The 57671-nt window shown below is 34.7% G+C and carries 55 protein-coding genes (2 of these 55 cut by a window edge); 21 read left to right on the forward strand and 34 right to left on the reverse strand.

Translation table 11 applies throughout. The annotated features are described in order from the left end of the window. The 7 genes from BD809_RS06915 to BD809_RS06945 all read left to right on the forward strand — a co-directional run. Positions 1-841 carry the 3' portion of a beta-ketoacyl-[acyl-carrier-protein] synthase family protein gene (locus tag BD809_RS06915; RefSeq protein ID WP_148782238.1) on the forward strand. It extends 434 nt beyond the left edge of the window, so the window shows 841 of its 1275 coding nt (coding positions 435-1275); its start codon lies off the left edge, out of view; it ends in the stop codon at positions 839-841. A gap of 18 nt (positions 842-859) precedes the next feature. Continuing rightward, the gene (locus BD809_RS06920) at positions 860-1114 is read left to right on the forward strand and encodes an acyl carrier protein (RefSeq protein WP_148782239.1); all 255 of its coding nucleotides are present in this window, start codon (positions 860-862) and stop codon (positions 1112-1114) included. Continuing rightward, positions 1111-1701: a 4'-phosphopantetheinyl transferase family protein gene (locus BD809_RS06925; RefSeq protein WP_148782240.1), complete on the forward strand. Its 591-nt coding sequence runs from the start codon at positions 1111-1113 to the stop codon at positions 1699-1701. The genes BD809_RS06920 and BD809_RS06925 overlap by 4 nt, the downstream gene beginning before the upstream one ends. A gap of 98 nt (positions 1702-1799) precedes the next feature. Beyond that, the gene (locus BD809_RS06930) at positions 1800-2501 is read left to right on the forward strand and encodes a nitroreductase family protein (protein WP_246131449.1); all 702 of its coding nucleotides are present in this window, start codon (positions 1800-1802) and stop codon (positions 2499-2501) included. Between the two features lie 48 nt (positions 2502-2549). Beyond that, complete coding sequence (locus BD809_RS06935; protein ID WP_148782242.1) at positions 2550-3179, forward strand: NADPH-dependent F420 reductase; 630 nt, start codon at positions 2550-2552, stop codon at positions 3177-3179. 4 nt (positions 3180-3183) lie between these two features. Further along, the gene (locus BD809_RS06940; protein ID WP_148782243.1) at positions 3184-3564 is read left to right on the forward strand and encodes a hypothetical protein; all 381 of its coding nucleotides are present in this window, start codon (positions 3184-3186) and stop codon (positions 3562-3564) included. Position 3565: 1 nt separating this feature from the next. Then, positions 3566-4033 (forward strand): nucleoside deaminase, encoded by a 468-nt coding sequence (locus BD809_RS06945; RefSeq protein WP_148782244.1) that lies wholly within the window; start codon positions 3566-3568, stop codon positions 4031-4033. A 91-nt stretch (positions 4034-4124) separates the two neighbouring features. On the opposite strand, the gene BD809_RS06950 is transcribed toward BD809_RS06945, so the two are convergent. From BD809_RS06950 to BD809_RS06965, 4 genes are all read right to left on the reverse strand, one after another. After that, complete coding sequence (locus tag BD809_RS06950) at positions 4125-4583, reverse strand: arsenate reductase family protein (protein ID WP_148782245.1); 459 nt, start codon at positions 4581-4583, stop codon at positions 4125-4127. 16 nt (positions 4584-4599) lie between these two features. Next, positions 4600-4902: a ribosome hibernation-promoting factor, HPF/YfiA family gene (hpf, locus tag BD809_RS06955; RefSeq protein WP_148782246.1), complete on the reverse strand. Its 303-nt coding sequence runs from the start codon at positions 4900-4902 to the stop codon at positions 4600-4602. A gap of 20 nt (positions 4903-4922) precedes the next feature. Then, a complete protein-coding gene (locus tag BD809_RS06960) occupies positions 4923-5822 on the reverse strand; it encodes a mechanosensitive ion channel family protein (RefSeq protein WP_148782247.1) in 900 nt (299 codons plus the stop codon). Positions 5823-5908: 86 nt separating this feature from the next. Next, the gene (locus tag BD809_RS06965; protein ID WP_148782248.1) at positions 5909-6862 is read right to left on the reverse strand and encodes a TerC family protein; all 954 of its coding nucleotides are present in this window, start codon (positions 6860-6862) and stop codon (positions 5909-5911) included. Between the two features lie 281 nt (positions 6863-7143). Here BD809_RS06965 and BD809_RS15560 point away from each other — a divergent pair, with 281 nt between their 5' ends. Beyond that, complete coding sequence (locus tag BD809_RS15560; protein ID WP_170251779.1) at positions 7144-7290, forward strand: hypothetical protein; 147 nt, start codon at positions 7144-7146, stop codon at positions 7288-7290. 12 nt (positions 7291-7302) lie between these two features. Then, a complete protein-coding gene (locus BD809_RS15565) occupies positions 7303-7461 on the forward strand; it encodes a hypothetical protein (RefSeq protein ID WP_170251781.1) in 159 nt (52 codons plus the stop codon). A 727-nt stretch (positions 7462-8188) separates the two neighbouring features. Here the strand turns inward: BD809_RS15565 and BD809_RS06970 are convergent. From BD809_RS06970 to BD809_RS06990, 5 genes are all read right to left on the reverse strand, one after another. Continuing rightward, positions 8189-8416, reverse strand: a complete 228-nt coding sequence (locus BD809_RS06970) for a hypothetical protein (RefSeq protein ID WP_148782249.1) — start codon at positions 8414-8416, stop codon at positions 8189-8191. Positions 8417-8823: 407 nt separating this feature from the next. Then, entirely contained in the window at positions 8824-10158 is a 1335-nt protein-coding gene (locus BD809_RS06975) for a RelA/SpoT domain-containing protein (protein WP_148782250.1), read from the reverse strand. A gap of 233 nt (positions 10159-10391) precedes the next feature. Next, complete coding sequence (locus BD809_RS06980; protein ID WP_148782251.1) at positions 10392-10682, reverse strand: type II toxin-antitoxin system RelE/ParE family toxin; 291 nt, start codon at positions 10680-10682, stop codon at positions 10392-10394. Continuing rightward, positions 10669-10926, reverse strand: a complete 258-nt coding sequence (locus tag BD809_RS06985; protein ID WP_148782252.1) for a type II toxin-antitoxin system ParD family antitoxin — start codon at positions 10924-10926, stop codon at positions 10669-10671. Before BD809_RS06985 ends, BD809_RS06980 begins: the two co-directional genes overlap by 14 nt. 90 nt (positions 10927-11016) lie before the next feature. Further along, a complete protein-coding gene (locus BD809_RS06990) occupies positions 11017-11616 on the reverse strand; it encodes a DUF6642 family protein (protein WP_148782253.1) in 600 nt (199 codons plus the stop codon). A gap of 869 nt (positions 11617-12485) precedes the next feature. Here BD809_RS06990 and BD809_RS06995 point away from each other — a divergent pair. Beyond that, positions 12486-16454 carry an FG-GAP-like repeat-containing protein gene (locus BD809_RS06995; protein ID WP_148782254.1) on the forward strand — a complete coding sequence of 1323 codons (3969 nt, stop codon included), beginning with the start codon at positions 12486-12488 and terminating at the stop codon, positions 16452-16454. A 173-nt stretch (positions 16455-16627) separates the two neighbouring features. Here the strand turns inward: BD809_RS06995 and BD809_RS07000 are convergent, their stop codons facing one another. Both BD809_RS07000 and BD809_RS07005 read right to left on the reverse strand, forming a co-directional pair. Next, a complete protein-coding gene (locus tag BD809_RS07000) occupies positions 16628-19918 on the reverse strand; it encodes an ABC transporter permease/M1 family aminopeptidase (RefSeq protein WP_148782255.1) in 3291 nt (1096 codons plus the stop codon). Positions 19919-19920: 2 nt separating this feature from the next. Next, complete coding sequence (locus BD809_RS07005; RefSeq protein WP_148782256.1) at positions 19921-20808, reverse strand: ABC transporter ATP-binding protein; 888 nt, start codon at positions 20806-20808, stop codon at positions 19921-19923. Positions 20809-21041: 233 nt separating this feature from the next. Between BD809_RS07005 and BD809_RS07010 the strand changes: the two genes are divergently transcribed. The 7 genes from BD809_RS07010 to BD809_RS07040 all read left to right on the forward strand — a co-directional run bounded on the left by BD809_RS07010 (position 21042) and on the right by BD809_RS07040 (position 26697). Further along, entirely contained in the window at positions 21042-21809 is a 768-nt protein-coding gene (locus BD809_RS07010) for a sensor histidine kinase (protein WP_148782257.1), read from the forward strand. Beyond that, a complete protein-coding gene (locus BD809_RS07015) occupies positions 21809-22510 on the forward strand; it encodes a LytR/AlgR family response regulator transcription factor (RefSeq protein WP_148782258.1) in 702 nt (233 codons plus the stop codon). Before BD809_RS07010 ends, BD809_RS07015 begins: the two co-directional genes overlap by 1 nt. Before the next feature lie 483 nt (positions 22511-22993). Further along, on the forward strand, positions 22994-23569 hold the full coding sequence (locus tag BD809_RS07020; protein WP_148782259.1) for a TetR/AcrR family transcriptional regulator: 576 nt from the start codon (positions 22994-22996) through the stop codon (positions 23567-23569). 16 nt (positions 23570-23585) lie between these two features. Continuing rightward, positions 23586-24032, forward strand: coding sequence for a DoxX family protein (locus BD809_RS07025; protein WP_148782260.1), 447 nt, complete (start codon positions 23586-23588; stop codon positions 24030-24032). 10 nt (positions 24033-24042) lie between these two features. Further along, a complete protein-coding gene (locus BD809_RS07030; protein ID WP_148782261.1) occupies positions 24043-24675 on the forward strand; it encodes an NAD(P)H-dependent oxidoreductase in 633 nt (210 codons plus the stop codon). A 33-nt stretch (positions 24676-24708) separates the two neighbouring features. Further along, on the forward strand, positions 24709-25869 hold the full coding sequence (locus BD809_RS07035; RefSeq protein ID WP_148782262.1) for an iron-containing alcohol dehydrogenase: 1161 nt from the start codon (positions 24709-24711) through the stop codon (positions 25867-25869). A gap of 27 nt (positions 25870-25896) precedes the next feature. Next, positions 25897-26697: a type 1 glutamine amidotransferase domain-containing protein gene (locus tag BD809_RS07040; protein WP_211356699.1), complete on the forward strand. Its 801-nt coding sequence runs from the start codon at positions 25897-25899 to the stop codon at positions 26695-26697. 209 nt (positions 26698-26906) lie between these two features. On the opposite strand, the gene BD809_RS07045 is transcribed toward BD809_RS07040, so the two are convergent. From BD809_RS07045 to BD809_RS07070, 6 genes are all read right to left on the reverse strand, one after another. Beyond that, on the reverse strand, positions 26907-28181 hold the full coding sequence (locus tag BD809_RS07045; protein WP_148782263.1) for a tetratricopeptide repeat protein: 1275 nt from the start codon (positions 28179-28181) through the stop codon (positions 26907-26909). Further along, complete coding sequence (locus BD809_RS07050; RefSeq protein ID WP_148782264.1) at positions 28163-28555, reverse strand: hypothetical protein; 393 nt, start codon at positions 28553-28555, stop codon at positions 28163-28165. The genes BD809_RS07045 and BD809_RS07050 overlap by 19 nt, the downstream gene beginning before the upstream one ends. Before the next feature lie 63 nt (positions 28556-28618). Further along, positions 28619-29920 (reverse strand): M20 metallopeptidase family protein, encoded by a 1302-nt coding sequence (locus BD809_RS07055; protein ID WP_148782265.1) that lies wholly within the window; start codon positions 29918-29920, stop codon positions 28619-28621. A gap of 127 nt (positions 29921-30047) precedes the next feature. Further along, entirely contained in the window at positions 30048-30803 is a 756-nt protein-coding gene (locus BD809_RS07060) for a LytR/AlgR family response regulator transcription factor (RefSeq protein WP_148782266.1), read from the reverse strand. Then, the gene (locus tag BD809_RS07065; protein ID WP_246131450.1) at positions 30800-31549 is read right to left on the reverse strand and encodes a sensor histidine kinase; all 750 of its coding nucleotides are present in this window, start codon (positions 31547-31549) and stop codon (positions 30800-30802) included. Before BD809_RS07065 ends, BD809_RS07060 begins: the two co-directional genes overlap by 4 nt. A gap of 703 nt (positions 31550-32252) precedes the next feature. Beyond that, positions 32253-33281: a leishmanolysin-related zinc metalloendopeptidase gene (locus BD809_RS07070; protein WP_170251783.1), complete on the reverse strand. Its 1029-nt coding sequence runs from the start codon at positions 33279-33281 to the stop codon at positions 32253-32255. Between the two features lie 465 nt (positions 33282-33746). Here BD809_RS07070 and BD809_RS07075 point away from each other — a divergent pair, with 465 nt between their 5' ends. The 3 genes from BD809_RS07075 (at position 33747) to BD809_RS07085 (ending at position 36734) form a co-directional block, all read left to right on the forward strand. Next, the gene (locus BD809_RS07075) at positions 33747-35174 is read left to right on the forward strand and encodes an RICIN domain-containing protein (RefSeq protein ID WP_148782269.1); all 1428 of its coding nucleotides are present in this window, start codon (positions 33747-33749) and stop codon (positions 35172-35174) included. A 197-nt stretch (positions 35175-35371) separates the two neighbouring features. Beyond that, positions 35372-36034: a DEAD/DEAH box helicase gene (locus BD809_RS07080; RefSeq protein WP_246131451.1), complete on the forward strand. Its 663-nt coding sequence runs from the start codon at positions 35372-35374 to the stop codon at positions 36032-36034. A gap of 55 nt (positions 36035-36089) precedes the next feature. Continuing rightward, positions 36090-36734, forward strand: a complete 645-nt coding sequence (locus BD809_RS07085; protein ID WP_148782270.1) for a thiamine phosphate synthase — start codon at positions 36090-36092, stop codon at positions 36732-36734. Between the two features lie 163 nt (positions 36735-36897). Here BD809_RS07085 and BD809_RS07090 read toward each other — a convergent pair whose 3' ends face one another. The 11 genes from BD809_RS07090 to BD809_RS15570 form a co-directional block, all read right to left on the reverse strand. Then, positions 36898-38457: an FAD-binding protein gene (locus BD809_RS07090; protein WP_148782271.1), complete on the reverse strand. Its 1560-nt coding sequence runs from the start codon at positions 38455-38457 to the stop codon at positions 36898-36900. A gap of 12 nt (positions 38458-38469) precedes the next feature. Further along, complete coding sequence (locus BD809_RS07095) at positions 38470-38811, reverse strand: hypothetical protein (RefSeq protein ID WP_148782272.1); 342 nt, start codon at positions 38809-38811, stop codon at positions 38470-38472. Between the two features lie 132 nt (positions 38812-38943). Further along, entirely contained in the window at positions 38944-41691 is a 2748-nt protein-coding gene (locus BD809_RS07100) for an NACHT domain-containing protein (RefSeq protein WP_170251785.1), read from the reverse strand. Continuing rightward, a complete protein-coding gene (locus BD809_RS07105) occupies positions 41660-42790 on the reverse strand; it encodes a hypothetical protein (protein ID WP_148782274.1) in 1131 nt (376 codons plus the stop codon). Before BD809_RS07105 ends, BD809_RS07100 begins: the two co-directional genes overlap by 32 nt. Continuing rightward, the gene (locus BD809_RS07110; RefSeq protein ID WP_211356700.1) at positions 42778-43791 is read right to left on the reverse strand and encodes a trypsin-like serine peptidase; all 1014 of its coding nucleotides are present in this window, start codon (positions 43789-43791) and stop codon (positions 42778-42780) included. The genes BD809_RS07105 and BD809_RS07110 overlap by 13 nt, the downstream gene beginning before the upstream one ends. 103 nt (positions 43792-43894) lie before the next feature. Beyond that, positions 43895-44932: a peptidoglycan recognition protein family protein gene (locus BD809_RS07115; RefSeq protein WP_148782276.1), complete on the reverse strand. Its 1038-nt coding sequence runs from the start codon at positions 44930-44932 to the stop codon at positions 43895-43897. Between the two features lie 3 nt (positions 44933-44935). Further along, entirely contained in the window at positions 44936-45706 is a 771-nt protein-coding gene (locus BD809_RS07120) for a hypothetical protein (protein WP_148782277.1), read from the reverse strand. A gap of 510 nt (positions 45707-46216) precedes the next feature. Beyond that, the gene (locus BD809_RS07125; RefSeq protein WP_148782278.1) at positions 46217-47797 is read right to left on the reverse strand and encodes a GMC oxidoreductase; all 1581 of its coding nucleotides are present in this window, start codon (positions 47795-47797) and stop codon (positions 46217-46219) included. A gap of 529 nt (positions 47798-48326) precedes the next feature. After that, positions 48327-48875 (reverse strand): DUF4251 domain-containing protein, encoded by a 549-nt coding sequence (locus BD809_RS07130; RefSeq protein WP_170251788.1) that lies wholly within the window; start codon positions 48873-48875, stop codon positions 48327-48329. Between the two features lie 325 nt (positions 48876-49200). Further along, on the reverse strand, positions 49201-49629 hold the full coding sequence (locus BD809_RS07135; protein WP_148782280.1) for an FKBP-type peptidyl-prolyl cis-trans isomerase: 429 nt from the start codon (positions 49627-49629) through the stop codon (positions 49201-49203). Between the two features lie 228 nt (positions 49630-49857). Further along, complete coding sequence (locus tag BD809_RS15570) at positions 49858-50034, reverse strand: hypothetical protein (RefSeq protein ID WP_170251790.1); 177 nt, start codon at positions 50032-50034, stop codon at positions 49858-49860. A gap of 207 nt (positions 50035-50241) precedes the next feature. Here BD809_RS15570 and BD809_RS07140 point away from each other — a divergent pair, with 207 nt between their 5' ends. After that, positions 50242-51141 (forward strand): DMT family transporter, encoded by a 900-nt coding sequence (locus BD809_RS07140; RefSeq protein WP_148782281.1) that lies wholly within the window; start codon positions 50242-50244, stop codon positions 51139-51141. Between the two features lie 62 nt (positions 51142-51203). Here BD809_RS07140 and BD809_RS07145 read toward each other — a convergent pair whose 3' ends face one another. The 6 genes from BD809_RS07145 to BD809_RS07170 form a co-directional block, all read right to left on the reverse strand. Next, complete coding sequence (locus BD809_RS07145) at positions 51204-52769, reverse strand: protein adenylyltransferase SelO (RefSeq protein ID WP_148782310.1); 1566 nt, start codon at positions 52767-52769, stop codon at positions 51204-51206. Positions 52770-53100: 331 nt separating this feature from the next. Beyond that, positions 53101-53292 (reverse strand): cold-shock protein, encoded by a 192-nt coding sequence (locus BD809_RS07150; RefSeq protein WP_148782282.1) that lies wholly within the window; start codon positions 53290-53292, stop codon positions 53101-53103. 137 nt (positions 53293-53429) lie between these two features. Further along, entirely contained in the window at positions 53430-53891 is a 462-nt protein-coding gene (locus BD809_RS07155; RefSeq protein WP_148782283.1) for a cold-shock protein, read from the reverse strand. A 772-nt stretch (positions 53892-54663) separates the two neighbouring features. Next, complete coding sequence (locus BD809_RS07160; RefSeq protein ID WP_148782284.1) at positions 54664-55008, reverse strand: hypothetical protein; 345 nt, start codon at positions 55006-55008, stop codon at positions 54664-54666. Positions 55009-55123: 115 nt separating this feature from the next. Next, on the reverse strand, positions 55124-55630 hold the full coding sequence (locus tag BD809_RS07165) for a GreA/GreB family elongation factor (protein ID WP_148782285.1): 507 nt from the start codon (positions 55628-55630) through the stop codon (positions 55124-55126). A gap of 108 nt (positions 55631-55738) precedes the next feature. Next, on the reverse strand, positions 55739-57671 hold the 3' portion of the coding sequence (locus BD809_RS07170) for a catalase (protein ID WP_148782286.1). It continues 209 nt past the right edge of the window; 1933 of the gene's 2142 nt are visible here — the last part of the coding sequence; the start codon falls outside the window, past its right edge — the gene reads right to left on this strand; its stop codon occupies positions 55739-55741.

Genomic DNA, 57671 nt, shown 5'->3' on the forward strand with positions numbered 1-57671 from the left:
TGGTATCAGTGCTTTTCTGGGCGGTAAAATTGGTTGTGGGAACCGAGTAACCACGAACTCATCGGCTTGCACTACGGGAACTGAAGCTGTTATGATGGCTGTTGAGCATATTCAGCGTGGAAATGCAGAAGTAATGCTGGCAGGAAGCACCAGTGACAGCGGACCTTATGTCTGGGGAGGTTTTGATGCGATGCGTATTTTACCATATGAATATAATGAGACTCCAAAACAGGCTTCACGACCTATGAGTGCAGATGCCTCCGGATTTGTACCGGGCAGTGGTGCAGGGGCGTTGGTAGTAGAAAGCTTGGAACATGCTTTGGCGCGCGGAGCTACGATTTATGCTGAAATAATAGGGGGTGCAGTTAATAGTGGCGGACAACGACAGGGGGGAAGCATGACCGCTCCCAACAGTATTGCTGTACAACGATGTATAAAAGAAGCCTTAATCGATGCTGATATAAACGCAGATCAAATTGATGCGATTAATGGACATCTAACAGCAACGACCAAAGATCCAGAAGAGATAAGGAATTGGAGCGAAGCCTTAGAACGTTCTGGTGAGGATTTTCCTTTGATAAATTCAGTTAAGAGTATGACAGGCCACTGTTTGGCTGCCTCAGGAAGCATTGAGTGTGTAGCGACGGTATTGCAATTAAAGGAGGATTTTATCTTTGGAAATATCAATTGTGAGCAGCCACATCATGAAATTTTGAAGCTGATTGATACCACCCAAATTCCAAAAAAGACACAGTATCAAAAGTCACAAATAATTGCTAAAGCCAGTTTTGGCTTTGGTGATGTAAATGCATGTATTATCTTTAAAAAGTATAACCGCTAACGGATTTAAACCAATCAAATGGAAAAGAAACTTTTACTAACAAAATTAAAAGCCATTGTAGCACCTTATGTTCAGAATCCAAAAGGATTGGAGCGGCTAAATGAGGACACCAATTTTCTTAGAGATCTAGAAATTAATTCTGCCAATCTTGTAGATGTAGCGTTGGATGTCGAAGACGAATTCGGAATTGAAATCGATAATGATTCCATGGAAAGAATGCTAACTGTAAAAGCGTCTATTGAGGTTATTGAAGCAAAATTAGCTGCAAAATGATCGGAAATGATTTGGTGGATTTGGTAGCTGCCAAAGCACAAAGCAACTGGAAACGTTCCGGTTGGCTGAGCAAAATTTTTACTGCACAAGAACAAGATCAGATCTTGCAGGCTCCATCTCCGGATCGTATGGTTTGGCATCAATGGAGCCGAAAAGAAGCAGCTTATAAGGCACATCAACGTGTTTACAATCACGTACCAACATTTAATCCTATACAGATTGACACCACTGATCCGACATTTGTACGAGTCGGAACGAACGTTTACAAGACTACCACCACACATCACAATAATCGTATTCATAGTACAGCCATTATCGCTACTGAGACGGCAGCTATATCTCAGTTACTATTTGAGCGTACGGACAGCGATTACAAAACGATACTACTAAGTAAACTAGCCAAGGCTTTTACCGTAGAAGCATCCCAGCTTATACTTTCCAAAAATAAACAGGAAATTCCGCAGTTGGTGTGTCAAACTACGAATCAATTTATTCCCATAAGTATAAGTCACCATGGAGCATTTGTAGCATGCGTCTGGATGCTACCCAAATCATTCTCTAAACAAGTGACTCCATTTGAAGCTTAGTATTAGTATTGGATCGTTAAAACTTTATAAAAGAGTTTCTTAAAGTCTATTAAAAAGTTTAACTCATGGTTTCTATTTTCTTAAATTGAAAAGAAAAGATGGTCAATCAATCCTTGGATGGTGACCATAAAACAAAGAAAAAGAAAACTATGAAAACATTAGAACAAACCGATCAAGAAACACCCACTAAATTCAATATTTTACCTATTCTCAGTGAACGTCATAGTCCGCGGGTTTTTGATGATACTCCGGTATCCGAGGTAGAGCTGCGTAGTCTTTTTGAAGCCGGACGTTGGGCTCCAAGTTGCTATAATTGGCAGCCATGGCGAACGATTTGGGGGATTAAAGGTAGTAAAACATATGATCGTATTTTTGACTGTTTAGATAAATTTAATCAATCTTGGGCCGGTAATGCTCCGGTATTATTAATTAACGCTTTCAAAAAAACAACCCCGGAAGGAAAAGAAAATTTTCACGCCTTGCATGATTTAGGTTTGTATATGGGAAATGTGTGTGCACAAGCGCAACATCTTGGACTCGCCGTACATCAAATGGCAGGATTAGATCATAAAAAGGCTCAAAAGGAATTTAAATTTCCTGAAGAATATCATGTGGCAACTGCGGTAGCGATAGGGTATTATGGTGGAGATCCGGATGTATTGCCCGAAGATTTGAAGGAAATGGAAGTAAAAACGGAGCGCGAACGCAAAATGCAACGTGAATTCACCTTCAACGGAGATTTTATGGACGAAGAAGGACTCAATTCTTCAAATCAGGAAACACTTGATACCGATAACTAGAGGAGATAGGAGATAGCACACATTTTTAAAATTTAAAGAATCAAAACAATGAAAATAGGCGTCATAGGAAGTGGTAATATAGGAGGAAATTTGGGAAAACATTGGGCCAAAGCAGGTCACGAGGTACTGTTTAGTTCCAGACATCCCGAACAATTGAACGACTTGGTAAAAGAGGCAGGAGGGAAGGCAAAAGCGGTAAGTGTAGAAAAAGCATTTGAAGCCAATGCAGATGCGTATGTGCTGGCCATGCCTTTTAAAGCTATAGATCAGTTATCCGAATTATATGCTGGAGAATATGGAAATAAAGTCATTATCGATGCCACAAATCCGTATCCCGAACGAGATGGTGAGATGGCTCAGGAAGTGAGAGATTCCAATCGAAATGCTTCAGAATATACGGCCATGAAATTCAGCACTGCTAAAACGGCTAAAGCTTTTAATACCATCCACGCAGAACATTTGAAGGAACGTGCTTTTAGAAATTCAGAAAAATTAGCCGTTCCTTATGCCGCACAGGATCAGGAAAGTAAACAAGTCACTCAAACCTTGATTGAAGATATTGGGTTTGATGCTGTTTACGTAGGGGATTTAGGCAAAACCAATATAATGGATCCTGATCAGAAGATTTATGGAAAGTCCATGGATCGACAACATCTAGAAGATCTTATAAACTCATAAAATCATGAAAACTCTATTCACAGGAATTCTTATCTTTTTAGCTGTACAGACTTACAGTCAAAATCCGTATACACAAAACTCGGATGCAGAAATGGAAGCGCATGCCAAAGAACTGGCAGATTGGTATAATGATGAGCTTGGATTTACCGAAACACAATGGTTGCAATTTGAACGAAAAGTCGAAGAACATCTTATCAACGAAAAAAAGATTCGGAACAGTCAGCTAAGTATCAAAGAAAAAATAGCTGCGCTCAAGGAAAATTATTATGCTGAGACGCAAGGGATGAATGACATACTTACGCAACCACAGATGGAGGTGTATCGCAGAGTCAAGCAGAATTATCAAAAGATTGCACCTGTGGTAGTAGACAGTACAAATTATTAATATGGAGCGAGAAGAAAATCATATCTATTTTATGCAACGGGCTATAGCTTTAGCCAAAAAAGGTGCAATTACTGAAGGGGGAGGCCCATTTGGCGCGGTTGTGGTAAAAAACAATCAAATTTTAGCAGAAGCTTTCAATGAAGTCAAGGGCAAAGGAGATTGTACCCAGCATGCCGAATTAGCTGCTATACAAAAAGCATGTGCCATAATGGAGTGTGATGCACTTGAGAATTGTATTTTATATACCAGCTGCGAACCCTGTATGATGTGCTTAGGTGCTAGCTATTGGTCAGGATTTAAGGCTATTTATTACGGAGCCTCAGCTGCAGATGCCAAAGCATTCGGGTATGTATACAGTGATATGTACTATAGTAGTGATATGGAAGAAAGACATTCAGAATTCAATATGAAACAGCTGTTGAGCGAACAAGCGATTAAAGTTTGGGAATCTCAACTGGAGACTACATAATATACACGCCGATTCTGCTATGGTGTTTAAAAAAAACGCCTATTGACTCTGTTCGATAGGCGTTTTTTAGTACATAATTTTAGATCAAAAATTACTCGTCTATAAAATTTTCATCTTTTGTAGTTCGGGTTGTCGTTGGTTCTTCGCCAACCGGCTTCTTTTCTATCCCGGCAGAATCTACATCAAAGAATTTTAGCACTTCGGTAGCCGTAACAATTTGTTTTGCACGTTCCCCCATAACAGCTATTGGATCTTTAATAACCTGTGGTGTTTTAGCAATAATCTTTAACCAATCATTAGGTTCTAAATCTGCATGCTGAATTTCTTTACTAATATCCGGATGTTCTTTATCAATTAACTGATCTACAGTTTTACCAACCATCTCCGCCAAATCTGTCCAATGCGTGGGTGTCGGATTTTGCTTCGTTATATCCACCAAGCTAATTGGCTGATCTGAACTTTGTACATAGCCCGCAGTTTGCTTACCGGTACTCGACTCAGAAGAGTAATAGAGGGTTAATTGTCGTTCATTTTTTGCTATTGTCGCCATGCTCATAGACTCGATTTTAATGTGTATTCATCTTTTCTTTTCGTTTTGACAGTTGTCGCTGTAAATCATTCACAGTTTCAGCCAAGGCGGCTTCAAAATTCTTAGAATTTGACTCCGCAAACAAACGAGGACCCGGAGCGCTAAGACGAATACTACAAATCATTCCTGTTTCATCAGACGAAGTGTTTTCAGTTTTGAAGAATACATCTCCGCGAATAATAAAATCATATTTATTTTCAAGTTTATCAAGTTTTTCTTGTGCTAACTGTTCTAGACGCTTGCTTGCTGTCACATCGTGATACTCAAAATTTAATTTCATAGTTTATTTTAAAATTAATATTATTTGTTCTCTAGTTTTTCTTTATTAATACGCAATGGGAAATCAGCTTCACCACGGTACAATTTGATTTCCTGTATATCTGCAGGCATATAGTATCCGGCTTCTTCGAGTGCCTCTTTTACATTACGTACGACGTTTCCTTTAGTAATCAACGCCATTCGCCTAAAATCTTTGGTATCTACCCAAAAGTAAACCTTCAGATTTACGGTGCTGGTAGCCAATTCATCTTCGATTACAAAATTTTCATGTTCTGCATCTTCAATAACGTTTGGCTCCTTCCGCAGGGCTTCTAATACGGTTCTCTTTGCGCCTTCGATATTATCTTCGTAAGCGATTCCGATAATAAAATCCCAGCGAAAAAATCCATCTTCGGTATAATTAGTTACAGGATCGGTCAGAACATCACTATTAGGGATATACACATCTTTTCCATCAAAAGTTTTTAACTTAGTATATCGAAATTCTAAGGCCTTCACCTTACCAAAATTGTCTCCAATCTCTACCGTATCATTTACATCAAAAGGACGATTAAATGCTAAAATGATACCTGCGATAAAATTTTCACCAATATCTTTAAAGGCAAATCCTAATACTACCGCACTGGCCCCTGCAGCGGTCAAAATACCTGTAGCGATAGCACCTAATCCGGCGGCACGTAAGGCTAACATAATCATGATTACAATGAGCGAATATTTAATGGCTTGTCCTAAAAACCGGCTCATTAAAGGGTCGTGCGTACGATTCGAAATTCTGCTTGTAGCAAATCTGCCGATCCAAGAGCCGATGACTACCCCAATGATAATAATTAAAATACCTAAACCAATACCCGGCAATTGTGTGATAAAATCGTTGTAAAAATTGACCAGCGCATCCGAAAAGGTCTTGGTAGTTTCGTTCATAGGTATTTTTTTTAAATTTAAAGGAATAGCTAATCATTATGAGTTAACCATTTGCTAAAGTTCTAATAAGAATGTAATAATTGCAATTATTTAGGTATTTCTTTTGGAGTAGCCGGTACTACTAAGGAAGCTATGATTCCGCTACCTAAGGCTATTGCTATAATTAACAGCGAAATCCATTCTTGAAAATGAACATAATGCGATAATAACATTTTGATCCCCACAAAAGCCAAAATGGCCACGAGACTGTAGTGTATATATCTGAATTTTTCAAGCATCCTGGAAATCAAAAAGTACATCGATCGCAAGCCGAGAATGGCCAAAATATTGGAACTGAATACAATAAACGGATCTGCGGTAATAGAAAGTATGGCCGGAATACTGTCTAGGGCAAATAAAATATCGGTAAACTCAATGACAATCAGTGCCATAAAGAGGGGAGTAGCGATACGTTTGCCCATACGATTGACAAAAAAACTATTTCCATGAATGACATTGACTACCGGAAGCACTTTACGCAGTTGTCTGTAAATAAACATATTACGCGGATTGAACTGCGTATCTTCGGATTTATACATCTTATAAGCAGTGTATAAGAGAAAGACACCAAAGACGTAAATAATCCATTCGAATTTATTGATAAGAGCGACCCCAAAGACAATCATAAGCGCTCTAAAGATAATGGCACCTAAGATTCCCCAGAAAAGCACACGGTGTTGGTATAGCGGCGGAATGGAAAAAGCACCAAAGATCACGGCAATAACAAAAACGTTATCAATACTTAGGGATAATTCTATTAAATAGCCGGTTAGGTACCGAATAACGGCATCTTGCGGAGTCAATTGCGTAGGATTCTCAAGCATTTCTGAAGCAAACAGCCAATAAATAATACCCGAAAAAGCCAAAGCAATGGATACCCAAATGGAAGTCCATATGGCAGCTTCTTTAGACTTAATAATATGCGCTTTGCGGTTAAAAACACCCAGATCGAGTGCCAGAAAAAATAAGATAACGGTTATAAAAACGCCCCAGACAATCATATGTAAATTTTGAAGCTAATATCGGAGATTTGAACAGATCCCAATGACCTCTTAATTATACTTTAACGCTTTAGTTCGTATAAAATATTGTTAAACGACCGCAAGTAGAAAAAGCGGTTTAATGTATATAAAAAGAAGAATTACCAATTTAAAGTTAAAACGACCGGAGCTAACTAGGTGTTATACAGTTTTTAACAAGTCACGTTAAGGTATACACAAAAATTACAATGATATGCAAGAGATGCTATAATTTTGAGAAAACAATTTAAATCATTTCACACATGACACAACATACAGGGCTTAAAATCGATGAAGGCAAGAAAAATACAAAGATTAAATTTAACCGCTTAACGGCAGCTGATTTTGAAACGAATACGTATCAATCTACATCAACCAAGTTGCCAAAAGCGTACAGTGTTCATTTATAAAAACAGATTGCTATGAGAAATTCAAAGGAAAGAACTCACGCAGACTTTCAGGATCGCTATCGGAGATCTTCTAATTTTGGTTATCGTATCAAAGGGAAGAAATTCGAGATTCTTGAAAATGGGGAATTGAGTTTGGAGAAAGACGACAATGAAACGGACATTAGTGCATAACAAACCAAAGTTTGCATATAATGAGCTAAGAAGAAGGGAACTCTTTTCTTCTATAATTCTATTTTACATAATATAAATTATAGAACATTTCGATAGCAATTAGCGTAATACCGCTTTTGAGCGCTATTTGACATAATTGCAGATATAATGACACCGCTAGGTGTTTAATATCGTCAGCAATTATGACAAGCTAATTGCGGTATGTTTAGTTAGATTGCTTTTTTTAGCTACCGTTTTACATCACACTAGTTTATTATTTGTAGCAATCCTGTCAAGCGCCTTGTGGCATTAATATATCGAATCAATTATATTGATATGTTGAAACTACTTATCGCTTCGCCATAAATAAACTTTCACAGCAAAAATCTTTGATCTAACAATCGATTTATACCCAGCTTTATACTATTACCTAACACATACTAAACCCGCGTAGCTTTGATTTGGATTATTTAAGGAGCTTATAGCCTCGTCTAAATCGCATAAACTGGCCTATAATATAAAAATTTGTAAATACGCGATTCTCAGGGATTGGTGTTTTTGGTTATGTTTGTTAATTAGGAAGTTTTTGGAAGAAATTTTTAGGCGTATTATAAGTCACGTATTTGATCAATCATGCGTGAAAAAAGTTTTTATGCGATTCTCGTTAAGGTTCACGCTAAAGTTTTAAATTAATCTATGAGATATTTTCTATACACTTGCTATTATTCTGCTATGATTGAACTATAAATCATTTGGATTCCTTAAATTCTTTTATAGCTTGACAAACTCTATAAAATTCCCCTTTCAAAGCCCAATCATTAAGATTATTTAAATTGTCTTCATCCATATCGTTTATTTCAATTATTATTTCATCAACATTTTTTTCTTGTAAATATTCTAACAATTTTCTTTTGGCAACTTCAGCTGCATCCAATAACGCATTAATTGTTCTGTCGTGTTCTTCCTTATTTATCATTTCTTTTTACATAAATTAAGTGTAATTTAAATCTTTTTTCTTAATAAAAAAAGAAAGAACCTGCCCGAACGGACCTTTTGCGGTAGCCCAGTAAGTCATGCAGGCAGGCGGGAAAATCAAGGCTGCACACGGGCAATCGTTAAGAAAATACACCCAAAGTGTGTTTTTAGTGAAGCAGCGAGCTGGCGGGTTGGCGAAACAATTAACGGCTCAATCGCTATATTTTAGAAAACATTGTAACAAATTAATAATACTTTGAATTAGCTTTAAACATTAGAATTATCAGCAATATGTATAACTAGACCTCTAAAATATGTACGCTCTATCCCCTATTGTTTTTGCAAAGTTTTCTGAGTTCTAGTTAAATATTGAGATTCTAGTTTACATTATGTTGATGTTGTAAACAGTTAATTTGTTGTAAATTCAACGGTTAAAGCTTTCAAACGTTTTTTGACACGCCTTGAATGCTTTCTGAGAAATTTCCGATTTCTTAGATTAAAAATAGATTTATTGCCTTGTATTTCAAAAATATCTTTCATAAATTCTCTATGCGATTTCCCTTTTTTCTTTAATTCGCTCTCTATTTCTTTCCTTAATGCTTTTTGTTTTCTGGTTGATATCTTTCTGTTACTTGATAATATAAGTTTGTCATTGTTTGATTGATTCACAAATATTTCTTCAGCGCTTGTAAAAATTTGAAAAATCGCATTTGCCTGTAATTCTTCATAAGTTCTGAAAATTTTACGAAATCTTGACTTATTATTTATTTCTAATGCTTCTATCGCCAATTCTTTGATTATAGCCTCAATATCATTCATAAAATTATGGTATGACAAAATATAGTTTGCATATGCTATACTTATCTGTTCGAATGAAGGTTTGTGTATAGCTGTTAGAACGATTAATGCATCTTGATTCTTCTTATATCTCTTAAAGTATTCTTCTTCTGCTTTATTATAATCTGTAAATCCTTCTAGTTTAGGAATTGAATTTGAAGATGATTCTATAAGAAAATATCGACTTCTTGGTTTTACTTTTATCCATTGTTTCTTGACCTCATTATTGTTGTTTCTGAAAACTTCAGAAAGCTTAGTTATGTAATTATATTTATCAAGAACCGAATAAATATGTTCAGCTTGTGATGTTGATAAATCTATTTCTCTTGAGATTAAGGCATGAAATTCTCCGAGCTCTAAATTATTTTTATAACCTAGTTCTTTGAGACGTGTATCATAAAGCAAATCCGTTATCTCAACTAAGGTTGCCCAATTGTGAGCTTCTATAGTTCTCAATTGAACTTCTATTCTCTTTCCTTCTTTAGGGTCTTTAACATAAATATGAACACCTTTATATTCTATAGGTTTAGGGTTTTCATTATAATCTCTAATTTTACCACTTATTTCAAAATTAGAAATTATGGAGTCACGAATTTTATTTAATTGTGTTTCAGTTTTTACAATAATTCTAATACCTGCGATATCCCCCATTCTATTTAGATGCATATCGGGGTTTCTTAGGACTTTATTAATAATTGTCTTAATTCGTTTAAGCCTAAACGCTATAATACCTTGTCTATCTACTCTGTTTTTTATTTGAGTTAATGCATTAAATGTTTCGCTTAAGGGATGAGTAAAAGATTTGCGATATTCTTGAAGTAGTTGGAGATCGTTTTCATTTAAGGTTCCATTGCTCTCAACGATTTTATCACCTAATCTTCTTATATCACCACCAGTATAAGTCATAAATTACTTTTCCTATATTTAGAAATTAGAGAATAAAAATAATGTTATTGATTTAATTACGTATTACGTTTTGAAGTAAAATTAAATAGTTTAAATAAAATATAATTATCCCACATGTATTAGGCTTCCCTCCTAAATCATCTTGGCTATGTTTGATACAGCCCGGGATAGTATATAAGATGTTTTTGTAAACTTTATAATCTGGATGTTTGATGTACTAAGATACTTGAAGACTATAAATTCTGTTCATAATCCATGCTTTGGTTTACTACACGAACAATCAAAATATCAATATCTGTTGCCAAATAAAAAACCGTATGTGATTTATAAGAAAATCGTTTTAATAATAGCATAAACTCCGATGCATCACGTCCAAGAATAGTATTGTCTGCTAAGACTTGAAACAGCATATGCATACCTAATACGTATTCTTTGGCTTGTTTAAACCCAAATGTTTCGATGCCATACTCATACATTTTGGCAAGATCCATCTCTGCCTTTCGTGACACTTTATAAACGCCCATCTGCTCGCATACGTTCTTCGACTTCTTTCATAATATCCGGAACAGATTTATCACTAATACCACTATCCATTCCTTCAGTTATAGCAGCTTTAAGTGCTGAGAACTTTGCTTTTTTTGCTTGGTCACGCCGTACTAAATCACGAAGATACTCACTATCATTTGTGAACTCTCCTGCCTTGATTTGGGACTTGATCCACTTATCTTGCTTCTCTGTAAATGTGATCGTTTTTCTAATTGTTGACATAATCAATTGTTTGAATAATCATACTATTGGTGTAATATACAATATTCATTAAATATTTCAAAATAAAGAACTACTAAGTAAGATCTTGGTTTAGTAATACAATCTAAAATCAAGTAGTTTACAGGCTTTATAATGTTTTTGATGTAATTCTTCTACAACAGTTAACATATTCTCATCTTCTTTAAATAAGTTAAAAAATGCTATATCAAGATTTGAGCTAGTTACTCCATTATATTCATTTCCATACCCGGAAACACCTTTTGCGCCAGCGATATCCAAAAAATATTGTGCTTCTTCTTCATTTAAATCTAGAACTTTTGCGTTTGAAAAATGTAAAATCTTTCCTTTTAATCTCCCTTCAAAAATCTCTGGAATTTCTTGTAGACTATAATAGTAGTCATTTAAACAAATACTATTTGCTTCACCTGTTATAACGAAGTAGATTATTTCATAGTTTTTAAAATTATGATCATCCAAGATCAATGTATTTAAACTAGTTTCTAAACCTTCAATGGTGTCGCATGTTTTGTAAATACTAGCTACCTCGTATTGCGAGGTCAATTTATCTAATTCTTTTTGTGCTTCGGTAACCTTGTCTGTTTCTATATCATGAACCGCTTCTAAACAGTAAATGAAATAATCTGTATCTATTACTTGTTCTTGGGGTAATTGTTGTCTTTTCTCTAACAAATTTTCAGGATTAATGCTACGTATATATAAAGCAAAAATAATGTAACTCTTTTATTCTTTTTTACCATTCCATATAAAATACCTAGTAACTATAAACGATTTTAAAATTTCAAATCCACACCTAGTATTCGAGTTGATAAAAAATACTAAACTAGCATATGATAATCCATTCCATACATATGTACTCATTCCTTGTTATTGTTTAAGAAATCATGAACCGTAATGGTTTCACTACCCTCCTGCCTATTCCTAGCCGTAACATCTCGAAGCTTTCAATAATTGATTCACAGAATCAATTATAAAAAATCGTGGCACATATCTCACAAGCTGTATTTGTTCTTAACGATATTCAGTACTCCAGTCATTGAACTTTTAAATTTTCGATTCTCGTGGATTTAGAATTTTAGGTTTACAAGGAAGTCAAGTTATTTGGAACTATAAGTAGTCGTTGAGTACGGGATATTTTCAAAGATTGAGAATCTTTGAAAATAGTAGCGAATTGATGCTGCTAGGTCGCTTATGCGCTCGATTGTTTAATTAAAATATAATTACTGATGCACTCATTTTTAAAACACAACAAAGTAAAAAAACCTAAATATTAGAGAAAAACCCTCTAAATATTTGGGGGGAAACCCTATCAAAAAAGAGGAATTTTCCTCTTGATTTCAATGATAACATAACCTAATATAGCCTTTCAAATAGTTTATTATTATTATCTGTACTTACAAGTATTATGATGTCCAATAGAATCGTCTGTTATTACCTTTTTAATCAGCAAGTTATTTGTTAGATAACAATCTGACTAGAAAATAAAACTAGGAATGACTTCAAAATAGTAATAAAAATATGAACTCTAAAAAACGACTATCATGAGAAATATTATCAGCGTATTAGTATTATTTTTAGTTTTTCCTTTTGGTTCAAATTCACAATCCATAACATCTGTAAATCCTTCGGCTCAACGGGTTCATGATTATATTGAACTTATAGGTTCTGATTTTGGAAATTCTCAAGGTAATAGCCTCGTAAGTTTTACCGATGGAACAGACATTTGGAGCGCGGGAACAGCATATATATGGAGAGATAATTATATAAAAATAAGAGTGCCGGTAGGTAAACAAAATGGAGGGTCAACAGTGCCTATGTCTTCATCTCCATTGCAGATATATGTTGATAAAACGCCAGGCACTTCAAACACCCTAACCTTTCAAGTATTAAAAATACTAAACCCTGAATTAGAATTTAGACAACTGACTAATATTACTGGCAGTCATGAGGATGTATCAACTGTGTTAGGTGCTCCAAATTTGAATTCTGCACGAACAAAAGACGCAGAAGTAGCTGATATTAATTATGATGGATGGCCAGACCTTACTGACAATAATTCTAATAATGAACAAAATAATTCTCATTCTGTACTACGGCTCAATGCCCGTGACAAATCATTTACTGCAATCAAACTAGAACCATTAAACTCTGGAGATACTGGCACCTTTGCTACCGAAATTACTCCAAGTGGAGATTTTTTTGAAGATCATACGAGTTATGATTCTGATTATGCTGATATTAATGGAGATCGCTATCCTGATCTTATACAAACCGCTGCAAATAATACAGGAGGATCTGATCATCGTATTCGTTTGTTAATTAATAATAGAGACAATATTCCCGGTCAATTTAGCGAGGAAACGGCTTTAAGGATGCCAGCGAATGCCTTTGGAAGTATAGGCTGCCCTGATGATATTGATCATGTAGATATGGATCAAGATGGTGATATTGATTTTGCAGTAACCTTGAGAACAAGTGTGGGATTTTGTGACGGTGAAACTTCTGAAATACGCGTTTTTGAAAATACAGGAAATGGTTTTTTTGCTGCACCAATAATTATACAAAGTCGTAATGGAAACTCTACACATGATGTGCTGTGGTTTGACGCTAATCATGATGGATTTTATGATATCATTGCCGCAAATGAATGGAATAATATTGATTTTAATGATACCGATGTTCAAGTCCAGCTATTTCTTAATGATGGGAACAATAATTTTTCAGAAAATCAGATATTCAATATAGCTGCTACTACGGCTGAACAGGCTGATTTTAATGGTGATGGGTTAATGGATTTTGTAGCAGGAAGAACAGAAGTTAAAGTATTTTTAACACGCGCTGATAGCCCATGCCTTACAAATCCAGCAGCCCAATGTACGTTTGATGAAGTCGTAATTCAACCATCCGGTGGGAACAATCCATTTTACGACTTAGAACCCGGTGACATTAACAATGACGGTTTTGTCGATATTGTTGGAGCCAGAATCTTGGATAATGCTGAAAATGTTCCTATTTATATTAATGATGGTAGTGGTACATTTACTGAGATCACAGGAGGTAATTCTTCAACTGTTTTACCTGATCATTTTGGCACCTACCAAAGATTGTCTGCCGATATGTTAGATTTTGATTTAGATGGAGATTTAGATTTATATTTAACTGGGCAAGATGGGCCTGAAGACGAGGCACCCTCAGGAAGTGGGTTTGGTCGTGGACCAAATCAGTTTTATGAGAATCTTACTATTGGGTTAGATATCGTATATCCGAAATCTGGTAACGCAGCGTATGCAGGATCTGCTACTGGAGGTAGAAAAGTATTGATAAATATACGTGCTAATGTTGTTGTAGAAGATTTAGTACCGTCTGACTTTATTATAAAAGTTAATGATGTTCAACTTGATCCATCAGCAACCGTAACTGGCTCACAAATAGAGCAAGAATACTGGCTATTAGTACAAATGCCAGCGAATGCTGACGGTTTATATTCTTTAGAAGTAGCACTTGCCGATGACCCGCTAATAGCTGATATTGAGCTAGGGGCGCTGGAATACGCTGAAGAACGGCTTTTTGATAGGTCATTATCGATTGATCGAACGACATCAATGCTTTACAATTCAGTTACTGAGGTGTTCGAAACTGAAAAAATGGATGCGGCTAAAGCAGCGGCAAACTTTTTTATCAATCTTTCTGAAGATAGTGATAAAATTGCCGTCACCTCATTTAAGCGAAATCTTGATGATGGTGACGGTATTATTGAACAAAACGAAATGGCACGAACAGATTGGACAATGACAGACGCTTTTGACACTTCTACGTCAACAGATAATCGAGGTCTTGCTATCGATATTGTAAACAATATGCAACCTGATGGCACTTATTTTCCGTATCAAACAACCATTGGTGCAGGACTCGTAGAAGCACTCACAGAGCTACAGGATAATGGGAATACCAACCATGAATGGGAAATGGTATTGTTATCAGATGGTATAGAAAATTTAGCACCCTTTTGGAAAAAGGTTGAATCTGGCCCACCAATTGTTTTACCGATTAAGCCAAATGTTTTAGCCGCCGATCCGAATGTAAGGGTCCATACTGTGGCTGTAGGACAAGATGCTGATGCGCTACTCCTCATGGAAATTGCCGATGAAACGGGAGGTCAATTTTTTAACTTGTATGAAGGGACTGCTTCATATGGATTGATAAGTAGGTTGGCTTCGGTCTATAAATATATTGACGAAGAAATGAGAGGAGAACAACGATTTCATTATAAAGAAGAGGTTCCTGACCCAATTATAATACAGAAATCACCTTTTAATATGCAACATAATGCGGTGTCGCATCAAAAACTTATCAGAGTAGATTCTCTTTATGTTCCTAATGGTTTTGAATCTATTTCTGTAGGATTTCATTGGAATAAAAAGTTCGCTATTGAACAGGTTGTTTTATACGACCCAAATCTAGTTGCAATACCCCCTAACCCACCGGTTCAAACCATTCAATATGACCCGAGCCATAAGATTTATAAAATACGTGATCCTCAACCTGGATGGTATTATTATACTGTTGAACTAGGAACTACAGATCCGTTCGAATTTATGATTATTGGTTCTGGTATTACAGATTTATTGGCCTTGGGAAAAAAGGGCACGATATCTGAGATTTCACCAGGATTTTATCAAATTCCTTTAAGAGTCGTTGTAGGGGATTCAGAACCTGTTTTATTTTGCAATGTATCAGGTGATGTTGTTTTGCCAGACAAAACGCATGTAGCCATCAATCTAAAAGATGATGGGGTTCATGAAGATGGTCGGAATAGCGATGCTATTTATGGTGAACTTTTTAAACATTCTATGCCAGGAGGTTATTTTGCAAATATTACCGTTGCTGGAGTATCTTCTTTAAATGAAACATTTACACGACATCTCTATCTATCCTGGACATTTCCTGGCTTGGAGCAAGATCCAGACGAACCAGAGGAAACTGATGACCCGAATGATGGTGGACTAACCAATTGGCCAGGAGGGGATCCAAAAAATAAAGATATTCTTTGGGGATTCCACGTAGGCTCTTCTCATCCATTAGGGAAGTTTAATAGCTATGCTGATGCTAATATTCACTTGCGGCTAGACGCTACATATTCAATTAAACCACATTTAAATGCTGTATTAATGGCTGGTTTCAGCCAGTTTACAACGGATTTTTCATCAGGACTTGACAATACTTGGTGGACAAATCTCTCAGTAAATGCGCAAATATATACAAATATGTCATCTGGTTGGTTCAGTTATGCTCAAGCAGGTTCCGGCTATTATTGGAAAAAGTCTGGAAGCGGTTCCAATGTGGGTATGAATATTGGCGTTGGTGGTATTGTACCTTTAGCTTCTGGACCATTTGCGATTCGATTTGGTGTTGATTATCATCGTGTTTTTAATGACAATAATGTGGATTATTTGACGGCTCAATTGGGTGTAATGTGGCGAGTAAAAAACCGCACCAAAAGAAATAAGTAGTTATCTCATAAAATCTGATCAGATAGAGCTATCTAAATGAATATGGCAAAATCCTCTGTAAAAATTACAGAGGATTTAATTCTTAGTAAAAATCTACTTATACTAAGAGGGATTATTCTTAATAGTATTTATAGAAAATGAAAGTGCATTTGATTGTACAAGTTTATTATTAATTACAGTTCCGGAGGTATGGTTTTTTCAAATAAATCCGTAACTAAATACTGAAGTGAATCCGGGGTAACTTCTCTAAAATGATCCAGTAAGTCCCGGGTGGTTGCATACCTATCTGTTGTCAGTTTCAGTTTACCATTGCTGGTATTCCAATCTTCAAGAAAACGTCTTAATGCTGTATTCACATGCTCCTCTCCTATAGCTTTTTGAAATTGATACATGTTAATGGCTCCTTTTGCATAATACACATAGTCCTGATTCTCGACCAAGGCAAGAGAGGGTTCTTCTGCTCCATGTCTATCGTTACCTTTTTTATAATCCTCTTCTTGAGCGGCTAAGAATTGAAGCAGCTTCTCCTCTCCATATTTTTGTTTTAAAACCATCATCGCGGCATATTGCGATAAGGTTTCTAAAATAAAATGCTTCCCTTTTACGTTGGCCGCTGCTACCTGCATCCCAAACCATTGGTGTGCGATTTCATGCGCAGTGACATAAAAAGCCATGTCTACATCGTGTTGATCATCAATATCCAGAACAAAGCCTATAGCTTCTGAAAACGGGATGGTACCGGGAAACGATTGGGCAAACCTGGCATACCGCGGAAACTCCATAATGCGCAATTGCCGGTATTGATAGGGACTAAAATTTGTACTGTAATAGCTTAACGACGCTTTCATAGAAGTCATCATTCTCTCCAAATTATACGGGTGCTCTTTATGATAATAAATTTCCAGATCCACAGGCTGTGCCAATGCATCCCTATTAGCAATCCATGTATCCTTTTTTATCTTATATTCAGCCGACACTACGGAGTAAAAATTAAGCATGGGAATTTCCATTTTATAATGAAAATAGTTACGGTTGTTTTCTGTCCATTCCTGCAATAAGGTACCGGGTGCCAAGGCTATTTGCTCCTCAGAGGTGCCAAGTGTCATTTCAAAACTAATTCCATTTGAATCCCCTCCGGACATTGCATTCTTAAGCTCATGGATGTCGTCTATCGCTGCTTTATTGGGGCGTATGGGTAAACTATACGTTTCCCGTTCGCTACTATCCTGCAATTCATATTTTCTATTGTAACCAATTGTTAATAAATCTGAATTATTAAAAAACGTTCCGTTGTAATTAATATTCACATTTGAGTTTCCAGCTTCAAAACCTTTTGTAGTAAATCGTTGTTTGAAATACATTTTTACAGAATCTCCAGGTTTTAAGACCGAATGTAGATTGAAAATGGTATAATCAAACTTTTTATATTGATTATTCACGGTAAAACCTGTTTCCAGAGCTATACTATCTAAGCTGACATGGTCTTCAATCAATTTTTGAATGTGTATCTCTGAAATAGCTTGCTCAGTGGTGTTTTGTAAGATATAGTAACCTTCCGCAGTATACTCCCGTGTAGAAGGATATACTTCTACATGTAGATTAGTTGCTATCAATTTAGGCTGCGGAATGTATTCAAATTGTTTGAGTTCTTTTTCATAAGTTACTCTAAAAGCCGTAGTTTCAGCATCAGTCCAGTAAGTGTTTACCATATTAGTGTTATAAAATATAAAACTTCCAACAGCTATAAACGCTACACTTATCGCCCACGTAAGGTACAAAAGTGACTTGCTCAACCTGTATCGACCCACTCTAATTCGTTTTATCAAGTTAGTTTCAATCCCTCTCACGGATACCAGCGAGGCTATGATAATTAATAACATTCCGAAGAGCAACCAGTACAATTTGATAAAGAGATAAGGTTTTAAAAAATGACCGTAACCATTCATGTCAGAATATGTACCTAAGGAGTTGCCTCCAAAGAGATATAAATCATGATCAAATCCAAAGACGGCCAAGGTTACATTGATGATAAAGAAGATGACCATCAGCAAAACTCCAACGAACTTATGGTTCACAACCGATTGAATAAAGAAAGCGACACACGTATATAAGGCCAAAAACGGTAAGATTTCAAGAAAGAACCCATAAAAATACACCTGAAATTCATATTTGTAGTACCCACTTGCTGTTTGAAATATAATTCCTGAACTAATTAAAGAAAGCATTAACACTATATAAACTAAGTTTAACCCGACATATTTCCCAGCTAGTTTGATAAAGCTTGACATGGGTGTGGCGTCATAAATTAGATTCAGTTGTGCGCCTCGCTCCTTCCATACCAATTCTCCCGAATAAAACACGAGAATTATTATAAAGAAATAAATGGAGGTCTCCTGAAGCTCCTCGACAATAAAATATGTTGCCGGATAACTATCAACTCCATAGACAGTTCCAAGGTTTACAGAGTTAATGAGAATGATAATCATGCCACAAATCACAATTGCCCAAAACGAAGGTTGCTTACAAATACTTATAAAATAAAACCAGGAGAATTGTCTTAATTGCGTCCATTTGGATAGGAAACCATAGTGCTTGTTGGCTTCCGGAATGTCTACATCAGCCCCTATATCAATTGTATTATTTGTCAATGTACGAGCTTGCTTTCTTTTAGTTCGTTTATCGTTTACAACATTAAAATCAAATCTCTTAAAACCATATAGCAACGCCAAGAGTCCGAGAGACAACCAGAATAGCTTGTTATACATAAATACTCCTGTAAAAGGAATACTTTGCGTACTCTTTTCTACAGCTGACCATGACGCGGTAGCAAAAGTTGAAGTCGTTAAAGAGAATGGGTCCAGAATGGCTTGCCAAAAATCATTCGTGATGGCTTTTGTCAGCATAAATACTACAAACAGAATAATCCCTTGTGTATAGACTACAACCAGATTTCTACTCAATGCTCCTGTGACAAAAAATAAGCAGGCCCCAAAAAATAATGTTGGCAAACTTACTAGCAGGAATGTTTTTAGATAGACAATTGCATTAAATGCTAACAGATTCTCCGGCTGATGCCATGGCATAAATTCGCCAAGCATCATACCGAACAGTATACCGAAAAAAATAACTAGTAATACAACAAACGATCCTAGAAATCGACCGAATAGATAATCTTTTTTACGAATGGGGGTAGAAAATACCAGGGATGCTATGTTGTACTCAAAATCCCTCAATACAGAAACTCCCATAATCATGGAGGCCAATATCATAAATATACCTGTGATAGCGCCCATAGTTTTCGCAATTACAAGCGGGGAATTTTTTTTCAACGGACCTAATTCTGAACCTTGAAAAATAAAGTCTACTCCAACAATAGAAAATAGAAATAGAAACAGAAAAAATACATACGTATCCGGACGTTTAAGACGGTATTGTAATTCAAACTTAAAAATATTGTACCACATACTTAGTTAGATTTAGAGTTTGTCTTATTGAATATCTCAGAGAAATACACATCTTCTAGTTCGGCATTTATAAGAGAAAAACCATCTCCCGGATGCTCATCACTTAAGATATGAATGGTGGGTTTACCCAGAAATAACTTGTCACTAATTACCTGATAATTTTCCTTGTAAAGCTCTAATTCTTCTTTGGCTATTGTCTTTTTATAGACTTTCCCCTTCATGTTCTCAAGTATTTCCAATGGATTTCCCTTTAAGCTAACTTGTCCTTGATTGATAATCGCCATGTTTGTACATAGTTCTTTAACATCATCAACAATATGTGTAGATAAAATGACAACGGTTTGCTCTCCTAATTCACTTAGCACATTATAAAACCTGTTCCGTTCCAAAGGATCCAATCCTGCAGTTGGTTCATCAACAATAAGTAATTTTGGATTACTCAATAACGCTTGTGCGATCCCAAAACGTTGTTTCATTCCGCCCGAGAAACCTTTTAACTGTTGTTTTCGTACTTCGTATAAATTGGTTTTATAGAGCAAGGCTTTCACTAATTCTTTACGCTCATTTCTATGCGTGATTCCTTTAAGTACGGCAAAATGATTAAGCAATACTTCGGCAGATAGCTTAGGATACAAACCAAATTGCTGTGGCAAATATCCCAGCACCTGTCGCAACTCATTTTTTTGTTTTAGAACATCGATATCTCCTAGTGTAACAGATCCGGTGTCTGCTTCTTGTAAGGTTGCGATGGTTCGCATTAAAGTAGATTTTCCGGCTCCGTTCGGTCCTAATAACCCAAACATCCCTTTTGGTATTTCTAACGAAATATTCTGTAATGCCTTGACACCATTCGCATAGGTTTTTGACAAATTATCGATAATGAGTTCCATTCTGATCGTTTTTAGATTGATTACTTGACGCTAACTTATAAGGTATCGTCGCTGCGGAAAATAATATGTGATACATTTAATGCTGAGCGTGATATACAAAGGGTTGAAGTATATAAACGGACTTTGTCACTGCTAAAGAGCTGTTGATCCCTTTGATATTATCGTTTATAAACACATTTGTTTACCGTGTTTTAATTGACTAACATTGAGCTTGCAACTGAGTAAAAAAAAACATGAAACGGATACCTAATTGGCTATTGTGGACACTACTGATTCTAATCGCATTGACCATACTTATCTTTAATGATGAGTTTGGTGACAATGAATTCTTTGGAGTCTTAGCATTCTTTTATTTCATGTTGCTTATCTTTTTATTAAGTAGATGGATTTTTTTACAGATAAAATCAATTATAAGACTTAAGAATGAAAAAGCAAAAACAGAATTAATGCATTTAAAAAGTCAAGTCAATCCTCATTTCTTTTTTAATATGCTTAACAACCTTTATGGCTTGGTAGGTAAAGATGCAGAGAAAGCGCAAGAATTAATTTTGCAATTATCTGATATGATGCGATACAGTATTTATGAGGGTGAAAAAGAAACTGTTTTACTTTCTGAAGAAGTAACCTATTTAGAAAACTATATAGAACTCCATAAAATGCGATATCTTAAAATAATTGATATACAATTCAATATTAAAATAAAGGATAATGATTATGAAATCATGCCACTTCTCTTTATTATTCTTTTAGAGAATGCATTTAAACATGGCGTAGAAAATTTAAGGAAGAATGCTTATGTTCATATAAATTTACTTGCCCTAAATAATGAAGTTAGTTTTGAAATAGAAAATAATTTTGATTCTTCTGTAGACAAGCATGAAAAAGGTATTGGTTTAAATAATTTAAAACGTAGGTTAGAGTTGGTATATCCAAAAAATCATAAATTAATAATTTCTAAAACGGATACTATGTATAAAGCTAAATTGAATATAACCTTATAATGATTACGTATATAATTATTGATGACGAATATATAGCACATGATATTATAAAAGGGTATTGTGATATGCTACCAAATTTAGAATTTAAAGGAAATTGTTATGATGCTATAGAAGCTATAGGCTATTTAAACAAACATGAAGTAGATCTTATTTTTTTGGATTTAAACATGCCCAAATTAAAAGGGTTTGAATTTTTAAGAACGCTAACCTCTCCGCCAAAAGTTATTGTAACTACAGCATACAGTGAATTCGCAATAGAAGGTTATGAATTGAATGTTATTGATTATTTATTAAAGCCTTTTAGTTTTGAGCGCTTTTTGAGCGCTATAAATAAAGCAACTGCTTCTAATTCCAAAAAAATAGAAAAAGAGAATAAAGGAATCATAAAGCTCGAAGAGAAGTACATTTTTCTAAAACAAAATAATAGTCATATTCAGGTTGATTTAGATAGTATACTATTTATTGAAGCTGCCGGAAATTACACTAAAGTTGTTACTCTTAAAGACACTATAACTATCCGTGAAAAAATATCTGATACAATACAATTGCTATCTGATAATGATTTTATTCAGGTTCATAAATCATTTGCAGTTGCAAAGAAGCATATAAATAGTATTGAAGGAAATAGAATTTATATTCATGGTCATGTTGTACCCATAGGGAAACTGTATAAAATAAATATCAATCAACTTTTTAAATAAATTTGAATTGAGCAAAATAATGCACATTAAGCTTCCCTCTTACGTTATTTCGACTCCGCTCGATACAGACTCGCATAAAGAGTGCTGCTTTACTTTTTTTAAGGAAACATTTCGTTAGAAACCTTTTAAAGATACTGTATAAGTGATAAACATTGCTTTTGCTAAAGCAACGTTATCCAATTATAAGTCGAACATACACAACACAGGACCTAACACATACTAAACCTTCGTGGCCATTAGCTGGATCATTTAGGGAGCCAATATGCTCGTATAAATAATATAAACTGGACTATTTGATAGAAATTTTAAATACGCGATTCTCATGGATTAATATTTGGATTACTATTGTTTATGAGTGAACCTTTTTATATCATACCGTTTACTTAACAATATGGACATAATTGAAACCAATTATTAAAGTTTTCTAAAAAAAGAATGAACATTCATTTTTATCTATACCTTTGTACTTCAAAGCAAGATATCATGGCTAAACTTCAAAAAAGTATAGATAAGCGTAACGCACTTATTAAAGCAACGATAGAACTCGTAAATAATAATGGGTTTCACGCTACAGCTATGAGTAAAATTGCAAAAATAGCCAACGTCTCACCTGCGACTATTTATCTGTATTTTGAAAATAAACAAGACTTGGTAAATCAAACGTATTTAGATGTAAAAACAAAATATACAGATTTTGTGTTCAAAACTTATAACGAGAATATATCCATTAAGGACGGTTTTGAACTCATTTGGAAACGTATAGCTGAATTTAATAGTAAAGAAAGCGAATATTCATTTTTTTTAAATCAGTGTAATAATACACCTATGATTGATGAGTCTAGTAGACAAGAAGGTATTAAACACTTGCAGCCCCTACTCGACTTATGGAAACGTGGTAAAGCGGATGGAATTATAAAGCCTTTTTCCGATCAAATTTTGTATGCTTATTCCATAAATCCGTTGTCATTTCTAATGATGGCTCAAAAGCAGGGGCACTTTCAATTAAATGATCATATCGAGGAAGCTTTTGTAACAGCTTGGGACAGTATTAAACGCTAAAAGTAAAAAAAGAATTATGACAAAAGACTCGTCCAACATAAGTATCATTCAAAGCATTATTAGAATTTTATTAGGTGCCTTCATGCTTTATGCCGGCATCGGACACCTCACATTTCTTAGGACTGCATTTTATGCGCAAGTTCCCACTTGGATAACAACAGATACTGCTTTTATGGACCTTCTTGTATTGGCTTCTGGTGTGATAGAAATTGTTTTTGGAATACTAATGATTGTCGGAGGTAGATTTAAAATCAATACAGGACTTTTGTTGGCAATATTTTACATCCTGATTTTTCCTGGAAATATCAATCAATATGTAAACGAAATAGACTCTTTTGGATTAAATACGGATAGGAAACGGTTGATTAGACTGATTTTTCAACCCGTTTTAATTATCTGGTCGTTGTGGTCAACAGGAGCACTTACGTATCTATTATCAAAGAAAAAAAATAGCAATAAATAAAAATCAAAAAATGGAATTATTAGATAAATTAAATTGGAGATACGCTGCTAAAGCAATGAATAAAGAAAAAGTTTCTCAAGATAAAATTGACAATATTATTGAAGCTGCTCGTTTAGCTCCGACATCTAGTGGATTACAGCCTTTTGAAATAATAGTGGTCAAAAATCAAGAGATTAAAGAAAAAATTAGACCCATAGCCTGGAATCAATCTGTAATTACCGACTGCTCTCACCTACTCGTATTTGCTGCTTGGGACACCTATACAGAAGACAGGATAAATTATATGTTTGATTTGACGAACGAGATTCGAGGTTTTAAAAACGAAGGTTGGGAAAACTACCGTCAACAATTATTACAAATGTATCCACAACAAGATGCAGAAGTAAACTATAATCATGCAGCTAAACAAGCCTATATAGCGTTTTCACAAGCTATTACTGCTGCAGCTTATGAGGGTGTGGATGCTACACCTCTAGAGGGTTTTGATGCTGATAAATTAGATGAAATTTTAGATTTAAGAGCCAAAGGCTTGCGAAGTGCTGTAATGCTTCCTTTAGGGTATAGAGATGCCGATAGTGATTGGTTAGTAAACCTAAAAAAGGTTCGAAAAAGCACCGAAGAATTAGTGACGGTTATTGAATAGTTGCGTAGATTTTAAACGAAAAAAAAGAAAAAGATGAACAATTTTGAATTAAAAAATCCTACTAAAATCATTTTTGGAAAGGATACAATAGAGAGATTAAAAGAAGAAATTCCTGCAGATGCTAAAGTATTGCTACTTTATGGTGGAGGAAGTATCAAAAAGAATGGTATTTACGATCAGGTAAAAATAGCATTAGCAAATGTGGACGTTACTGAGTTTGGAGGGATTCCTGCAAATCCGGAATACGCTACGTTAATGAATGCTTTAAAAGTTATTAAGGAACAAAACATTACCTATTTACTAGCCGTTGGTGGCGGTTCTGTAATTGATGGAACTAAGTTTTTATCAGCCGCAGCTGTTTATGAGGGAGACACGCCTTGGGATATTCTTGCTAAAAATATTAGAACTGAAAATGGAATGCCTTTTGGAACTGTGCTCACATTACCGGCAACGGGCTCTGAAATGAATTCTGGGGCTGTAATTACACGTAAAGAAACCAAAGAGAAATTAGCTATGGGTGGACCTGGTTTGTTTCCTCAATTTTCAATTCTAGATCCTGAAGTAGTAAAATCAATTCCACAACGTCAATTAGCAAATGGGTTAGCCGATGCTTTTACACACGTTTTGGAACAATACATGACCTACTCAGTGGATGCTAAACTCCAAGATCGTTTTGCCGAAAGTATTTTGCAGACATTAATTGAAATTGCTCCGACGATACTGCAAGATGCGTTTGATTATAAAGCGGCTTCTAATTTTATGTGGAGCTGTACCATGGCGCTAAACGGATTAATCCAAAAAGGAGTGCCAACAGATTGGGCTATTCACGCAATGGGACACGAACTAACGGCGCTCTATGGTATAGACCATGCAAGAACTTTAGCCATTATGACCGAAAGTCATTACAAATATAATTTTGAAGCTAAAAAACAAAAATTAGCACAATATGGGGAACGCGTCTGGAATATAACAGAAGGAAGCGTTGACGATAAAGCCTATGCTGCTATCGAAAAAACAACCGAATTTTTCAAATCTTTGGGGATCGATACTAAATTGTCTGACTACACCGACGAGTATGAAGGAACAGCAGAAGAAATCTCAAAACGTTTTACAGAGCGTGGTTGGTTGGGATTAGGTGAGCATCAGTCCCTAGCACCAGAAAATGTTGAGAAAATTGTAAAAATGGCTTATTAAATTATAAATTCTAAACGCACGTTACTTATGAAACGATTAAAAGTTTTAGTACTACTGCTAACCGTTATTACAGCATCAAGTTGTAAAAACACTAACAATGAAAAACCTTCTGAAAAAGTGTCAGAAAAAAAAGTTGAACTACAAAAAGAAATGAAAATATTATTTGTATTAACATCTCATGATGAATTAGGAGATACGGGAGAAAAAACGGGATTTTGGGTTGAAGAATTTGCAAATCCATATTACACCCTATTAGATAAAGGAGCAGCGATTACGATTGCTACACCAAAAGGAAGTGCTGCGCCAATAGACCCTAGAAGTGATGCATCAGATGCTGCAACTAAATATACCAAACGTTTTGATAAGGATGCTGAAGCAAAAGAGCGAATTGCAAACACAAAAGTATTAGCTGATATGAATCCAGACGATTTTGATGCGGTCTTTTACCCAGGAGGACATGGTCCATTATGGGATTTGGCAAGTGATGCTACTTCTATTGCTTTAATTGAAAAGTTTAATAATCAAGAAAAGCCTATTGCCTTCGTATGTCACGCACCTGCAGCATTAAAAAATGTCAAAGATGAAAACGGAGATCCATTGGTAAAAGGCAAGAAAGTAACCGGATTTACAAATACTGAAGAAGCAGCAGTTGGACTTACAGAGGTGGTACCATTTTTAGTAGAAGATATGTTGACAGAAAACGGAGGAATCTACTCTAAAAAAGACGATTGGACAGCATATGTTATTCAAGATGGAAATTTAATTACTGGTCAAAATCCGGCTTCATCTGAATTAGTAGCAGAAAAATTACTAGAAAGTTTGAAATAAATACATGTTTTGAAATTTACAAAAGGTTATCCATTAGGGATAACCTTTTGTGTTTTTAATGTTTTGTAAAAATGAGCTTTACACAGTTTTTTGGACACTACCCTAAAATATTAGTGGATAATTGATTAATGTCTTTTTGATTAGACCTAGTTCATAGTTATAATAAGAACGTTCATAGATCCAAAAAAATTGGGATATGTAACTAAAAACTACTTATCCAACTCCGTCAACATAGCTCTTGCAGCTTTGCCAATGTTACCATTCGTATCTAATGTAATCGCATTACTGAGTACTTCTCTGGCTTTATCAGTATCGTGTAATGCTATATAGGCTTCCCCCATATTTTTATAAGTACTTGCAGAATTTGGGAAGAGTTGTACAATCATAGAAAACACTTGAATGGAAGCTTGAACTTGTGATGCATTTCCAGTTTGCAATAAAAGGTTTCCTTTTTTATTTAATTCTGTTTCAAAGTCGCAAAATGCATAGCGGGGATCTTGTACCATTTTAGGAAGTTCGTTTGCCAATTTTTCTGTTTGTCCGGATAGATATAGATCCGTTATATATTCGATGGGCTTAGGCTCAAAATTCTTTGCATTAAAGGTTAACGCTGCTTCTAATACAGGATCTTGATTACGTTTATAGTCATTAAAACTCATAGTTACCGGGATGCTGGGCGCTGTCCATTTAGCATTTTCTAGAGCGGGCATATCTTGCCACCATATATAGGATAGATACGCTGTAATTTTGCTATTTGGTAATAGGACCGGTCGTGCATCTCCGTAAAAATTCACATTTTCTGAAGTCGGTTCACCCACCAAAATAGCCTCAGTATATCGGGTAATTTCATTAGTTAAATTCTGACATGCCGAAAACGTATCGCGTCCAATAATAAAATAGAAGCTTCCCTTTTTATTGATCTTTGGTCTTGCTAATAGTCCTTTTATTAACGGGAGATTGTTGTAATTGTTACCCCCGCCATTAAGACGAACATCGTAGACTAACTTTTCTATACTGTGTTTATCAATAAATTCGAACATTCGGTCATAAAACTGCTCAAGAGTTTCGTTAGCATCATCAAATACAGAGCTTTGTCTAACATAGAGGGTTTTTATATCTTCTAAATATTCAAAATAGTACAGTTTATCTTCAAAATGTTTTAAATATAACGGGGTGGTATCTGTATTACGAGCGGTGAGCCACTGCGCAGTCGGGAGTGTAAAATTGAAGGCCTTTGGCTTATCTTTGACAGGGATGGTTTCAAACACATGCTCATAAACTTTTCCCTCTTTTTCTAATGTAAGTGTCACGTTTTCTGAAAGTTCAGGGATGATGCCTTGTGCATGTAGTACCTCTGGCGACAGTAGAAATCGAAGCCCATAGGCTTTAAAATACTGTTCGTTTTCTATAGGGACTACAGGATGTATAAGTTCTAAAGCTTTGTCTATAGGTGTCTCACCTACCTTCAAAACTTTTGCGCCCAAAGCTTTTTTGTACCTTTATGAACACCTTCAATATAGATACCCTCATTAAAATGATACAGGTTTAGAGGTAAAATTCCGCTTCTGCCCTTTGTGCCATAGGGGATTTGTGTATGACCATACTTAAATTGAGAAACAATGCGCGCCAAGCCCACCCGAATTTCGTGTTCTTCTAAATTGGGAATATCTTTATAAAGCGCTTCCACTTGAGTGTCAAAATCTTCTTTAGTAGTTTTTACAAAAAGAGATGCATAGTCTTTATGTAGGGTATTTTGTAAAAACCGGAGATCTTCTTGCCATTGCTTTGCACTTATGGATTTCTGCGCTGATAAATGAAAGAAAAATAAAAGACTGAAAATGATAAGTATATTCTTCATGATAATTTTGATTAATTGTTATGAGTTTAGATCTTTTCAAATAAGAGGTTTTAGAAACTTCTTTTATTTTATTTCTCCATTATTTACACGTTCAAAAATTAAGGAAGCAAAACATTGTACTCCATATTTTATTGTTTTTTCGTCCACAGCAAAGTTTGGTGAATGCGGCATAGCGTTTATACCTTTTTCACTGTTAGATCCTCCAAGAAAGAAGAATACTCCTGGTACTTTTTGTTGATAGAACATAAAATCTTCCCCAAAATAAGGAACTTGTCCATAGAGTGGTTTAATCATTTCTTTGTTATAAAAACTTGCAATTGTTTGTGCTGCAATTTTTGTGAGGTTAGGATTGTTCATGGGGCTTCCGGCATAATCTTTTGAATATCCGATGGAGATAAAAGCGTCTTTAAATTCAGAATTAAGGAGTTGCCTTTTTATTTTAATAGGTAAGCTATTTACTTGTCTTATGTCAGTTTCAAGGAAACTAGCATTATAAGAAGTAACCGACTTATCGGCATCTTTATGAAGCCTTGCTCCTTGTAAAATAAAGTAATCTTTAAAAATTGTTTCTTTGTTTGCCAACCCTATTGTAGGATCTGAAATCTTATTTATGATATCCCAAGGTGATCCGTCTTGTGAAATATTACGAACATAACCTTTTAATATACTATTCATAAAGTTTTCTAATTCTTTTTCATCTGCATTAGGTTTGAATTTCACATTAAGTGTTTTTGTGTAGGCAAACAATTCATTACTTTTATAATTAATGGTTCCTGCTGCTTCTGGGCCAATATGCAATCCATAAATTTCATCTGGCTTAATCATGTCAAAAAGACCATCTGCAATCATGTCTTTTGCTCCAGTGAAAGTTTCTTCTGCTGGTTGGAAAATAAAATAGACGGTACCCTCCAAATTTTCTTTTTGTTGGGATAGAACGTTAGCTATTCCTAAGCCAATTGTTGTATGTATGTCATGGCCACAAATATGTCTTATTCCTTTGTTTTTTGACGCAAAGCTAACGACATCTGGTTCATCTGTTTTTATAGCATCCATATCGGCTCGCCATGCAATTTTTTGACCTTTTTTGTCTCCTTCCAAAATTCCTACCACCCCATTTCCTCCTATATTTGTTTTTACTTCCAAACCTAAATCTCTTAAATATTCAGCAACTATTTTGGAAGTTCTTTTCTCTTGCTTAGAAATTTCTGGATTCACATGAAAATCTCTTCTAACCTTAACTAGGATATCATAGATATCATCAGTTTGCTCTACTATTTGCTGGTAGTGATGCGTGTTTTTATTCGATTGTGAAGAAAGTATTCTAACAGTAAATAAAAGGGCTAGTAGTGTGAGTTTTAATTTCATGATATAATTTTTAGTTATTAATTACATCACAAATATGGTTTCATTTCCCTTTCAATAGTAGTACTTTACGTTGAAACGTAGGTTTTGTTTGTTGAAACATCGCAGGCTTCTTATGTATATATTGGTATTACCTATTTAGCCAGTCTTTAAAATCGCTGGTTTTTTGTCGACTAACAATAAATTCCTGATCACGGGGATTTGTCAATGATAACTTTACGCGATGATTGAAATATGATTCTATTTTCTGAATTGAAAATTTAGAGATTATCTGACCTCTGTTAATTCTGTAAAACTTAGTAGTATCTAAGGAACTAAACAATTGATCTACCGTCTCATCTATGATGTAGCGTTTGCTATGGGTCACGCCAAAAGTGATGCTATCTTGTGAATACACATATAAAAGTTCTGATACCCTAATTTGTACGAAGCCACTCCCCTCTTTTACTAATATTCCTGAACGTTTTTGTGGGGTTTGCATGCTATTCAAAAGTTCTTTTAAAATAGTGGGTTCTATAAAATTTGAAACTATTTTAGTTTTTGAAAACTTGTCTAAGGCGGCGTCTAAGTCATTTTGTTTAATAGGTTTTAATAAATAGTCAATACTATTTACTTTGAATGCTTCGATGGCGTATTGATCAAAAGCGGTAGTAAAAATAATAGGTACAGTCACTTCTATTTTTTGAAAAATTTCAAAACTTAAACCATCTGCCAGTTGAATGTCCATAAATACTAAATCCGGCGTCGTATTTTTTTGAAACCATGTAACCGCATCTTCTACAGAATCGATAATTATTAGTATTTCAAAATCAAGAACACTGTTGCTTAGCAAATTTTGTAATTGATTGGCAGCACGGGGTTCATCTTCTACGATTAGTATATTCATGACCTTTCTTTTAGTGGTTGTAATAAGGGAAGAGCAACTGTAAATTGCGCTCCATCATTTTTGATGACGGGTGTTTTATTAGATATAAGTTGATACCGTTTTTTAATATTCTTTAGTCCAGTTTTTGTGGACGGAGTTTGGGTTGATTTTACTTTAATTTTGTTACGAACAACTAAGGTATCGGTTGTAACGGTTATTTTGATTAACAAGGGCTTACTTGCAGAAACGATATTGTGTTTAATAGCATTTTCAAGCAAAAGTTGTAAACTCATAGGTACGATCAGTAGTGAGTGCTTATCTTCAGGAATAGTCCAATCCAGTTGTAGGTTATGTCCAAATCTTTCTAATTGGATGTTTATATAGGCTTTGGCAAATTGTAACTCTTTATTTAAGGTAATTAAATGGGAATCACCAAACTCTATAATAAAACGATATATACCGGATAAATTGTCAACAAAATCCTTTGCATCTGCCTTAGTATCTTGCTCAATAATATCTCGTAAGGTGTTTAAACTATTGAAAAGAAAGTGGGGCTGCACCTGATTTCTCAAAGTATCTAACTGTGCTTGTATCATCAGTTGTTTAGTATGCTCCTCATCTCTAATTGATTTTTTAAGTCTGACATAATAATAAACAGCTTCATAGATTGCCATGGTCATAATTGTGATCAGAATAATAGGTAACAGAACTTTTATATTTACATAATGATTGGAATTGAAACCCAATAGACTAAAAAATTTTGCCATCAAAAACCCCCCTATTAAATCGACTAAAAGTATTACACTGATAATGGCAAAAATAAGAAGTAAAATACGTTTTAAATCATCTTTAAAACTCGGGTATTTTTTTCGTAGAAAAATCAGAATATATCTTATAATTAACCAATCTATAATTGTAAATAACAAGGAAGCAAACCAGCCTATCAATACCAGTTCTATCGACGGCCTCTCGGATGGATTGTTAAATAAATAGTTGGTTACGAAACTTAGAAATAAAATACCTAGCACAGAAAACCAACTGTCATTGAACCCTAAATAATGGATACGTTTCTGTTTATTGAATAATTGCATAAATGTTAGTTGATTAAAAGTATACTCCGTTTACGCTGAGAATATCTAAATGTACTTTATAAAGTACATAAAACTTCAAAATGCTAACAACACTCTTTTGATTCTTATTTCAAAGTAACCGTTTTATATAAGGCATGAATGCTAATAACGGTATTATTAGGATGGCATGCAAACCAAAAAAAAGCGGTGGTTAGCCGCTCAAATATCTTAGGATTTACAACAAATTAAAAGCATACTTTGTTGAAGCGTCGTACTCTGTATTTGAATTGTTACATTATTAGATATATTACAAATTAACACATATGCACGGAAAGAGCCTGTAGCTAGAATCAATTTTCTAGCTACAGGCCCTTAAAAAAACATTCTTGTATCCTACTTATTATTCTCCAGACGTTACAAAACCGATAGGTTGGAGCAACACTTCTCTACTCGCAATGTCAATACCTTGTTCTGTATCCCCAGCGACCACACCAGGTGTTCCTCTGGGCAAATCATATGATTCTCCGACAGAAGCCGCACCGTAGCCTAGGTCCTTCATAGAGCCAGCAGTAATTCTACTGAGAGGATTTTCTCCTAGGTTTAAGAAGCCTGTCATCAACTCATTATTAAGAGCAGCCTCATCCCAATGGCCCAAAGCTGTACCGGGTCCAAAATCACCTTCGATCGGTAATTCTTCCGTTCCTCCCTCGGCATTCCAGAACACATTTGCTTTTCTCCCTAAGAAATATGGATTACTATCGGTTCCTCCACGTAAAGTTCTGTCAAAACCAAATGGAGCTACGTTCCAAAGCGTACCAACACCCAAAACGTGACCCATTTCATGAACAATTACTTCTTCAAACAAATCCAATTGTTCTAAAAAGTCAAGATCAGCCACATCGAAGAACATTACTCCGGACAATGTCAAAAAATCATCGGTACGCACGAATCGAGGTCCTGCTTGTCCAAGAACATTCCCGGGTCCGTCAATAGGAGCTAATGCTACTTCAATAATAATATCATCAACCGTCCCTTCATCGACCAGCGGAGGAAATCCGTTAAAAGCTGAAGGTAGCGTACCCGTAAATGAAGGTACGTCTTTTATGATAATACGTTCCCATCTTGCAGCAGCAGCTTCAAAAACTTCAATTTGTCTATCTGTTGGAGGTAAAAGGTACTTCAAAGTTATATTGAAACGTCCTCTATCTACACCGGGTGCCTCGGTGGCTTTCAAAGCTTCAGGACCTAAATCTTTAATAATAATGGGATCATCCGTATAGGTTTTTAGGCTGATTTCAAGCTCTTTAGCATCAGATTCCTGTAATGTATCGGTTTCCGAAATTTCATCGGAACAAGCTGTAAACAAAAAGGTGCTGAGTACGATTCCAACTCCGATGACTCGAAGAGGATTTTTATAAGCGTTTTTCATAAGAATAATTGTGTGTGAGTTAAAAAAAATTAGATAATTAAGATACCTCCAGCTTAACATCATATCGAGCTACGTTTTTCTCGAAAAGTAAAAATTAAACAAGGCACTTTGTTAAATGTAAAACAATAAAAAGATAAATACAATTATTTTCAATTATTTAAGAATCAACAGAATAATTTAATTTCCCTGTACGGTTTAATCCACAAAGACTTTGTCTCAATTTAAATTCGCTTACTATTTTTTTGTCATTATACAGCCGTATCCTCTACAGAATCGATAATAGTTAGTTTTTGGTTGATAGTTTTAATTCTTTTATGGTGGGTGTTTCACCTTTTGACACGTTATAAAACAGAATTATAGCTAATAATAGGGTAATACTCCCTTACAGACTTAGTGGTTTACCTATTGATACTTCTTTTTAATTGCTAGTTCTTTGATTACTTGATAATCTCAAAAAAACAAAGAATGAAAACGAATCCATTAGTTTCGAATGCCCATTACCTACTCCTATTGTTATTTTTAGTATCCACGCACTCATTTTCACAAAACTGGAATTCCGGATGGGTCTATATTGAGAATGTCAAAACGGGCCTTGTCATGGATGTGCAAGGAGATGTCAAAGCAAATGGAACCACGGTGTGGCCTTTTTCACTAAATCATGGCAGGGCGCAATTATTTCGATTTAGTTCAACTAATATTCCGGATAGTTTTGGGGATGATGCACGCTACATGATGGCATACGATAACAGTGGTTTAAGTTCCGATTTTTACGTATCTGTTAAAACACCTCCCTTAGTAGTTTTGGGTACTGAGGTTAATGTACCTCCCAGTTCTGGGGCTAGCAGTCCTGATTTGTTAGTATCACCCACAAGTGAGATGGTTGCAACCGATGATCGTATGGTAAGCGATAAAAAAACATTTAAGAATTTTGTTTTCTCTATTGAGTCAAAACGAGCCTTTGACAACGCTCCTACCAACGTCATCAATGATCTTTCGATTACTTCAGTGGAAGCACCCAAACAACTATGGAGACTTATTCCCGTTGCTGGTCAAGCGGATACGTATTTTATTCAGAGTGCTCACTTTACAGATAAAAGGGTCGTTGAACCGGTAGATTTTAATTCCGGGGGGACGCTGGTACTAAGCTCCTTTACCGGAAACGATATTCAAAAATGGAGAATTATAAAAACGAAGCCTAAAGCAGCTACAAATCTTACCCTTTCTAATTTTGAGTGGGAAGAAAAGTATGTTCAAAAACCATGGTATAAGCCTTGGAGATGGCACTTTGTTCAAAAAATAAAAGGAACATTGTCGTGGACCAACTCAAATACTTCAGACCTAACAAAACAATACATCCTAATTGATGGTGGTAGTAGCTCGGAGTATGATCCAATTGCATTGGCATCAAATAAAACAAGTCATACGTTTAATATAAAAAGTACTACCTCGGCAAAGACAAAAGAACATTGTTTTAAGGTGAGAGGCCACAGCAAGTGGGTAGCGCAAAATGTGACATTTAGCGATGGCGAATGTCAAAAACCAACATTTGACGAAACACCTCCTGCAACCCCAATCCCAGCCGTGGGCATCAGCAAACTAGTTGTTACTAATTGTCATAGTAATAAAAAATCTGTACGCTTGTGGACACTTGATCATACCGTTAATGATGGTGTTTGGAAGGATCACGGAACTTTAAACAGCCAATGGCAAGGATCGGGATGTCCGGTTGGATCTCCAAAGGTCATTAATTTAAGCGATAATCATAGCTATACCTTTGTCGCTATAGATTGCGGTAATGCTCCACCCACCCAAACGCAGGGCAGCTGTCATAAATTCACAACCTCTCAAATAAAAGGGGACACCGATGGAACCTCCTTACCTATTGATATTTAAATTGAATTGTTTTATTACTTTTGAAAGTTCTGTCAGTATTTTGAAAACCGGTTGCATAAAATATAGTTTACTTGGTTTTTGTCTGGTTTTGATTCAAAATCTGCGTTATATCTAAATTTATTAGATTTTATAAAAAGATAGAAAAAACAATTCACTAACATATTTCAATTCTTGGTGGTATATTTGCCCTGTATCAATTGATTCGTACAAATAATACACATAACACTCATATCATCTCTATTGATTCTATGCCTTTTAAAAAATTACATTCTGATATAAAAGAAAAGCTTGTAGCACTAGAAATTGTAACTCCTACTTCTTTTCAAACTCAAAGTATACCTGTTATAAAAAGTGGTACAAATGTCTATTGCACGGCACCAGAAGGGAGCGGTAAAACAACTACTCTTGTGCTGACTACTTTACAGAAATTAAAATGCGAAGCTGTAGGTAATGCACCGAGAGCTATCGTTTTGGTAGAGAACGCTGAGAAAGCTTCAGAAATGTTTGAAATTTTTCGGAAATATTGCAGACACACCTCCTTACGTGTTTATTACGCTGATGAACAACAACACGTTGACTTACTGAAATCAGAAATATTTGAAGGTGTAGACATTCTTATTGCCACTCCGCAAATGCTTAAAAAATTGCTTTTATTTAATGGGGTAAGCATCTCTCAGTTAAAAATTTGCAGTATTGATGATGCTGAATTTTTAGTGGAAAATTCATCGTATACAGCGCTTATCTCGATAACACAAAGTATTAAAAAATGTCAGTTTGTACTATACTCAGAGAAGATAGATCCTAAACTAAAACGCTTTGAATCCAGCTTTATGGAATACGCTAAGATAGTGGCTGTATAAAGATTATCACAGAATTTAAACAAGTTACGCCTATTATACATACTAAAACAACCAGATGATCATACCTAAGCTACATTATATAACGCAGGGAAATACTTCCAAAGAACATCTGGAAAACATTCAAAAGGCGTGTACCTCCGGAATAGAGTTAGTTCGACTGGGGATAGACACTATATCGGATAAAAAGTTTTTGAAGCTCGCCAAAGAAGCTAGAGAAATTACAGCTCATTTTCAGACCAGATTAATCATCACAGATAAGTATAACATAGCAAAAGAGGTAGCAGCAGATGGTATCTATTTGGAAAGAGAAACCTCCTACCCTTCTAAAGTCAGGAAGCATCTATATTCCTGGCAAAGTATTGGTGCAGCGGCAAATACTTTACAAACTTGCCAATTGTTACTAGATGAAGATGTTGATTATATAGTTTTAGCTCCCTTTAGCTCCTTAGCAACTAAGAGTAATCCTGCTCAGGAACTAGATGTTAAAGGATTCGCTGACATTACCAAAGCGTTACATTCTGAGACTCCCATTATTGGGATGGGACGTATAAGTATTGATGAGGCAACTGCCTTACTAGAAACAGGAATATCAGGCATTGCTGTATCCGATGAAATAACAAAAAACTTTAATAGTATCCGAACATATAACCAACTACTCAACGCTTCTTCAACAGCAGAACAGCGTCATACATTTAAATAGAAACGATTGTATCTTTGTATACTTACTAGTATATACGCAAAATTTGATTTTTCATTTACTTATTCCTGATTGCCTCTTTATACATTCATAAACCTACAAGACGCCCCTTGGACTAATTTTTAATATATGGATTTATAGAAAAGAATTTGTATGTATTTTGAATTTAATCTAAACCAACAATACGTATAAATTTATTTGTAAACATATCTTGCATTTCTGATGATAGTAATTTTTTTCGTTCCTCTACCCATTTGTCAGAACTCCCACCGTACATATGATTGACCAATCCTGGAAATTTCCAATAGCTATTTTTTCCCCAATGAATGGTAAAAGGAATATTATTTTCTTTTAATACTGCTATCATTCGTTTAGAATATTCTTCTAAACTCATGATTTTCCTTGTTTTTTTCCATAATAAACCATCAATCTCAATTACACAGGTAATTGGAAATTTGGTAAAGCCAAGAGTTGCCTTTGTTCCTTTTACAAAACGTAATGCAAAAATTCCTGGTATTGGTCCTTCTTCCCGTGTTAATTTGCTAAGAAGATTCATTGCTTTTTCAGAATTTCGGTGATGAATGCCAAATGAACAAGCAAATGCCGGTCCCTGATAAGGTGCGTCCCAAAAAATTTCTTTAAGCATTCCTGTGGTTTCTTTTTGTTCCTCGGGCAGAATTGTATTTCCTAACCTTTTGACTAACCATGGAATACTTTTAGGGCAATTTTCGGCTAGTCTTACAAAAAGATAGATTAAATCCCTATAGAGTGATTCTTTAATAACAGGAAACGGATCAGGATAATTTTTTTGATAAGGTTTCTTATACATAACTTCGACTACGCAATCCGAATCATCACTATACTGATTTATAAATATTTTAAAATGAAAAGGGCGATTGGCTTTTCCCTGTGCATTACTTTCTCCAGGAATAACAAACGCCGAATTTTTGAAATCCATTGTGTTAGCGAGTTCGAAGGCTAAATTTTTATCTATTTTTTTTACGTATCTTTTTAGTAGAAAAACCGGTTCTGCCTCTACTACGACTCCATGAATAAATCCAAAGCTACCCAATCCAACTAAAGCCGCATGAAATAAATCGTCATCCCTGATGACTCTGGAATTTAAGGAGTTCACAAAATTATCAAGTAAAACTGGTTTAGATTTTGGTTCTAAAAATATATTATCCTCTGTATTGGGTCCTATGATAAGATTAAGACCAACAACATAATCTTGTACAGATCCACTATCAATTCCTGAGCCATGAACACCTGTTGAAACACATCCGGCAATTGTCTGGCCATTGCTGGCGCCACTTGTTTTAAGCGATTTTCCGTGTTCTGCTAAGGTTTCAGAAATTTCTTTGATGGTATTACCACATTCAAATAAGAACAGGTTTGTGGGATCATAAGTGTTTTCTTGATGACACTCGTTGGCATGTATCGGCATCGAAATGTTCATAAATCCATTAAAATGCATTCTATCCTTATTACTGGCAATATTATTCATAGACCAAGCAGATCCATAGGCACGAAACCCTTCTCCAGCGTGTTTAGTTTCTTTTATTAAACGTTGTATTTCAAGTGCTGCGTCATTATAACGTTCAATTTTACTGGGCATTACTCTTTCTCCTTCTAATTTTGTTTGGTACAAAATTTTTAAAGGGAAAGGACCGTTACTATGTAAGGTATTCCACTCGTTTAATTGCTTTATTTTTGTGGTAGCCATACTGGTCAAGTTTTAAAGTTTTTGACAAACATATTTTACTTTCACTTTTCTCTTCTTCCCAAAAGTTATTGCGCTAAGTAATATACCGCCAAACGTATTGCGATACTCTATAATATTTAGTTTCCCAGATTCACAGCCATCCTGTTCTTTAATGAGATACGTAAAATCTTTGGAGGCCAAATTTATAGTAATTACGGTGTCTATTTCAACAACAGCCATTCCCCGATAATAATCCTCTCTATTTGAGAAAGGATCTGGTTGAGGAGCTCCATTAACGTTCCGTAATCTAACGGAATAACAAGAGGTCAAAAAACTAAGACCACAAACGAATAATGTAAATATAATTTGTTTCATTTCAGTGTATTAATGGTTGCTTTATGTAGTGATTTCAACTTATTTTTTTGTCCGCTAAAAATATAAGTATGTTATCTAATTCTTCACTACTTGGTATATAGTTGATCATCAATAACTTAGATATAAAAATAACTACTGATACCTTAATTTTCTTGGTCTATTTAAATTTGAAACTTCTAAAGCCATAGCAAAATCAAAAATTAATACTTTAAAATGACCTTCTAAGGTAATATCTTTTAAAAACACATCCAGTTCGTTCTTGCAGATATACTCAAGCTCCTTATTATTTTTAGCCTTCCTATGCAAGTCATCAAGATAGTTCTCAAACACATCTGAATCAAAAAAAAATATAGGCTCCTTACTCTTATAAATCTCGGTAAAGAGATATATCCACTTTACATTTAATTTAGGACGGTCTTGAGTGATTTCAATTATATATTTCTCAAAATTATTATTTCCAATATTCTGATCGGCAAGATCTAAAAACTCATCCTTGAGCAATTGATTTGTTTTTAAACTTAATCTTGATTTTGAAATATTTAATAAGTAAATTACCTTAAGACGCAAAGTCATGAACTTCACTGCCATTGGACCTAAAAAAACTCGCTCTTGTGCTTCCTCTAAAAAATTGTTGATTATGGATAAATTTTTATATACATCCTCATATTTTTTTAGATATAGATAGTTTTCGGCGAGTAAGAAAAGAAAGGTTGAGTGGTTATAAATGTCTTTCAGGTCATTACTTGTTCTTACTTGTTTTTTATGATAAACCAATTCAATCGACTCATTAAACTTGCCTAAACGCTGTTTGAGTGTGGCATAAATAAATAAGAACTCATCATATTTGCAATAAGTTTTCAAAAACGATGTCTGACTAATTTCATCGTGTAGTGATGTCATCTTCCTGAAATCAGCAAGAAGTACTTCTTCCATTTGTCGGGTGTAGTATTTTGAAGCGCTTTCACTCCCTGCAGTTTCAAGCATATCCAAGGAAGCTTTGGATCCATAAATATTTTTGATACTTAATTGAGATTTATCTGAAAGTTCATGTGCAGAATTTTGTAACATTTCTGCGCTCTCAAGATCTATTCTGATATCCAGGTTTTCTTCGATGAAATCAGAATGCTCTTTTAGCTTTAATACGTGATAATTGTATTCAGTTCTATCTTCAGGTTTGTCTTTATAAAATTTTATTGCTGCTCTATGAATCATTTTAGCCTCTTCTGAATATTTTGCGAGGATCATTTTCTCGCAAGCAATTCTTAGATCTTGTCTAAAAATAAACTCATTTTCATTATTTGAACTTTGCATAAGAAAAGATTCTTTCTTCAATATTTTAAAAATTTCTTCGGCTTTTTCAAATGATAATTCTTGAGAATTTTTGACTATTCCACAAGCTTTAGCTAAAATGTCTCTAATTACATTAGGGTTAACTTTTCGCACTAATAATCCAGGAACAGCAATATCTCTAGCTTTCGGGTCATGTATATGTTGTAATATTCGTCCAACAAGATACTCTTGTATTTCGGCTCTTTTATGAAGTTGTTTTGAATATATAAACTCTGGTGACTTTTTATAAAGGTTCGCAGCCAAATTAAGAACAAGCGGATTACCTCCTAACTGTTGATAAATACGGTCTCTTGCTTTTTTATCACCTACCCCATTGTTATCTAAAATGACGTTTGCTGATTCTTTGTCAAATTCCTCAATACGTAATTCATAAAAGTCGAACTCATCGATTGATTCACTCATTTCAGCGCGTCCAACAAATATTGGTCGAATTCTAGGAATGTAGTCTGAAATTACTTTAATGAATTCAAAAAATTCAATTAATTCGTAGTGTGATGCTCTGTATTGCATTTCTTCAAAAGAATCAAAAACAATCAGGACAGGAGTTTTAATACTTTCAATTTTATTTTTGTGCATCTTTCTAAATCTGTCAAATAAATATTCCCTGCTAAACTCGTTCGAAGCTCTAGAGTGATAACCTCTACTACTGTCCTTATTGAGTGATTTTGAAATATCGATTCGTATAGATTTTAAAGCCTCATTTTGATTTGGAAACTGAAATTCTAACTGTTTCAAACCCTCTATTAAAAAGTTTAATGGTTCTTCTATTGAAAAGCCAATTAAATCAAAGTCTATATATACAAAAGGTAAGGTTTGGCTTTTCTTTATAATACTATGATTATCTATAAATTTGGAAATCAATGCGGTTTTACCAATACCCCCAATACCTTTGATAAGTAAGAACTTCTTTTGATGCCAATCGGTTACATAACGAATTACTTTTTCCACTTTAGATAAAAAACCAGAAGCTGGAAGCCAATCAACATAATTTTTTAAAATTGTTAATTCTTTTTTTCTGCCAGCGAATTCTTGGATCGGCTTTTTAAATTTAGAAAAAAAATGTTTTTTTTCTAAATAGCTCTTTAACGATATTTGGGCACTGTCATTACCAGGTATTAGCTTAAGAACCCTACCATAATAGTAAATCTGTTCGTTTGATAGCGCTTCAACGCCTATCTTTTCTTTTCTCAAAACTTTAAATAGCAATTCTGAAAATATTGCGTTGTTAAGATCAAAAAGCGATATAGTATCTTGTAATTCGTTGTTGTTAATAAGTTTTTGAAGTATTTTCTTTTGATCTAGATCATTCAATTGGCTATTGCCATCGACTTTAAGAACAGAGCGGTCTTTAAGAAGATCTATATCCTCTTGTTTAAATTCTGTAAAGTCATTCTCTATATTGAAATCATGCTTTAAAGCAGCCTTTTTAAAGATGGATTCACTTATATAGCTGTTGTCAGAAATATTAGGGTCACCTAAAAAATCGTTAAGATTGAATTCAGTCATGGCTCTCGAATATTTTAATATCACTTCTAATAACTTCAGCTAATTTTGAGACACTTGTTTTGCTAAAGGGTAAAAGTCGCTTAACAAAAGCATCTTCAAAATTAGTGTCACTTTCTTTATAGAGTTTATCTATTTTTGCTTTGTATTTTTGATACACTATAGCTGCAAAGTTTTTAAGATCATCCTGGCTAATATTTTCCATTTCATACACCTCGCATTTGTTAGATAGGTCGGAATCCCATTCAGATAAATTTTCATAAGAAAATCCTGCTATTACAAAAATTGCTTTTGGAAATGTTTCAACGACTCTTTTTATCAGCTCATAAAGAAAATTGTTTACATCGTTCAATAGATTTGTTATTTTGTGAAAATCGTGAATAAAGACTAAGGGTATTTTATCCATTTTTAAAAACTTAGTTCTTAGTAGTTCACAAAATCTAATGAATTTTAAATCCTCTATCTCTTCAATACCCAAATTAGTATCCAAGTTGAAATTTGCTGCCATTATTTTTGCTAAATGAAGACCCTGCTCACTTGCAGCTGCTGGAACTTCTAAATATCTAAATACATTTATTTCTCTAAATTCAAGGAAGTCAAATTTATCGCAGACATCTAAAAAGTATTCTTTTAAATAAGACATGCCGCTTTGTTTTTCGCCTTTTACAAAAATAACCTCGCCTTTATTGCAATTTAATGCATGATAAAATTTAGCTCTAAAGTCCGTTCTATCTAAAAAAGGCAAATTAGTAGCTTTAAATAATACGGATTGAAAGTGATTCGTATTAAGTCCATTAATAATATCATAGTTGTCTCTGGATACATAGGAATTAAATTTTCCTAAGAAACGCGCGATTACCTGATCACCTTCGATTTGATTTTCTTTAATTTTCTCAATAAATTTAAGGGTAAACACACCTAGTTCTCCTTCGTTTTTTAGAGCAAAAAGGTACTGAGGCAGGGCAACCTGATACGGTGCATCAATTGCTAACATTTGGTAAGTGCTTACATCAATAAGAATAACATAGCTATTTAAACTTTGTGAATTTGAAAAAACATGCCTTACAGCTGCTGTGAGACTACTTAATAATTTGGCATCAAATAAAGTATTTATTAACCCGTGCATATTGTTGGATTATAGTTTTTTATACTAAGATCAATTAGTATCGTATTGATATTTATACCTTGATTAAATTCTGGTATGTAACGTGGATCTCCCATATTGTGTAATCCTATCAATTCAAATTTCTCATTAAATACAGGGGCACCAGAAGAGCCATGCATCGTGTTTACTTCATATCTAAACCGTCTTTTTTGACTTGAAAAACCGATAATTTTATTTAAACCAATAGCCAGTTTTTGAGATTGACCCTCAGGATGTTGAAGGATAAGTACATTTCTATTATTCTCGTCATCGTATTTTTTCAAATTAATCCATCCTCTTTCTTTACCGTTAAAAGTGTTTTCTGCATTAAGTCCAAATGGCAATTCACCTACTTTTTCTTCAAGGTTAAGAAGTGCATAATCACATTGATCTTTTGGATATTCTATATTTAGGTTTGGTTCACCATAGTCGTCGTAAGAACTATAATTACTACTAAGGGCTACCGGATTGTCTTGAGATATTTGAAATTCTGTACCTGAGGTGAATTCCGTGTTATTAATTGATTTTTCATAGTCGAAGCGACATTTCACACGTTCTAATAGTTCAGGAGTGTTCAAAACGGGTTCAATAACGTGATAATTGGTTAGGACTTGATTTGGGCTAACCAAAAAACCGGTTCCAGGTATCATCTTACCTTGTTCGTTGAAAACTTCTACTCGACATACACAACGCTTATTTCTAGCAAGACCCTTTAAAAGGACATCAGTATCTAACATTGGGCTGGCGTTCAATAAATTTTGCAATGCTTTAACGGATGCTTTCTGTGGGTTTTGGTTTGGAATATTGTTTTCGTAAATCTGTAGAGAAAGTCCATGGTCAAAAATTATTTGATTGACAATATCAGCGTCATCAGTATCAGATTGTAATGCAAATAGGAATGGAATAAAGTTCCTATTATTACTACTTAAATTTGATATAAATATTGGCAAATCCTGACTAAAATTATCATTGTTACTGAACATGTTCCTTATTTTAAAATCGCTCCTAGCTATTCTTGTTAGCATCAAAGAATCTAATTTATTTAGCGTATAGTTCACATCAATATAGTGCGAAAGTTTTCTTATTTCATTTGCTGTAATATCCATTGTATTCGGTAAAATTTAAATCTTCTGTATAATGTTCAATCTCAGGATTATTTAGATCATTCTTCTTAACAAAGTTGGATTTAAATGATTCTAAGGAATTTTGACTTGGCAGAAAGGTTTTAGCGTCTTCGTATAAAGAATTGAGCATACTAATTAATTCAGGTTGAGGAAAACAATCAGTTTTATCAGCTCTTACATTACAATGAGCCCATACACCAGGTTTTCCATCTTTTGCATCTTGATGCAAATCAAACCATTTCCTGTTATAACTAATGTTTGCAAGAGGGATGTCGAAAATAAAAGCTAAAGTCAATATAAGTCGTTTACATTCTTCGATTTGTGCATCTGTGTATTTCTGAAAATAAAGATGTCCTCTCCAAGGACTTTCCAGAGTACATACATTATTTGCTGGAACCTTAATTGTACGATGGTTACCTTTATAATAGAATTCATTGTCTTCCAAAACCAACGGTCCTAAACAACAAATTTCAATTCCAATAGATTTTTGATTAAGCTGTTTGTTATTCGAGAATTTAGTTCCTAAATGATGACACCAATAAATTTCATTAAAAGCTCGATACGTGACGCTATCCCATTTAGAATCTCCATTTAAAGCTTTTCTTCCTATTACAAATGATGTTCCCACACGATAAACTTTGCCTGGTGGGGAATCTTTTTCCCACCAATCTATTGTATAATCTGGTCGGTGTAAACCTGCAGTATGATGGAGATAAATAGTATCCTTCTCAATATAATCAGGAAACCATTCATTATTAGTAAGTATGTAATTTTTGATGTTTAGACTAAAATCATAATGCTTAGTAAGTAAATGTTTCCAAGTTTTTGTGCCAACAATACCATCTACACCTAAGGGCTGTTTTTGCTGAAAATCTCGTACAAAACGATCTGTAAGCTCATCAAAAAAACCAGTTATTGGGAGTGTATACCCTATTTTTTGTAGTAGCTTTTGAAGAAATAATACTTGCCTATGCGTTTGATTTCGTTTTAATGTTTTCATACATTAGATGTCAAGATTTGAAATATAATCATCGATATCATCATTTAGTTTCTTTAAAATAAAAGGTCTAGCTTGATCAAATTTGGATTCTAATAATGTCATCTTAGTAAGGTAATAATCCATTCGAGTCTCATCTTTTCCTGATTTAAAAAATAGAATTTTTTTAATTCTATTATCAGTTTTTAATAAAAAGGCACTTAAAGTAACTGCAACGGCACCATTGTTTTCGGTTGCCATTCCTAGTTGAAAAGATCCTTCATTTAAACCATGAGTATTTTTTTCGAAAGCAACAAATCTAGAATCATTATCATTTAAAGATTTTAGTGCTTCTAAGGTTTTAACTACAATTGCTAATTGGTTTCCAGTTAGTGCTGCACTTATAATTCCTAGAATTGCTTTTTCTATTTCGAAAATAGAGCTGTCCGTTTCAAAATTTTTGAAATTATGTTGTTCCATTGTCCATCCAATTTTGGATAAAACCTCAAAATATTTTTCATACCAATCCTTTACTTGATCACGGTTAGGAAAAGCTTTTTGAGCAGCTCTTTGAGCTAATAACATGGAATTTAACACATCTTCCTGTTTTTGCTTTGAGATGCCTGATACAAAAGAGTCTAAAGCCTTGTAATTCATAAAGGCCTCATCTTTATCAGTTTCTGATCCAGATTGTAAGGATACCTGTCTTGATTTTCGAAATGGCATTTCAAAAGACATGATTTTTGAATCATTTTTTGAAAGCTCCAGGGTTTTTATGTATGCTTCTAATTCATCCATATTTATATAGTTATTTTAAATTAATTTTAAAAGCTTGAACTCTCTTTTAGATTTAGCAATAACTTAGCGATCAAAGAGTTTTATATGGGGTAGGAATTAGTTTAATTAAATCTGAATAAGATATATTCTTACTTATTAGATTTTTTTTTGATTCTTGCTTCTAAATAGGAATTTGTAAGATGATAGAGTCAACTATGTAGTTAAGAGGTACTTAAATATAGTAAAAATAAGCGTAGATATAAAATTAAAAATGATAAATCCTTTCGTTTCCTATATAAAATTATGTCCTTATTCTAAGGATAGTCTCTGGATTTATACCGCCTTTGATACATTGGATAAAGTAACAGTTATGGAATGTAAACTTTAAAGACGAATCTAGTAAAGATTTTATGTGCACTATAATACGGTGCCAAATTAAATTGCTTCATTCTTTATCTGGAAATTTTAATTAGTTAGTAGTCATTACACCTTAAGCGATTTAACGTTGGAAAGCTCTGAGAAGAGTGTGTCTTAATCCTTTTTTACCGGAATTTTGCTCATGGCAAGTTCTGTAATTGCCGTAATGGACAAGGAAGGATTCACGCCGGGGTTTGCCGAAATCATTGACCCATCACATATCATCAGGTTATGGTATCCAAAAACTCGATTGTCTTTATCGATGACGCCTGTTTCCGGATCCTTCCCCATGACTGCTCCACCCAAGATGTGAGCAGTTGTCGGGGTACCCAGTAACACATCAGTAAAATTGGCGTACGGAATTCCTTTAACTTTTTCACCATACATTTTTGCTAGCGTTGAAGCTTCGGGAATAAATCCGCTGGGCGCTTCGCCGGTTTCGGTAGTTGTTCTAAGTTTGGTAATCTTCCCAAGTTTAAGTTGTAAGGTACTGTCTAAGGTCTGCATAAAAAGTAGTACAGTAGTTCGCTTCCCATAGTTACGCGTAAATAACGTTTTTATACTACGCCATGGATGCTTCAAGAAAACCCCAAACACACCCAATAATCGTAGTAATACATTTTTGTTATGCACTAGCGGAATTGTAAGCAGTCTAAAAAAACCGGAACCTTTGCCGTAACGAACAGGTTCCAGATGGCTATTTTTATCAGTTTCTAAAATGGAGCCTATGGCGATACCTTTTGTATAATCTTTCGTGTTTTTTTCGGTAGACGTAACCACCAACAAAGACTCATTATTAGTACGAATATTGCATCCTACTTTGTCTGAAAGATTTGGTAACGAACCTTTAGCTTTCATTTGTAACAATAAAGGTACTGTACCCATCACCCCACCGGAGAAAATAACATTTTTGGCTCTGACTTGCTGTTTTCTACCTTTGCCTGTACTCTTTTTATAGTAAATGGTATAGCCTGTATCACCTCGTTTCTTGTCAATAGGTTGTATATCATATACTTCAGATTCAGCTATAATGGTTGCCCCAAATTGTTGTGCGAAGTACAGATAATTTTTATCCAAGGTATTTTTTGCATTATGCCGACACCCCGTCATACAAGCTCCACAATGTATACATCCGGTTCTGTCGGGACCTTTTCCGTCAAAATATGGGTCAGGTACAGTTTTTCCGGGTTGACCAAAATACACTGCAACTTGAGAAGCGGAAAAGTCAGCCTCTTTGTCCATAGATTTTGCCAGTTCTTTTATCGCTTCGTCTGCAGGTCCAAAAGTTTTATTTTGTGTAGCTCCGAGCATACGAAGCGCTTCTTGGTAATGCGGCTTCAATGCTTCTTCCCAGTTGTCGAGACCTGCCCAACTCCCGGTTTTAAAAAATGCCGGTTTAGGAATTGGAAGTGTATTAGCATAGGTCAAAGATCCACCTCCTACACCCACCCCAGAAAGAATACTGACATGATTTAGATAGGTCATTTTAAAAAAACCGAACAAGCCTATTCTAGGTTCCCAAAGCCATTTTTTTAAATTCCAGTTGGTTTTAGGAAAGTCTTTACCTGTAAACCACTTTCCTTTTTCAATAATCAGGACACTATAACCCTTTTCGGCTAAACGTAATGCACTTACGGATCCACCAAATCCACTACCAATAATTACATAATCATACGTATTTTTTTCAGGGCGCATAGTATCGTTACTTATTTATGATGTTTACTCGTTTTTAGGCATGAACAATCATAACGACATCTAACCTTCTTTCTTTTCATTTTCTAAAACGACTTTTTGCGGTAGTTTTTTCATACTTCTTCTCCAAAAACTAATTTTACTTTGTAGGTACTATATTGCCTTATACCATAAACATTTAGTTAGGATGTATCTTATCATATAAAAGCGTCAATTCAATATTGAATAGGAAAATTACTTTATGATAAAGAATAATTTAAGGTGATACATCAAAATTTAATTTCAATTATAGTGCTATTTCATGAAATCTACAAGTTTGACTATGTGACATATATGTTCACTTATTCTTGAAATGTGTATCCAACTTTTACTTTTGAAATAATCTGAACGAGGATTTCGTTTCGTTATAAAAGAATTATATGCATAGGATTCACTATAAAATTTAAAAAATTAATTATGAGGTGCAACGTGTAGTTGTTGAGTTATTCAGATACTTTTTTGTTCTGGACAACTACGATAAATACAAAAAAAATTATTTTGTTTTCTGTTCAGGGTGTGATAATAAGTTACCTGAATACCTGATTGGAAATCTGGAATTTCCATTCAATATAAGGTTTGCTTTTAAATTCGGATATAATTTAAGGAATACCTGAAAATTCTCAGAATTATTTTTTGCTTCAAAATTGATGGAATAGCTGTTATCTTTGTTTTTAGTTGCCTGATATGCGTTTATGGTGCCATTTAATTGTATGGCATTATCTCTCCCGCTGTAATCGATTTGCATTTGTCGTTCTCCATAATAGGGTAAAAAAGACGAGATACTATCGCCGGATATAGTCAAAAAGTTGCTGTTACCGATTAAAGAAATTGAGTTCGCCGTATTACCGGGTAGCATTAAACCTGAATTAAGTACTTGTTGCACAGCGTTTGTGAGTTGTGGATACGCCCACGTTGACTCAATAGTGAACTTTTGAGATTGGATAATATCGTCCAATGTCTCAATTTGAGCTGCTGTGGACTTTGATGACTTACAAGAAAGCAAAATTATACAGATACCGATAAGAAAAAGGATACGTTTCATTTGTATTAAGGATTGACTCCATGGAATATTTAGTATTGTGAATACAATGATTGTGTTTTTATATCCTACTGTTTTTGATAATTGTATACTCAACAACCGGATGATCATTGAGTTTACACCTATCTATATAAGAAAACTTAAGGATTATATAGATCCACCAGATTCCATAAATTTATTCTTAAAATTAATTAATAAAAAGATTACAAAACATTGTTTAACAGAACTTTAAAAGCTTTCAGGGTAAGTAATTTTTTATTTATTATATAAAAAAAACGCCTGACGTGTAACACGTCGGGCGTTCCTAATTTAATATATATTACTTGGACTAGCTAATCGCTAAAAGCTCAAGTTCGAATGTTAAATCTTCTCCGGCTAAGGGATGATTCGCATCGATAACGATATGATCTTCTTTAATATCAGCAATTCTAAATTGTTGCTGACCGCCTTCGGCGTTAGAACCGACAAGTCCCATTCCTACTTCTGGTTTAATATCTTGTGGAAGTTCTGCCTTTGGTACTTTATGAAATAGATCCTCTCTAACCTCACCATAAGCCTCTTCTTTTGCTATAGTAATAGTTTTCTTTTCATTTACAGCCATATCAACTAATCCGTTTTCGAATCCCGGAATAAGACTTCCTTTTCCTAGCTGCACTTCAAGAGGTTCTCTTTCTAAAGAACTATCAAATACATTTCCATTGTTTAGTTTTCCTGTATAATGTACCTTTACGGTATCATTAGGTTTTACTGTACTCATAAATTGTCTTATTTATTTAATAATTACTGCAAAGTTAAGGCTTATAATATGGAACAAGGCATGGTTTTCAATTAATTGAGTTTTTTACGATTTATAAATGTATTTATCCTGAATTTGACCATTTTTCATATAAAATACCGTCAAAAATAATATTGAGCATAAAAAAACTGCTCAAAAAAAGATTTCTAAGCAGTTTTAGATTTTCAAGTATTTTTTACATACTTATAATTAGCAAATATATTGACCACTCCAAGGTTGATAACAACATACCTTCTCACCGTTCTGATATATAAAGGAACCATCACCTCCACAAGGTCGACTTGAACTTGCACTTCCACCAATTTTTTGCTGATCGTTTTTTGATAATTCTTTTACTCCGTTAAATTTTAAAAGTGTTTTTTTCATGACTATACTATTTAGGTTATTAAAAATATCACAATAAATGTACAGATATATTTTTGAATTTCAATATTTTGATTGACTTATTAATAACTGCTGGTTTAGCTAAGTTTTGAATTTCATTAAAAAGGCTCCCCATATCTCTAGTTGCGCTATCTGAATTTATAAGTTTTTTTTTCGGCTCAAATTTTCTAAAAAAACTATCTTCGCGCGATGTGGATGTATTTAGGCCTTTTGGCTGCTTTGTTTCTAGGATTACATAATTTGTGTAAAAAGGATGCAGTTCGTGATAACGAAGTGTTTCCTGTACTGTTAGGTACTATTGGTTCCGGTTTTTTGATGCTTCTACCATTATATATTGGTTCTACTTATTTACCTGAGTTAACAAAAAGTATAGGGTTGCATATTACCGAAATTCCATGGAGCACTCATGGTTTCATCGTGATCAAATCATTACTTATGGCATCTTCATGGGTATTGGCTTATCAAGCTTTAAAACATCTACCAATTACCATTGTAACTCCTATACGTTCTGCCGGTCCTTTTTTCACCTTTATAGGTGCTATTTTAATTTATCAAGAACAACCTAAGTCTTTACAATGGATTGGCTTTTTTATGATCATTCTTTCGGTTCTTTTATATGCTAATATAGGAAGGAAAGAAGGTATCCATTTTAAAAGCAACAAATGGATATTTGCCATTATCGGAGCAACTTTTTTGGGAGCATCCAGCGGTCTATATGATAAATTTTTAATTCAGAATTTAAGTTTAACTCCGCAAACGCTTCAATTTTGGTTTTGCTGGTATACGGTTTTGATACTTTGTGTCATTTTATCAGTTACTTTATTCCCTAGACCAGAAAAAAGAGCTGCGTTCAAATGGCGCTGGACGATTCCCGCTGTTGGTGTCTTATTACAGGCAGCAGATTATTTTTATTTTAAAGCACTACAAGATCCGGAGGCGCTCATCATGTTGCTGTCTGCCATAAAACGTAGCCAAATACTTATTGCGGTTGTTCTAGGTGGACTGATTTTTAAAGAAAAGAATAAGCGTAAGAAGTTGATCCCGTTATTCGGTATTATGTTGGGAGTGGGATTGATTTTGTATTCATAAACTAATAGTACCAATCGCACGTAGAACAGGAAATGTTGCTGTTTCTTGAAATTATATTCATGCTACGAACTACAGGAGAGCATGGAGCATCCTACTTTGTTTCTTGCCCATTCCGGTCGCTTTACAAACCATTTTTCGTTTTCAGGTTGTTCGTCATAGGGTTTTTTAAGCAATTGATAGAGTTCATCAATCATCGCATAGTTCCCCTTATCGGCTTGGTCAATGGCTAGCTGCGCCATATAATTACGTAGTACATATTTTGGGTTGACCGAATCCATAACTTCTTTACGTTTTTGATCATTCATATTTTCTTTTTGTAAGCGTTCGTGATAACTCAAAAACCACTGTTCCCACGTTGTTTTAATCTCATCTTTTATTTCATCAGGTTGGTAAAAAGCTTCAAAAATGGTACTTAACCCTTCCTCCGCATTTTCTTTTCTCAAGTTTGATAACTTTCGGAAGAAGATAGTCATATCTGTTTCAGAGCGTTGTAGCACAGCTTCCAGCTCCGTAATCAATTGTGCATCCTCAGCATTTATTTCGGATAGCCCAATTTTAGATTTCATCATATTCAAATAACCTTCCTTTAAATCTTGGTCATATTCATTTAAAATTGCCTCAAGTGGTTCCACATCCTGAATTAAAGGATACAAAGCGTTGGCTAACTTGTAGAGATTCCATAATACTAAGTCTGGTTGTGTACCATATCGATAGCGACGATATTGCCTGTCTGTGGTATTGGGTGTCCACCCATGATCATAGCCTTCTAACCAACCGTATGGCCCGTAATCTATTGTTAGACCAAGAATTGACATATTATCAGTATTCATAACACCATGGACAAAACCTACACGTTGCCAATGTAAAACCATGGTTAAACTTCTATCCACAACTTCTTTAAAAAATTGAAGGTATGTTGTTTTAGATGGAGCTCCTATATGCGGGAAATGATGTTTAATAGTATAATCGACGAGTATTTGTAAGGTCTTATGATCTTGACGCGCAGCTAATATTTCATAACTTCCAAAGCGTAGAAATGATGCTGCTACCCTACACACAATAGCTCCCTTTTCATAGGCTGCATTACCATCATACATCACATCTCGTAACACCTGATCTCCTGAAAGCGCCAAGGATAAAGCTCTGGTTGTTGGAACGCCCAGATGATACATCGCTTCGCTACACAAATATTCACGAACTGAAGAACGCAACACTGCCAGTCCATCGGCCGTTCTTGAATACGGTGTTTCTCCTGCTCCTTTTAGCTGTAAGGTCCAGGTTTTTCCTTTATGGGCTACTTCTGCTAAATTGATGGCGCGACCATCGCCCAGTTGTCCGGCCCAATTTCCAAATTGATGACCTCCGTAACACATGGCATACGGACTTGTATTTGGTAAAAGTGCATTACCCGTAAAAATCTTTAAAAAATCATCACTTTGTGCATCTGTGTTATCCAGCCCTAAGGACTTGAGCATTTCTGTAGAAACATGTAGTAGTTTTGGATCTGAAGTTTTCCTAGGCTTTACGTACGAGAAACAAGCTTCGGTAACTTGTCTTCTACTGTTTTCTGTGCTAGGATCTGCAGGTAATTCCTTAGTAAATCTATCATGTATCGTAAGCTTATGCATCACAGGTATGTCGTAAGGTTAATAAGCTACTAATTTAAGCATAATCAATAACTTTATAAGCTGATGCTGCAATCAAACCTTCAAGAATCTCATTAAATTTGAAAGTCAAGTTGTCGGCAAACTATGGGTTGAGTAGTTTTCAGTTAGAACGCCGGAATTTCGTGAAACAGACATAACCTTTTAGGCTCCAACTGGAGAACAATTCTGTGATAGGCAAATACAGTCATGTACCAATAGAAGACGTTAAATTCGGAGTAAAAATTTGAATAAAAAAAAGAGGCTACCTTTATCAGACAACCTCTTTTTATAAACATTGAAGTATTATATATATCTAGATAACCTTTACGTTTACTGCATTCAATCCTTTGTTTCCTTCTTTAAGATCAAAAGATACTTCGTCACCTTCGCGAACTTCATCAATTAATCCAGAAATGTGTACAAAATGGTCTTTTTCAACGCCTTCTTCAGTGATAAAACCGAAACCTTTAGTCTCGTTGAAAAATTTTACTGTTCCTTTACTCATTATAATGTAATTAAATTTATATTATTTTGTATAACGCAAAGATGATACCAATAATTCAAATAATAATCAATTAATTGAATTATTTGCTTTTAAAAAGGTGTTTATACCGAAAATGTATCAAATTGCGAACTTAGATGTTACTTTTGCAATGTTACTTTTACAGCATTCATTCCCTTCATTCCTTTTTCAAGTTCAAAAGTTACTTTATCATTCTCACTAATTTCGTCAATTAGTCCACTCACATGTGTAAAGTATTTCTCTTGATTTTCTGAATCGATAATAAAGCCAAATCCTTTTGATGAATCAAAGAAAGAAACAGATCCTTTTCTTACGGGATCAATTTTTTCCTTTTCACTCTCCAGGGTTTTTGGAATATTAATTTCGATACTTTCAAGATCCACCTTAATTTTTTTTGAAGGATCTGGTGGGGTGTCGGTCAAATTTCCATTATGATCAACATAAGCAAATTCAATTCCTTTTTTCCCGTTTTCTTTTGCTTCAGCTCTACGAGCTTCCATTTTTTTAGCCTTCTCTTCACGCTTTTTTAAGCGCTTTTTTTCTTTTTCAATTTTATTAAATGTCTGTTGCGATTTTGCCATTCGTGTATTTAAAGTGTTTTAACCGATACTGGTAAGAGTGTGCAAAGATAGTGTTTTACTTTGTAGTAATGAAAATTATTGCTAACAATCTAATTTTAAATGAGTTTTTATAAAGTTTTTACTTTTAGAGAAATAATTGATTGCCAGCTATAGTAGTAACTATGAAACAATTTGAACCTTATACATTCTTAAAATTTTCGTTTGCTTGAGTTCTACGTAGTGTACAAGTTATCATATATATACCCTGACCCTTTCAATTATTAATTTAATATTATTTAGATTTAGTCTAATTAAAGTTGTGTTGTTGATTCCTGTGAATTACTTTTGCTGCAGAAATTCATACTATTTTAAATCAATTTAAATAAGAATAATGAAATATCTAACCACCATTCTAGTTTTACTGTTCAGTATGAGTTACAGGAGAGGTTCCTGTTGAGCACCACCTCTATCGAGTTTTATTTGAAGGCGTGGCATTTCTGTTTTGCCTGGCGACTCTGGAACTATCTAAGTACTGGTTCAAGCAAACTTCTTTCGTTTGGGCAATTTTATTAGGGGTATTCAATATACCATTTGATTACGGCTATAGTATATGAAAGCTCCAACTTTTCTGAGATTTTAATATTAGCTATCATGGCCGTGACAAGTGTGTTATCAATTTACACAAATGGTCTAAGCGAATAGGCTAGAATACACATGATTACCTTCAAATAATAAGTAAAAAAAACCTGATCGTTTTATCAGGTTTTTGCTAAAATCTCAGTTAATATCTTAGTTATTCTACAGCTTTAATATCTGTCAGAATAAGTCGGTGCTTATATTGTTTTACCTCTGCATCCGATGGATTATTAGGGTTGCTTACCTCAATTTGATCTTTTTCATAAGTGATTAAGAAAGTTTTACCTATGTTTTCTTTGGCACTTAAATCAAATTTAGAAATAGCTTTTTTACTTACAAAAGTAATTTCCATTACCTTCCCGGTTTCTTTATTCGTAAAGTAATACGCCTTATCCGATTGTCCGTTGTAGGTTACTGTCGTTTCTTCAATTGGATTATTTCCTATGGCAGCAAAGCTGGTAGTCATAATCAATGTTACTACTAATAATACTATCTTGTTCATGTTAATGGGCTTTTAAAGGCGTAAATTTAACATATTTTTTAGAAATGGACTGTTATTTAAAAAATATTCACTTCAAGTCCTCTAAATTATTAATTAATAACTCCTTATTAAAGCGCTACTTATACGTGATTTTTTGTATTTCAAAAACTCTGCATCCTCTTTCAAGAATTAAGGTGGCAGTATCTCCTTCAGATTTGTTAATCAATATTCTAGCCATTGGAGAGGTATAGGCTATCTTCTTCTTAGCAATATTAGCTTCATCTACCCCAACAATTCGAAAAACTTCGCTTTTTCCCGATTCCATGATTTTTAAGGTTATTGTAGCACCAAATCTCACGGTATCATTCGTATGATGTGTGGTCGGATGTACAACTTTGGCCGTAGCAATTCGACTATTGAGGAGTTGTGATTTACCGTCAAGCATCGCTATGGCAAATCTTCTGTCTTTTTCATCATCAATATTCAAGGAAGCTCTCTTAGCCAACAATGTTTTTCTCTCTGTAAGTAACAACTCCATTCCTACAGGTGTGACATAGTTCACAAAACCTTCGGGTAAATGGGCTCTGGGCGGAATTATGGGTACTTCTTCATGATCATCTTCTTTTACAAAAGCTCTACTCATAATGCTCAAATTAAATTATACAATTAGCGAAAGTACCTAAGCTAGTACTCTTACTTATTCGTTAGTATCCGGAGATAGCTTCAAAAGAGTCATCTCCGGATTCTGTTATTATACCGGAATGGAATCGGTAACTTCCATTCGATCCCAATTTCTGTGTTTTGCGATGGCATCTCTAAATGCCTTCGGCTTTTTATTAATGAAAACAGCCTGGTCATCCTTATATTCTTTCACATAAGACGTATCAATTAGCTTTTCTCCTTCCTTATCGGCTGCAATCGCTTTACAGTGCTTAAAAGCTTCATTAATGAATTTTATATATTTCGAATTTTTCAGAAGTTTTTCGACTGATTCTTCGCCTCCGGCTACATAAACCGCATCATACAGTACACTTTCGGTTGTCATAATCGACGCATCTACTTCGTGTTCTGTATCATGATTACATAAAACAGTACCTCCTGTTGGAGCAATCAATTTCACCATAGCGCCTTCTTTTTCTAACAATTCTTTTACCGGTTTAAATGCATCCATATTAAAACCATCGGCTACCAAGGCCGCAATTTGACGGGTAGCTACGCTATCGAATTTGGTGTTTGCCTGACTTAAAGCCGGCGAACTGTCCAAGTATATCTTTTTAGGCCCGGGTTGGTGTTTATCTACATCTGCGTCTGCACCTATCGCTTGATTGATCGGACGTTCAATATCATCTGGAATATCAATACCCAACCCATCTGAAACCTTTTTAGCCAAATCTTCATCAATCTGCTGAATTAACCACAACATTCTCTGTTGGATGTGTTTATGCATACATTTGCCTAATTCAAAGGTGTATGCATTCGCAACATGATTTTTTTCCCAAGAAGCTAAACTTCTATAAAACAAAGCAGGTTGCGAAAAATGGTCACTGAAACTTTCACTACGGGTACGAATTTTTTTAGCATCAATACGTTCTTCATACGAATCAAATCCACCTTCAGCTATTTTAGACAAATAGGGACACCCTCCTCCAAGAGAATTAGGGAAATATGCTGTTTGTCCTTTCGGAATATCCATTTGCATATGACCATCTCTTTGATTGTTGTGGGTGTTAACTACCGGTCGATTAATTGGGATTTGATGAAAGTTCACACTCCCAAGTCGGGATAGTTGCGTATCACGATATGAAAATAAACGACCTTGTAATAAGGGATCATTTGAGAAATCAATTCCCGGAACAATGTGACCGGGCAAGAAGGCTACCTGCTCCGTTTCTGCAAAGAAATTTTCCGGGTTTTTATTTAACGTCATTTTACCCACAATCTTCACCGGTACCATTTCTTCAGGAATGAGTTTGGTTGCATCCAATAGATCAAAATCAAATTTATGCTCATCCTCCTGAGGTATAATTTGTAAACCCAACTCCCATTCAGGATATTCCCCCGCTTCGATAGCATCCCAGAGATCTCTACGATGAAAATCAGAGTCCGCTCCGTTAATCTTAACAGCCTCATCCCAAGTAACCGAATGCACGCCTAATTTAGGTTTCCAGTGAAATTTGACAAAGTGAGACTTTCCTTCTTTATTAATAAGTCTGAAGGTATGAATACCAAATCCTTCCATCATACGGTAACTTCTTGGGATAGCACGATCACTCATTGCCCAGATATGGTTATGTAAGGTCTCGGTAGTCAGTGAGACGAAATCATAAAAGGTATCATGCGCCGAGGCTGCCTGCGGTATTTCTTTATTAGGTTCAGGCTTAACCGAATGAATCAAATCCGGAAATTTCATAGCATCTTGTATAAAAAAGATTGGCATATTGTTACCTACCAGATCCCAGGTACCTTCTTCTGTATAAAATTTAACCGCAAATCCACGTACATCACGCGCTAAATCAGGAGATCCTTTTGACCCGGCCACTGTCGAAAAGCGCACAAATACTGGGGTCTTTCTTTTAGTATCCGTAAAAATTCCTGCTTTAGTATATTCCTCAATGCTATCATAAAGCTCAAAATAACCATGTGCAGCACTTCCCCTTGCATGAACAATACGCTCCGGAATCCTT

The sequence above is a fragment of the Aquimarina intermedia genome (genome assembly GCF_008124785.1).
GTDB classification, from domain to species: domain Bacteria; phylum Bacteroidota; class Bacteroidia; order Flavobacteriales; family Flavobacteriaceae; genus Aquimarina; species Aquimarina intermedia.

Bases quoted from the DNA above. Each gene is read 5' to 3' on its own strand.
- BD809_RS06920 (WP_148782239.1), top strand. From the start codon at position 860: ATGGAAAAGAAACTTTTACTAACAAAATTAAAAGCCATTGTAGCACCT.
- BD809_RS06925 (WP_148782240.1), top strand. From the start codon at position 1,111: ATGATCGGAAATGATTTGGTGGATTTGGTAGCTGCCAAAGCACAAAGC.
- BD809_RS06930 (WP_246131449.1), top strand. From the start codon at position 1,800: ATGGTCAATCAATCCTTGGATGGTGACCATAAAACAAAGAAAAAGAAA.
- BD809_RS06935 (WP_148782242.1), top strand. From the start codon at position 2,550: ATGAAAATAGGCGTCATAGGAAGTGGTAATATAGGAGGAAATTTGGGA.
- BD809_RS06940 (WP_148782243.1), top strand. From the start codon at position 3,184: ATGAAAACTCTATTCACAGGAATTCTTATCTTTTTAGCTGTACAGACT.
- BD809_RS06945 (WP_148782244.1), top strand. From the start codon at position 3,566: ATGGAGCGAGAAGAAAATCATATCTATTTTATGCAACGGGCTATAGCT.
- BD809_RS06950 (WP_148782245.1), bottom strand. From the start codon at position 4,583: ATGGCGACAATAGCAAAAAATGAACGACAATTAACCCTCTATTACTCT.
- hpf (WP_148782246.1), bottom strand. From the start codon at position 4,902: ATGAAATTAAATTTTGAGTATCACGATGTGACAGCAAGCAAGCGTCTA.
- BD809_RS06960 (WP_148782247.1), bottom strand. From the start codon at position 5,822: ATGAACGAAACTACCAAGACCTTTTCGGATGCGCTGGTCAATTTTTAC.
- BD809_RS06965 (WP_148782248.1), bottom strand. From the start codon at position 6,862: ATGATTGTCTGGGGCGTTTTTATAACCGTTATCTTATTTTTTCTGGCA.
- BD809_RS15560 (WP_170251779.1), top strand. From the start codon at position 7,144: ATGACACAACATACAGGGCTTAAAATCGATGAAGGCAAGAAAAATACA.
- BD809_RS15565 (WP_170251781.1), top strand. From the start codon at position 7,303: ATGAGAAATTCAAAGGAAAGAACTCACGCAGACTTTCAGGATCGCTAT.
- BD809_RS06970 (WP_148782249.1), bottom strand. From the start codon at position 8,416: ATGATAAATAAGGAAGAACACGACAGAACAATTAATGCGTTATTGGAT.
- BD809_RS06975 (WP_148782250.1), bottom strand. From the start codon at position 10,158: ATGACTTATACTGGTGGTGATATAAGAAGATTAGGTGATAAAATCGTT.
- BD809_RS06980 (WP_148782251.1), bottom strand. From the start codon at position 10,682: ATGGGCGTTTATAAAGTGTCACGAAAGGCAGAGATGGATCTTGCCAAA.
- BD809_RS06985 (WP_148782252.1), bottom strand. From the start codon at position 10,926: ATGTCAACAATTAGAAAAACGATCACATTTACAGAGAAGCAAGATAAG.
- BD809_RS06995 (WP_148782254.1), top strand. From the start codon at position 12,486: ATGAGAAATATTATCAGCGTATTAGTATTATTTTTAGTTTTTCCTTTT.
- BD809_RS07000 (WP_148782255.1), bottom strand. From the start codon at position 19,918: ATGTGGTACAATATTTTTAAGTTTGAATTACAATACCGTCTTAAACGT.
- BD809_RS07005 (WP_148782256.1), bottom strand. From the start codon at position 20,808: ATGGAACTCATTATCGATAATTTGTCAAAAACCTATGCGAATGGTGTC.
- BD809_RS07010 (WP_148782257.1), top strand. From the start codon at position 21,042: ATGAAACGGATACCTAATTGGCTATTGTGGACACTACTGATTCTAATC.
- BD809_RS07015 (WP_148782258.1), top strand. From the start codon at position 21,809: ATGATTACGTATATAATTATTGATGACGAATATATAGCACATGATATT.
- BD809_RS07020 (WP_148782259.1), top strand. From the start codon at position 22,994: ATGGCTAAACTTCAAAAAAGTATAGATAAGCGTAACGCACTTATTAAA.
- BD809_RS07025 (WP_148782260.1), top strand. From the start codon at position 23,586: ATGACAAAAGACTCGTCCAACATAAGTATCATTCAAAGCATTATTAGA.
- BD809_RS07030 (WP_148782261.1), top strand. From the start codon at position 24,043: ATGGAATTATTAGATAAATTAAATTGGAGATACGCTGCTAAAGCAATG.
- BD809_RS07035 (WP_148782262.1), top strand. From the start codon at position 24,709: ATGAACAATTTTGAATTAAAAAATCCTACTAAAATCATTTTTGGAAAG.
- BD809_RS07040 (WP_211356699.1), top strand. From the start codon at position 25,897: ATGAAACGATTAAAAGTTTTAGTACTACTGCTAACCGTTATTACAGCA.
- BD809_RS07050 (WP_148782264.1), bottom strand. From the start codon at position 28,555: ATGAAGAATATACTTATCATTTTCAGTCTTTTATTTTTCTTTCATTTA.
- BD809_RS07055 (WP_148782265.1), bottom strand. From the start codon at position 29,920: ATGAAATTAAAACTCACACTACTAGCCCTTTTATTTACTGTTAGAATA.
- BD809_RS07060 (WP_148782266.1), bottom strand. From the start codon at position 30,803: ATGAATATACTAATCGTAGAAGATGAACCCCGTGCTGCCAATCAATTA.
- BD809_RS07065 (WP_246131450.1), bottom strand. From the start codon at position 31,549: ATGGCAAAATTTTTTAGTCTATTGGGTTTCAATTCCAATCATTATGTA.
- BD809_RS07070 (WP_170251783.1), bottom strand. From the start codon at position 33,281: ATGAAAAACGCTTATAAAAATCCTCTTCGAGTCATCGGAGTTGGAATC.
- BD809_RS07075 (WP_148782269.1), top strand. From the start codon at position 33,747: ATGAAAACGAATCCATTAGTTTCGAATGCCCATTACCTACTCCTATTG.
- BD809_RS07085 (WP_148782270.1), top strand. From the start codon at position 36,090: ATGATCATACCTAAGCTACATTATATAACGCAGGGAAATACTTCCAAA.
- BD809_RS07090 (WP_148782271.1), bottom strand. From the start codon at position 38,457: ATGGCTACCACAAAAATAAAGCAATTAAACGAGTGGAATACCTTACAT.
- BD809_RS07095 (WP_148782272.1), bottom strand. From the start codon at position 38,811: ATGAAACAAATTATATTTACATTATTCGTTTGTGGTCTTAGTTTTTTG.
- BD809_RS07105 (WP_148782274.1), bottom strand. From the start codon at position 42,790: ATGCACGGGTTAATAAATACTTTATTTGATGCCAAATTATTAAGTAGT.
- BD809_RS07110 (WP_211356700.1), bottom strand. From the start codon at position 43,791: ATGTTCAGTAACAATGATAATTTTAGTCAGGATTTGCCAATATTTATA.
- BD809_RS07115 (WP_148782276.1), bottom strand. From the start codon at position 44,932: ATGAAAACATTAAAACGAAATCAAACGCATAGGCAAGTATTATTTCTT.
- BD809_RS07120 (WP_148782277.1), bottom strand. From the start codon at position 45,706: ATGGATGAATTAGAAGCATACATAAAAACCCTGGAGCTTTCAAAAAAT.
- BD809_RS07125 (WP_148782278.1), bottom strand. From the start codon at position 47,797: ATGCGCCCTGAAAAAAATACGTATGATTATGTAATTATTGGTAGTGGA.
- BD809_RS07130 (WP_170251788.1), bottom strand. From the start codon at position 48,875: ATGAAACGTATCCTTTTTCTTATCGGTATCTGTATAATTTTGCTTTCT.
- BD809_RS07135 (WP_148782280.1), bottom strand. From the start codon at position 49,629: ATGAGTACAGTAAAACCTAATGATACCGTAAAGGTACATTATACAGGA.
- BD809_RS15570 (WP_170251790.1), bottom strand. From the start codon at position 50,034: ATGAAAAAAACACTTTTAAAATTTAACGGAGTAAAAGAATTATCAAAA.
- BD809_RS07140 (WP_148782281.1), top strand. From the start codon at position 50,242: ATGTGGATGTATTTAGGCCTTTTGGCTGCTTTGTTTCTAGGATTACAT.
- BD809_RS07145 (WP_148782310.1), bottom strand. From the start codon at position 52,769: ATGCATAAGCTTACGATACATGATAGATTTACTAAGGAATTACCTGCA.
- BD809_RS07150 (WP_148782282.1), bottom strand. From the start codon at position 53,292: ATGAGTAAAGGAACAGTAAAATTTTTCAACGAGACTAAAGGTTTCGGT.
- BD809_RS07155 (WP_148782283.1), bottom strand. From the start codon at position 53,891: ATGGCAAAATCGCAACAGACATTTAATAAAATTGAAAAAGAAAAAAAG.
- BD809_RS07160 (WP_148782284.1), bottom strand. From the start codon at position 55,008: ATGAACAAGATAGTATTATTAGTAGTAACATTGATTATGACTACCAGC.
- BD809_RS07165 (WP_148782285.1), bottom strand. From the start codon at position 55,630: ATGAGTAGAGCTTTTGTAAAAGAAGATGATCATGAAGAAGTACCCATA.